The organism is Streptomyces sp. NPDC104371 (genome assembly GCF_055583785.1).
In genome coordinates this window covers 112,808-170,478 of sequence record NZ_JBVJNF010000013.1, presented here as the reverse complement: position 1 = coordinate 170,478, position 57,671 = coordinate 112,808, and the positions used below count along the sequence as shown (strand labels likewise).

The 57,671-nt window shown below is 70.5% G+C and carries 48 protein-coding genes and 1 riboswitch (2 of these 49 running past the window's edge); of the genes, 17 read left to right on the top strand and 31 right to left on the bottom strand.

The genetic code is table 11. The features are described from left to right. Positions 1–355, top strand: the 3' end of a protein-coding gene (locus ACZ60T_RS31120; RefSeq protein ID WP_469668965.1) for an APC family permease. 872 nt of this gene lie to the left of the window's left edge; only the last 355 of its 1,227 coding nucleotides appear in the window; its start codon lies beyond the left edge, outside the window; the stop codon is at positions 353–355. Between the two features lie 126 nt (positions 356–481). Here ACZ60T_RS31120 and ACZ60T_RS31115 read toward each other — a convergent pair whose 3' ends face one another. The 13 genes from ACZ60T_RS31115 to ACZ60T_RS31055 form a co-directional block, all read right to left on the bottom strand. Further along, positions 482–1,048 (bottom strand): SMI1/KNR4 family protein, encoded by a 567-nt coding sequence (locus ACZ60T_RS31115; protein WP_469668956.1) that lies wholly within the window; start codon positions 1,046–1,048, stop codon positions 482–484. 77 nt (positions 1,049–1,125) lie between these two features. Next, positions 1,126–1,518 (bottom strand): YccF domain-containing protein, encoded by a 393-nt coding sequence (locus tag ACZ60T_RS31110; RefSeq protein WP_365632392.1) that lies wholly within the window; start codon positions 1,516–1,518, stop codon positions 1,126–1,128. Continuing rightward, positions 1,515–2,378, bottom strand: a complete 864-nt coding sequence (htpX, locus tag ACZ60T_RS31105; protein ID WP_252424557.1) for a zinc metalloprotease HtpX — start codon at positions 2,376–2,378, stop codon at positions 1,515–1,517. Before htpX ends, ACZ60T_RS31110 begins: the two co-directional genes overlap by 4 nt. A 212-nt stretch (positions 2,379–2,590) precedes the next feature. Beyond that, positions 2,591–4,090: an NADH-quinone oxidoreductase subunit N gene (locus ACZ60T_RS31100; protein ID WP_469668954.1), complete on the bottom strand. Its 1,500-nt coding sequence runs from the start codon at positions 4,088–4,090 to the stop codon at positions 2,591–2,593. Further along, positions 4,087–5,661, bottom strand: coding sequence for a complex I subunit 4 family protein (locus tag ACZ60T_RS31095; RefSeq protein WP_469668953.1), 1,575 nt, complete (start codon positions 5,659–5,661; stop codon positions 4,087–4,089). The genes ACZ60T_RS31100 and ACZ60T_RS31095 overlap by 4 nt, the downstream gene beginning before the upstream one ends. Positions 5,662–5,667: 6 nt before the next feature. Then, the gene (locus tag ACZ60T_RS31090) at positions 5,668–7,659 is read right to left on the bottom strand and encodes an NADH-quinone oxidoreductase subunit 5 family protein (RefSeq protein WP_469668951.1); all 1,992 of its coding nucleotides are present in this window, start codon (positions 7,657–7,659) and stop codon (positions 5,668–5,670) included. Then, positions 7,656–8,021, bottom strand: a complete 366-nt coding sequence (gene nuoK, locus ACZ60T_RS31085) for an NADH-quinone oxidoreductase subunit NuoK (RefSeq protein WP_365632378.1) — start codon at positions 8,019–8,021, stop codon at positions 7,656–7,658. Before nuoK (ACZ60T_RS31085) ends, ACZ60T_RS31090 begins: the two co-directional genes overlap by 4 nt. Beyond that, entirely contained in the window at positions 8,021–8,659 is a 639-nt protein-coding gene (locus ACZ60T_RS31080) for an NADH-quinone oxidoreductase subunit J family protein (protein WP_252424552.1), read from the bottom strand. Before ACZ60T_RS31080 ends, nuoK (ACZ60T_RS31085) begins: the two co-directional genes overlap by 1 nt. Continuing rightward, complete coding sequence (locus ACZ60T_RS31075; RefSeq protein WP_469668949.1) at positions 8,656–9,576, bottom strand: NuoI/complex I 23 kDa subunit family protein; 921 nt, start codon at positions 9,574–9,576, stop codon at positions 8,656–8,658. The genes ACZ60T_RS31080 and ACZ60T_RS31075 overlap by 4 nt, the downstream gene beginning before the upstream one ends. Continuing rightward, the gene (locus ACZ60T_RS31070) at positions 9,576–10,544 is read right to left on the bottom strand and encodes a complex I subunit 1/NuoH family protein (RefSeq protein WP_365632375.1); all 969 of its coding nucleotides are present in this window, start codon (positions 10,542–10,544) and stop codon (positions 9,576–9,578) included. The genes ACZ60T_RS31075 and ACZ60T_RS31070 overlap by 1 nt, the downstream gene beginning before the upstream one ends. Beyond that, positions 10,541–11,713: an NADH-quinone oxidoreductase subunit C gene (locus ACZ60T_RS31065; RefSeq protein ID WP_469668947.1), complete on the bottom strand. Its 1,173-nt coding sequence runs from the start codon at positions 11,711–11,713 to the stop codon at positions 10,541–10,543. Before ACZ60T_RS31065 ends, ACZ60T_RS31070 begins: the two co-directional genes overlap by 4 nt. After that, entirely contained in the window at positions 11,710–12,414 is a 705-nt protein-coding gene (locus ACZ60T_RS31060; protein ID WP_469668946.1) for an NADH-quinone oxidoreductase subunit B, read from the bottom strand. Before ACZ60T_RS31060 ends, ACZ60T_RS31065 begins: the two co-directional genes overlap by 4 nt. Further along, positions 12,405–12,827: an NADH-quinone oxidoreductase subunit A gene (locus ACZ60T_RS31055; protein ID WP_469668964.1), complete on the bottom strand. Its 423-nt coding sequence runs from the start codon at positions 12,825–12,827 to the stop codon at positions 12,405–12,407. Before ACZ60T_RS31055 ends, ACZ60T_RS31060 begins: the two co-directional genes overlap by 10 nt. 237 nt (positions 12,828–13,064) lie before the next feature. Here ACZ60T_RS31055 and ACZ60T_RS31050 point away from each other — a divergent pair, with 237 nt between their 5' ends. From ACZ60T_RS31050 to ACZ60T_RS31000, 11 genes are all read left to right on the top strand, one after another. Continuing rightward, complete coding sequence (locus ACZ60T_RS31050; protein WP_469668945.1) at positions 13,065–14,258, top strand: sensor histidine kinase; 1,194 nt, start codon at positions 13,065–13,067, stop codon at positions 14,256–14,258. Positions 14,259–14,477: 219 nt separating this feature from the next. Further along, positions 14,478–15,821, top strand: a complete 1,344-nt coding sequence (locus ACZ60T_RS31045) for a sensor histidine kinase (protein ID WP_469668943.1) — start codon at positions 14,478–14,480, stop codon at positions 15,819–15,821. Between the two features lie 202 nt (positions 15,822–16,023). After that, the gene (locus tag ACZ60T_RS31040; protein ID WP_365632542.1) at positions 16,024–16,683 is read left to right on the top strand and encodes a response regulator transcription factor; all 660 of its coding nucleotides are present in this window, start codon (positions 16,024–16,026) and stop codon (positions 16,681–16,683) included. Between the two features lie 243 nt (positions 16,684–16,926). After that, on the top strand, positions 16,927–18,855 hold the full coding sequence (locus ACZ60T_RS31035) for a 2-oxoacid:acceptor oxidoreductase subunit alpha (RefSeq protein WP_469668942.1): 1,929 nt from the start codon (positions 16,927–16,929) through the stop codon (positions 18,853–18,855). Further along, positions 18,848–19,927: a 2-oxoacid:ferredoxin oxidoreductase subunit beta gene (locus tag ACZ60T_RS31030; RefSeq protein WP_469668941.1), complete on the top strand. Its 1,080-nt coding sequence runs from the start codon at positions 18,848–18,850 to the stop codon at positions 19,925–19,927. Before ACZ60T_RS31035 ends, ACZ60T_RS31030 begins: the two co-directional genes overlap by 8 nt. A gap of 210 nt (positions 19,928–20,137) precedes the next feature. After that, entirely contained in the window at positions 20,138–21,094 is a 957-nt protein-coding gene (gene rarD / locus ACZ60T_RS31025) for an EamA family transporter RarD (RefSeq protein WP_469668940.1), read from the top strand. A 156-nt stretch (positions 21,095–21,250) separates the two neighbouring features. Then, a complete protein-coding gene (locus tag ACZ60T_RS31020; protein WP_469668939.1) occupies positions 21,251–22,255 on the top strand; it encodes a hypothetical protein in 1,005 nt (334 codons plus the stop codon). After that, positions 22,252–25,050, top strand: a complete 2,799-nt coding sequence (locus tag ACZ60T_RS31015; protein ID WP_469668938.1) for an ATP-binding protein — start codon at positions 22,252–22,254, stop codon at positions 25,048–25,050. Before ACZ60T_RS31020 ends, ACZ60T_RS31015 begins: the two co-directional genes overlap by 4 nt. After that, complete coding sequence (locus ACZ60T_RS31010) at positions 25,047–27,374, top strand: hypothetical protein (protein ID WP_469668937.1); 2,328 nt, start codon at positions 25,047–25,049, stop codon at positions 27,372–27,374. The genes ACZ60T_RS31015 and ACZ60T_RS31010 overlap by 4 nt, the downstream gene beginning before the upstream one ends. After that, a complete protein-coding gene (locus tag ACZ60T_RS31005; RefSeq protein WP_469668936.1) occupies positions 27,371–27,652 on the top strand; it encodes a hypothetical protein in 282 nt (93 codons plus the stop codon). Before ACZ60T_RS31010 ends, ACZ60T_RS31005 begins: the two co-directional genes overlap by 4 nt. Continuing rightward, positions 27,649–28,272 carry an HD domain-containing protein gene (locus ACZ60T_RS31000; protein WP_469668934.1) on the top strand — a complete coding sequence of 208 codons (624 nt, stop codon included), beginning with the start codon at positions 27,649–27,651 and terminating at the stop codon, positions 28,270–28,272. Before ACZ60T_RS31005 ends, ACZ60T_RS31000 begins: the two co-directional genes overlap by 4 nt. A 393-nt stretch (positions 28,273–28,665) precedes the next feature. On the opposite strand, the gene ACZ60T_RS30995 is transcribed toward ACZ60T_RS31000, so the two are convergent. Further along, positions 28,666–30,186 carry a tetratricopeptide repeat protein gene (locus ACZ60T_RS30995; RefSeq protein WP_469668933.1) on the bottom strand — a complete coding sequence of 507 codons (1,521 nt, stop codon included), beginning with the start codon at positions 30,184–30,186 and terminating at the stop codon, positions 28,666–28,668. A 229-nt stretch (positions 30,187–30,415) separates the two neighbouring features. Between ACZ60T_RS30995 and ACZ60T_RS30990 the strand changes: the two genes are divergently transcribed. The 3 genes from ACZ60T_RS30990 to ACZ60T_RS30980 are packed head-to-tail and all read left to right on the top strand — an operon-like array spanning position 30,416 to position 33,269. Further along, entirely contained in the window at positions 30,416–31,549 is a 1,134-nt protein-coding gene (locus ACZ60T_RS30990; protein ID WP_469668932.1) for a hypothetical protein, read from the top strand. Further along, positions 31,546–32,799, top strand: coding sequence for an amidase (locus tag ACZ60T_RS30985; RefSeq protein WP_469668931.1), 1,254 nt, complete (start codon positions 31,546–31,548; stop codon positions 32,797–32,799). The genes ACZ60T_RS30990 and ACZ60T_RS30985 overlap by 4 nt, the downstream gene beginning before the upstream one ends. Continuing rightward, the gene (locus ACZ60T_RS30980) at positions 32,727–33,269 is read left to right on the top strand and encodes an NUDIX hydrolase (RefSeq protein WP_469668930.1); all 543 of its coding nucleotides are present in this window, start codon (positions 32,727–32,729) and stop codon (positions 33,267–33,269) included. Before ACZ60T_RS30985 ends, ACZ60T_RS30980 begins: the two co-directional genes overlap by 73 nt. 5 nt (positions 33,270–33,274) lie before the next feature. Here ACZ60T_RS30980 and ACZ60T_RS30975 read toward each other — a convergent pair whose 3' ends face one another. The 4 genes from ACZ60T_RS30975 to ACZ60T_RS30960 all read right to left on the bottom strand — a co-directional run bounded on the left by ACZ60T_RS30975 (position 33,275) and on the right by ACZ60T_RS30960 (position 37,859). Further along, positions 33,275–34,192, bottom strand: a complete 918-nt coding sequence (locus tag ACZ60T_RS30975; protein ID WP_469668962.1) for an ABC transporter permease — start codon at positions 34,190–34,192, stop codon at positions 33,275–33,277. Position 34,193: 1 nt separating this feature from the next. After that, positions 34,194–35,240, bottom strand: a complete 1,047-nt coding sequence (locus ACZ60T_RS30970) for an ABC transporter ATP-binding protein (RefSeq protein WP_469668929.1) — start codon at positions 35,238–35,240, stop codon at positions 34,194–34,196. Positions 35,241–35,289: 49 nt separating this feature from the next. Then, the gene (locus ACZ60T_RS30965; protein ID WP_469668928.1) at positions 35,290–36,528 is read right to left on the bottom strand and encodes a LolA family protein; all 1,239 of its coding nucleotides are present in this window, start codon (positions 36,526–36,528) and stop codon (positions 35,290–35,292) included. A 320-nt stretch (positions 36,529–36,848) separates the two neighbouring features. Then, the gene (locus ACZ60T_RS30960; RefSeq protein WP_365632265.1) at positions 36,849–37,859 is read right to left on the bottom strand and encodes a polyprenyl synthetase family protein; all 1,011 of its coding nucleotides are present in this window, start codon (positions 37,857–37,859) and stop codon (positions 36,849–36,851) included. Between the two features lie 656 nt (positions 37,860–38,515). Next, positions 38,516–38,682, top strand: a riboswitch (cyclic di-AMP (ydaO/yuaA leader). 4 nt (positions 38,683–38,686) lie between these two features. Here ACZ60T_RS30960 and ACZ60T_RS30955 point away from each other — a divergent pair. Continuing rightward, positions 38,687–39,184, top strand: a complete 498-nt coding sequence (locus tag ACZ60T_RS30955; RefSeq protein ID WP_365632262.1) for a transglycosylase SLT domain-containing protein — start codon at positions 38,687–38,689, stop codon at positions 39,182–39,184. 48 nt (positions 39,185–39,232) lie between these two features. Here the strand turns inward: ACZ60T_RS30955 and ACZ60T_RS30950 are convergent, their stop codons facing one another. The 3 genes from ACZ60T_RS30950 to ACZ60T_RS30940 form a co-directional block, all read right to left on the bottom strand. Continuing rightward, positions 39,233–40,045, bottom strand: coding sequence for an HAD family hydrolase (locus ACZ60T_RS30950; protein ID WP_469668927.1), 813 nt, complete (start codon positions 40,043–40,045; stop codon positions 39,233–39,235). 134 nt (positions 40,046–40,179) lie between these two features. After that, positions 40,180–41,382, bottom strand: a complete 1,203-nt coding sequence (locus tag ACZ60T_RS30945; RefSeq protein ID WP_469668926.1) for an FAD-dependent oxidoreductase — start codon at positions 41,380–41,382, stop codon at positions 40,180–40,182. 58 nt (positions 41,383–41,440) lie between these two features. Beyond that, positions 41,441–42,712: a carboxylate--amine ligase gene (locus ACZ60T_RS30940; protein WP_469668925.1), complete on the bottom strand. Its 1,272-nt coding sequence runs from the start codon at positions 42,710–42,712 to the stop codon at positions 41,441–41,443. A gap of 223 nt (positions 42,713–42,935) precedes the next feature. Here ACZ60T_RS30940 and fahA point away from each other — a divergent pair, with 223 nt between their 5' ends. Further along, positions 42,936–44,162, top strand: coding sequence for a fumarylacetoacetase (fahA, locus tag ACZ60T_RS30935; protein WP_365632250.1), 1,227 nt, complete (start codon positions 42,936–42,938; stop codon positions 44,160–44,162). Positions 44,163–44,439: 277 nt separating this feature from the next. Here fahA and recQ read toward each other — a convergent pair whose 3' ends face one another. From recQ to nuoF, 10 genes are all read right to left on the bottom strand, one after another. Next, positions 44,440–46,428 carry a DNA helicase RecQ gene (recQ, locus tag ACZ60T_RS30930; RefSeq protein WP_469668924.1) on the bottom strand — a complete coding sequence of 663 codons (1,989 nt, stop codon included), beginning with the start codon at positions 46,426–46,428 and terminating at the stop codon, positions 44,440–44,442. Positions 46,429–46,588: 160 nt separating this feature from the next. Next, entirely contained in the window at positions 46,589–48,238 is a 1,650-nt protein-coding gene (nuoN, locus tag ACZ60T_RS30925; RefSeq protein ID WP_365632244.1) for an NADH-quinone oxidoreductase subunit NuoN, read from the bottom strand. Continuing rightward, complete coding sequence (locus ACZ60T_RS30920; protein ID WP_365632241.1) at positions 48,235–49,806, bottom strand: NADH-quinone oxidoreductase subunit M; 1,572 nt, start codon at positions 49,804–49,806, stop codon at positions 48,235–48,237. The genes nuoN and ACZ60T_RS30920 overlap by 4 nt, the downstream gene beginning before the upstream one ends. A gap of 5 nt (positions 49,807–49,811) precedes the next feature. Beyond that, a complete protein-coding gene (gene nuoL, locus ACZ60T_RS30915) occupies positions 49,812–51,707 on the bottom strand; it encodes an NADH-quinone oxidoreductase subunit L (protein WP_469668923.1) in 1,896 nt (631 codons plus the stop codon). Positions 51,708–51,721: 14 nt separating this feature from the next. Next, positions 51,722–52,021: an NADH-quinone oxidoreductase subunit NuoK gene (nuoK, locus tag ACZ60T_RS30910; protein WP_252424471.1), complete on the bottom strand. Its 300-nt coding sequence runs from the start codon at positions 52,019–52,021 to the stop codon at positions 51,722–51,724. Next, positions 52,018–52,857, bottom strand: coding sequence for an NADH-quinone oxidoreductase subunit J (locus tag ACZ60T_RS30905; RefSeq protein WP_365632235.1), 840 nt, complete (start codon positions 52,855–52,857; stop codon positions 52,018–52,020). The genes nuoK (ACZ60T_RS30910) and ACZ60T_RS30905 overlap by 4 nt, the downstream gene beginning before the upstream one ends. Next, positions 52,854–53,477 carry an NADH-quinone oxidoreductase subunit NuoI gene (nuoI, locus tag ACZ60T_RS30900; RefSeq protein WP_365632533.1) on the bottom strand — a complete coding sequence of 208 codons (624 nt, stop codon included), beginning with the start codon at positions 53,475–53,477 and terminating at the stop codon, positions 52,854–52,856. The genes ACZ60T_RS30905 and nuoI overlap by 4 nt, the downstream gene beginning before the upstream one ends. Before the next feature lie 7 nt (positions 53,478–53,484). Further along, positions 53,485–54,852 (bottom strand): NADH-quinone oxidoreductase subunit NuoH, encoded by a 1,368-nt coding sequence (nuoH, locus tag ACZ60T_RS30895; protein WP_469668922.1) that lies wholly within the window; start codon positions 54,850–54,852, stop codon positions 53,485–53,487. Beyond that, entirely contained in the window at positions 54,849–57,353 is a 2,505-nt protein-coding gene (locus tag ACZ60T_RS30890; protein WP_469668921.1) for an NADH-quinone oxidoreductase subunit G, read from the bottom strand. Before ACZ60T_RS30890 ends, nuoH begins: the two co-directional genes overlap by 4 nt. Further along, positions 57,350–57,671: the final stretch of an NADH-quinone oxidoreductase subunit NuoF gene (nuoF, locus tag ACZ60T_RS30885; RefSeq protein WP_469668920.1), read on the bottom strand. The gene runs 1,058 nt beyond the window's last position; only the last 322 of its 1,380 coding nucleotides appear in the window; its start codon lies off the right edge, out of view; it ends in the stop codon at positions 57,350–57,352. The genes ACZ60T_RS30890 and nuoF overlap by 4 nt, the downstream gene beginning before the upstream one ends.

Genomic DNA, 57,671 nt, shown 5'->3' with positions numbered 1-57,671 from the left:
GGCGCGCGACCGGCATCTGCCGAGCGCCCTGGCCGCCGTGCACCCGCGCTTCCAAGTGCCGCACCGGGCCGAGATGGTGGTGGGGACCGTGGTGGCCGCGCTCGCCGCGACGGTGGACGTGCGGGGCGCGATCGGCTTCTCCTCCTTCGGGGTGCTGGCCTACTACGCGATCGCCAACGCGTCGGCCTGGACGCTGAGTCCGGCGCCGGTGTCGCGCGTCGTACCGGCTGTCGGGCTCCTCGGATGCGTCGTGCTGGCGTTCGCCTTGCCGGGGGTGTCGGTGGGCGTGGGCGCGGTGGTGCTGGGCGTGGGGGTGCTGGCTTACTGCGTACGGCGGTGGGGTGCCGCGCGGTAGCCGCCAAGGGCACGAAGACCTCTCACGAGGCTCCGGCCGTGTTGTCGTGCGGTCCGGGCCGCTCCGCCACCCGGACATGCCTCGCCGCTCTGTCCCCCCTCAGGACCGTCAGCGCGGAGGCTCCCCCTACAGCGTCGGCCCGGCAGCCGTACGTATCGGGAAGTCCTCCCACAGCGCCAACTCCGCGCCGTCGTTGTGCTCTTCGTACCAGCCCGTGCCGTCGAGCCAGGCCTGGAGCCACTGCGCGAGGCCGGGGGCGTCGAGATACCAGGCATGGCCGGCTTCGTCGGCGTTCGGGTCGTAGAGCAGGACCGTGCCGTGCGGGGTGTGGCAGTCCACGCACGCGTACATTCCGCAGCCCCAGTGGGATATCGGCAGAACGCCCTCGGGCCAGGGCCAGGTGGGATCCGTGCGGGCGCTCTCGCGGTTCGCGAAGTACTGCGGGACGGCGGCCGGTTCGCCGGCCGGTGAGCTGTCGAGCAGGGGCAACAGGCCGTACTCCGGGCCGAATCCGCCGTCCCCGGTCCGCAGATACAGCGCGGCGAGCAGTGGTGGCAGGGAGAAGCCCAGGGACTCCTCGGCGCGAGCGAGCGCGGCTTCGCTCGCGGGCTGCGGGAGCGAAGGCCAGCCCCACGGGCGGGTGGTGCGAGCCCGCTCCGCCACCCTGTCCAGCAACTGCTCGTTCTCGGTCATGAGTTCATGATGCAGGGAACCACTGACAGCCGGAGCTGCCTGTGGATAACTCTCGGCGCCTTACCGCGGACCGCTTGTCAACGTGTCGCGAACGGCCGGTCCGTGGGCACGATCTCGCGTCCCAGCGGCAGCAACGAGACCGGAATGAGCTTGAAGTTGGCGATGCCGAACGGAATACCGATCACCGTGACGCACAGCGCGATGCCCGTGACGATGTGGGCGATGGCGAGCCACCAGCCCGCCAGGACCAGCCACAGCACATTGCCTATGCAGGACGGCGCGCCCGCGTCGCGGCGCTCGACCGTCGTATAGCCGAAGGGCCACAACGCGTAGATGCCGATACGGAACGAGGCGATGCCGAAGGGTATGCCGATGATGGTGATGCAGAGCAGCACCCCCGCGAACAAGTAGCCCAGGAACAGCCAGAAGCCGCTCAGGACCAGCCATATCACGTTCAGAATCGTCTTCACCGCTGGCGACCTGCCATCTGTTCGAGTCGGGCGATACGTTCCGCCATGGGCGGGTGTGTGGAGAACATCTTGGAGAGACCCTGCCCCGGGCGGAAGGGGTTGGCAATCATCATGTGGCTCGCCGTCTCGATCCGGGGCTCGGGCGGCAGCGGGAGTTGGCTGGTTCCGATCTCCAGCTTGCGCAGGGCACTCGCGAGGGCGAGGGGATCGCCGGTCAGCCGGGCTCCGGAGGCGTCCGCCTCGTACTCCCTGGAGCGGCTGATGGCGAGCTGGATGACGGACGCGGCGAGCGGGCCCAGAAGCATGATCAGCAGCATGCCGAGGAGGCCGGGACCGTCGTCGTCGTCCGAGCGGCCGACCGGGATCAGCCAGGCGAAGTTCACCAGGAACATGATCACTGAGGCAAGTGCACCGGCGACCGACGAGATCAGGATGTCGCGGTTGTAGACATGGCTCAGCTCGTGCCCGATGACACCGCGCAACTCGCGCTCGTCGAGGATGCGGAGGATGCCGTCGGTGCAGCACACGGCCGCGTTGCGCGGGTTGCGGCCCGTCGCGAACGCGTTCGGCGCGTCCGTCGGCGAGATGTACAGGCGGGGCATGGGCTGCCGGGCCTCGGTGGAGAGCTCGCGGACCATGCGGTACAGCGCGGGTGCCTCGAACTCGCTGACCGGGCGCGCGCGCATCGCGCGGAGAGCGAGCTTGTCGCTGTTCCAGTACGCGTACGCGTTCGTGCCGATCGCGATGAGGGCCGCGACGATCAGGCCGGTACGCCCGAAGAAGCTGCCGATGACGATGATGAGCGCGGACAGTCCCCCGAGGAGTACTGCGGTCCTGAGCCCGTTGTGCCGGCGGTGCACGGTACGCCCTCCAAGTGGTGCGGCAGGGGAACCCCTTGTCTGAAGATGCTGTTGACTCCACTCCTCAGTGGACCCTCCCGTACTGGTCAACGCGAGGCGGGAAGGCCGAGTTCCCTGGTGCACGGCCCGGAGCCGGGGAGCTGTCCGGGTGACCTGGCGGTACCGCCACGCGCGCGTGCCGCGTCGTGCGGCCGCGCGCGTGAGGGCGTCCGTCAGAAGAGGCCGAGGGCCGAGAAGCGGAGGACCACCTGGGGCGCTACGGAGAGCGCGACGCCCAGGACGGCGGTCACGCCGAGGGCGGCGGTGAGGGGGGCCGGGACGTGGTGCTCTGCGGGCTCTCCTTCGGGGGCGCGGAAGAGCAGAGCTGTCCACTGGAGGTAGTAGAAGAGCGCGATCACCACGTTCACCGCCATGACCACGGCAAGCCAGCCGAGGCCCGCGTCGACGGCCGCCGAGAACACGGTGACCTTCGCGAAGAGACCGATGACACCCGGCGGGAGGCCCGCGAGGCAGAGCAGGAAGAAGGCCAGGAGCAGGGCAGCCAGAGGGCTGGACGCGTACAGGCCGCGGTAGTCGGTGATGCGGTTCCGGGCCCTCGTACGGCCCACGAGGGCGGCCACGGCGAAGGCTCCGAGGTTCACCGCCCCGTACATCAGGGCGTACGCCACGGTGGACCCGATCGCCTTGTGGGCGTCCGTGGAGTAGGCGGCCGCGGCGATCGGCACCAGCAGGTAACCGGCCTGGCCGACGGAGGACCAGGCGAGCAGGCGTACCGCGCTGTACGCGCGCGTGGCCTGCTGCCGGAGTGCGCCGACGTTGCCGACGGTCATGGTGAGGGCGGCCAGCGCGGCGAGCGCGGGGCCCCAGACGTCGGAGTACGACGGGAGGGCGACGACGGTGACGAGGATCAGGCCGGAGAAGCCGACCGCCTTGCCGACGACCGACAGGTAGGCGGCGACCGGCAGCGGCGCCCCTACGTAGGTGTCCGGCACCCAGAAGTGGAACGGCACCGCCGCCGTCTTGAAGGCGAAGCCCACGAGGGTGAGGACGACACCCGTCTGGGCAAGTGTGTGGAGCTGGCCGTCGACGTGCTGGATCCGGTCGGCGATCTGGGTGAGGTACAGGGTGCCCATGGAGGCGTACACGAAGCTGATGCCCATGAGGCTCACGGCGGTCGCCGTGACGGAGGACAGGAAGAACTTCAGGGCGGCTTCGGACGATCTCCTGTCGCCGTGCCGGATGCCGACGAGGGCGAACGCGGGCAGGGAGGCGACCTCCAGGGCGACGATGAGGGTCGCCAGGTCGCGCGAGGCGGGCAGCAGGGCGGCACCGGCCGCGCTGGAGAGCAGCAGGAACCAGAACTCCCCTGCGGGGACTTCCTTCTCGGCGTCCTTGAGGGCGGTGACCGACAGGAGGGCGGTGAGGAAGGCTCCGGCGAGGACGAGGAACTGGATGGCGAGGGTGAATCCGTCTGCCGTGTAGCTGCAGACGTGCGGGTTCCCCTTCAGGCAGAAGGTGGCGCGGTCACCGTCCAGCAGGGGCAGCAGCGTGAGCAGCGCGGCGGCGAGTCCTGTGAGGGAGATCCAGCCCAGGACTGCCTTCCGTCGCTCTTCGAGGAAGAGGTCGGCGACGAGGACGACGAGTCCGACGACCGCCGTGAGCGTGGGCGGCGCGATCGCCATCCAGTCGACGGACTGGACGAGGGAACTCATCGGATGCCTCCTGCGAGGAGCTGCTGCACGGCCGGGTCGGTCAGGCCGAGGAGGGCCTTCGGCCACAGGCCGGTGGCGACGGTGAGGACGACCAGCGGCGTCCAGGCCGCGAATTCGTAGCTGTGGACGTCGGCGAGCCGGGGGGTGTCCTGGGGGGCGGCGCCCATGCAGACGCGGCGGACCACGATGAGCAGGTAGGCGGCGGTGAGCAGGGTGCCGAAGGCGGCGATCGCCATGAAGGTGAGGAACGCCGGGCGGCTGAGCCCGGCGGCGGGCCTGAACGCGCCGAACAGCGCGAGCATCTCACCCCAGAACCCGGCGAGGCCGGGCAGGCCGAGCGAGGCGACGGCGCCGAAGGCGAGCAGGCCGCCGAGGCGGGGAGCCCTGCCGTAGAGCGCGGCGCCGGTCTTCTCGGACAGGGCGTCGAGGTCGGTCGTGCCGGTGCGGTCCTTCAGCGCGCCGACCAGGAAGAAGAGGAGGCCGGTGATGAGGCCGTGGGCGATGTTGGCGAACAGGGCGCCGTTGACGCCGGTGGGGGTCGCCGTGGCGATGCCGAGGAGGACGAAGCCCATGTGGCCGACGGAGGAGTAGGCGATCAGCCGCTTGAGGTCGCCCTTGGCGCCCTGCCGGACGAGGGCGAGGCAGGCGAGGGATCCGTAGATGATCCCGACCACGGCGAAGGCCGCGAGATACGGCGCGAAGGTGTGGAAGCCGTGCGGCGCGACCGGCAGGAGGATCCGCACGAACCCGTACGTGCCCATCTTCAGCAGGACCCCGGCCAGCAGAACCGAGCCGACGGTCGGCGCGGCGGTGTGGGCGTCGGGCAGCCAACTGTGCAGAGGCCACATCGGCGCCTTGACCGCGAGCCCGATCCCGATCGCCAAAGCGGCGATGACCTGCACGGATGCGGTGAGTGACCGGCCGTTGTCAGTGGCGAGTGCCATCATGTCGAACGTGCCCGCCTTGATCCCGATCAGGAGCAGGCCGAGCAGCATGACGACGGAGCCGAGCAGCGTGAAGAGGATGAACCTCCAGGCCGCCCGGGTCCTCCCCTCGCCGCCCCAGCGGGCGATGAGGAAGTACATCGGGATGAGGACCGTCTCGAACGCGAGGAAGAACAGCAGCAGGTCGAGGACGGCGAAGGTCGCGAGGGTGCCGGTCTCGAGAACGAGCAGCAGTGCGACGAAGGCCTTCGGGGACGGGCCCGTGGGCGGCTTGGCGTACGAGTAGAGCGCGCAGAGGAAGGTCAGCAGCGCGGTCAGGAGCAGAAGGGGGAGCGAGATGCCGTCGATGCCCAGGTGGATCCGCACGTCGAGTGCGGGGATCCATCTGATGTCGGTCGTGGCCTGCATCTTTGACGGGTGGTCATGGTCGAAGCCGAGCGCGAGGGCGATCGCCGCGATGAGGACGGCTCCGGTGACTGTCACGCCGTGGCGCAGTACGGCCTGCTCGGGCGACTTCCCCTTCAGTCCGGGCGGGGCGGGCAGGAGGGCGGCGGCCGCGCCGATGAGCGGCACGACGACGACGAATGCCAGAAGGAACTGCATCACGGACTCGCTGATATCGATCACGCCTGCTCACGCTCCCGTGGCGACGAGGAGGGCGGCCACCGCGAGGACGACGGTGCCGGCGAGCAGCGCGCTCACATAGGTCTGCACATTGCCGGTCTGGGCGCGCCGTACGGCGGCGCCGAGCAGGCGGGGTAGGGCACCGGCGGCGCGTACGTAGGTCTCGACGACCTCACGGTCCAGGAAGCGGACGAGGCGCGCGCCGGCCCGGACCGGGCGGACGAAGAGCGTGTCGTACACGGCGTCCAGGTGGAAGCCGACGGCCGCGTGGCGGTGCAGCGGGCCGAGCAGGACGCGGCCGGGGTCCGCGGGGTCGGGCGCGTTGGCCACATCGCCGTACGCGGGCGTGTGGCTCGCGATGGCCTCGGCCTCGACCAGCCCGGCGTCCGCCTCGGGGTGGGCCGCGAGCGCTCCCAGGGGGGCGCGGGCGGCGAGCGCCGTGGTGCGCTGCCAGACCCCGTACGTCACGAGCCCGCCGACCAGGGCGAGGCCCGTGCCGAGGACGGATGTGGTGAGGGTCGGGGTCAGGCGGCTTCCGTCGAACCAGTCGGGCAGGACGCGGTAGGCGAGTCCGAAGGCGAGTGAGGGGACGGCGAGCGCCCACAGCACGGCGTTCATGGCGAGGGGCTGTCTGCCGTGGTCGGGGGCCTCGGCCCCGTGGCCGCGGAAGGCGAGCAGCCACAGGCGGGTCGCGTAGGCGGCGGTGAGCAGGGCCGTGACCAGACCGACGACGAGGACGATCCAGCCCGCGGCGCCGGGAGCGCGCTCGGTGTGGCCGGTGGCGACGTGCTCGGCGGCGGCGAGAACGGATTCCTTGGAGAAGAACCCGGCGAACGGCGGGATCGCGGCGAGCGCCAGGAGCGCCACGGTCATCGTCCAGTAGGCGTCGGGGACGCGGGCGCGCAGGTCCTTCATACGGGACATGGTGGCCAGGGAGTTGGTGCCGGCGGCGTGGATGATCACGCCCGCGGCGAGGAAGAGCAGCGCCTTGAAGGCGCCGTGGGACAGGAGGTGGAAGACGGCGGCACCGCGGTCGCCGACGGCGAGGGCGCCGGTCATGTAGCCGAGCTGACTGATCGTCGAGTACGCGAGGACACGCTTGATGTCGTCCTGGGCGAGCGCCGTGAGCGCCGAACCCGCCATCGTCACGGCGGCCATGACGGCGAGGACGACCATCGCGGCCGAGGATGCCTCGAAGACCGGAAGGAGACGGGCGACGAAGTAGACACCGGCGGCGACCATCGTCGCGGCGTGGATCAGCGCGGAGACGGGGGTGGGGCCCGCCATCGCGTCGGGGAGCCAGGTGTGCAGCGGGAACTGCGCCGACTTGCCCGCCACGCCGGCCAGGAGCAGCAGGGCGATCAGGGTCGGATGGTGCAGTCCGCCGCTCGCGACGGTGCCGAGGACCGTGGTGATGCGGAAGGAACCGGCGTCGGCGGCGAGCGCGAACAGGCCGATGAGGAAGGGGACGTCGCCGAGCTTGGTGACCAGGAAGGCCTTGAGGGAGGCGGCGCGGGCCTCGGGGGTCTCCCAGTAGTGGCCGACCAGGAAGTAGGAGCAGATGCCCATGACTTCCCAGCCGACCAGCAGCACGATCAGGTCGCCCGAGTAGACGACCAGGAGCATCGCGGAGGTGAACAGGGAGACGAGAGCGGCATAGGAGGGGTAGCGCGGGTCGTCGCGCAGATAGCCCGTCGAGTAGATCTGCACACAGGAGGCGACGACGCCGACCAGGACGGCGACGAGGGCGGCGAAGCCGTCGATGTGCAGGGCGAGTTCGATCGGGACCGAGCCGGTGGGGGTCAGCTCGGTGGCCGCGTCGACGGCTTGGCCGCCGCCCTGGCGCGCCACGACCAGTACCGCCAGCACGAGCGAGGTGAGGGTCGGCAGGACGGCGAGCGGGCGGACGAAGCCGGGGGCCGTGCGGCCGAGCAGCAGGCCGGCCGCGGCGCCCAGGAACGGAAGGAGAGGAACGAGGACGGCGAGGGTGGTCGTGGTCACGCGGTGGCCTCAGCCTTCTCCGCCGCTGGGGCGTCGCTTTCGTGGCCCTCGGCGGTGTCGCGGAGCCGGTCGATGTCCGCGGTGCCGCGGTTGCGGTAGACGGCGAGGACGATCGCGAGGCCGATGCCGATCTCGGCGGCCGCGATGGCGATGGTGAACAGGGTCAGGGCCTGGCCGGAGTGCAGCGTCTCGCGGGCGGTCCTGCTCAGCCAGACGTCGAAGGCGACGAGGTTGAGGTTGACGGCGTTGAGCATCAGCTCGACCGACATCAGGACGAGGACCGCGTTGCGGCGGGCGAGGACGCCGTACAGACCCGTGCAGAAGAGCAGGGCGGAGAGCACGGCGGGATAGGCGAGGTGCATCAGCGGGCGCCTTCCTTCTCGCGTCGGCTGCCCGGGACGGTCGGGGTGCCCGCCGGGGTGGGCGTCGTGTCGGCCTTCGCCTTGCGGGAGAGGACGATCGCGCCGACCAGGGCGGTGAGGAGGAGGACGGAGAGGGCCTCGAAGGGGAGGACCCAGTACCGGAACAGGCTCGCGCCGGTGACCTTGGTGGAACCGGACGCGGGGCCGCTCAGGTCGATCCAGGTCGTGCGGAAGGCGTCGACGACCACCCAGACCAGGGCGCCCGCGGCGGCCACGGCCACGGTGAGGGCGGCCCAGCGGTTGCCGGAGTCGGCGTCCGGGGACGGGCCGATGGGGGCCTTGGTGAGCATCAGACCGAACAGGAGGAGGACGACGACGGAACCGACGTAGATGAGGACCTGCACCCAGGCGATGAACTCGGCGGTGAGCAGGAGGTACTCGACGGCCAGTCCGCCGAGGGTCGCGACGAGCCACAGGGCGGCGTGCACGAGCTGCTTGGTGGTGACGGTGACGAGCGCGGCGCCGAAGGTGGCGATGCCGACGAGGAGGAAGGCGATCTCGACGCCGGTCGGGGAGAGGAAGCCGTGGGTGCCGGCGGCAGCCGTGGCCGTGGTCAGTGCGGCGGAGGCGGGGGTCACGACTCTCCTTCCCGGGGGTCGGTGGGGTCGGTGGCGTCTGCGGGGCCGGTGGGACTGGTGTGGCCCTTGGGGCCGGTGGGCTCGTCGGGGCCAGTCGGTTCGTCGGGACCGGTGGGACCGGTGCGGCCAGCGGGATCGGTGGGACCGGTGCGGCCAGTCGGACCCGTACGGCCAGTCGGCTCGTCGGGATCGGTGGGACCGGTGGGACCGGTGGGACCGGGGCGGCCGGTGGGCTCACTGGGACCTGTGCGACCAGTCGGACCCGTGCGGCCGGTGGGCTCACTGGGACCTGTGCGGCCGGTGGGCTCAGTCGGGTCGGTCGGCTCGGTCGGGTTCGGCTGGGTTGCTGCGAGCTTCTCGGCGGTCTTGCGCGCGGCGGCGATCTCCTTGGGTTCCTCCGCGCCCGCGTCCAGGGCGGGCGGGGCAGGCACGGTCCACATCCACTCGCGGAGCTTGTCGCGCTCGTGGGTGAGGTCGCGGATGTCGGTCTCGGCGTACTCGAACTCCGGGGACCAGAACAGGGCGTCGAAGGGGCAAACCTCGATGCAGATACCGCAGTACATGCAGAGGGAGAAGTCGATGGCGAAACGGTCGAGGACGTTGCGGCTGCGCTCGCGTCCGCCGGGGGTGGCGGGCGGGACCGTCTCCTTGTGGGAGTCGATGTAGATGCACCAGTCCGGGCACTCACGGGCGCACAGCATGCAGACCGTGCAGTTCTCCTCGAACAGGCCGATGACACCGCGGCTGCGCGGCGGGAGCGCGGGCTGGGTGTCCGGGTACTGCTCGGTGACGGACTTCCTGGTCATCGTGCGGAGGGTGACCGCCAGGCCCTTGGCGAGACCGGAGCCGGGGATCGACCTACGGGGCCGCTCGGCGGGCGTCGAGGGGTGGCGCGGGTCGGGCGAGGGGCGGGACATCAGGAGATCACCACCTTGACGATGCCGGTGAGGGCGATCTGGACGAGAGCGAGGGGGACGAGGACGGTCCAGGAGAGCTTCTGGAGCTGGTCCTCGCGCAGGCGGGGGTAGGTCACGCGCAACCAGATGACGACGAAGGCGAGGAGCGCGGTCTTCACCAAGGTCCACAGCCAGCCGAGGCCGGAGGCGCCCCAGGGGCCGTGCCAGCCGCCCAGGAAGAGGACGGTGGTCAGACCGCACAGGACGATGATTCCGGCGTACTCGGCGAGGAGGAACAGGGCGAAGCGGAGGCCGGTGTACTCGGTGTAGGCGCCGAAGATGATCTCCGAGTCGGCGACGGGCATGTCGAAGGGCGGGCGCTGGAGTTCGGCCAGGCCGGCGACGAAGAAGACGAGTGCGCCGATGAGCTGCCAGGGCAGCCACCACCATGCGAAGGCGGCGGTGATGCCGGGCAGGGAGACGGTGCCGGCCGCCATCGCCACCGAGGCCGCGGCGAGCAGCATGGGGAGTTCGTAGGCGAGGAGTTGGGCGGCGGTGCGCAGGCCGCCGAGAAGGGAGAACTTGTTGGCGGAGGCCCACCCCGCCATGAGGGAACCGAGGACGCCGACGCCCATCACGGCCAGGACGAAGAAGATGCCCGCGTCGACGGCCTGCCCCACGGCGCCCTCGCCCGGACCGATCGGGATGACGAGGAGGACGAGGAGGTAGGGCAACAGGGCGACGGCGGGAGCCAGTTGGAAGATACGGCGGTCCGCGCCCGCCGGGACGACGTCCTCCTTCTGCGCGAACTTCACGCCGTCGGCGATGAGTTGGGCCCAGCCGTGGAAGCCGCCCGCGTACATCGGGCCGAGGCGGCCCTGCATATGGGCCATCACCTTGTGTTCGGTCTGGCCGACGATCAAGGGGAAGGTGAGGAAGACGACGAACACGGCGAGGAGTCGCAGGGCGACGTCGAGAGCGCCGTTCACTGCGTGCCTCCGGAGGGGTCGTCGGGGGTGGGGGGTTCGGGTTCGTCGGGGGGTGAGGGCTTCGGGGGTTGGGCACCGCCGGGGTGGGCTTCGCCGGGGCCGGCCTCGCTGTCCTCCCGCGCCTCGGTCGGCGGTTCGGTGGCGGGCTCGGGCTCGGGCTCGTCGAAGGCCGGGCGGGCGTGGTGCCAAGGGGCGTCCGCGCTGCGCGTCACGGCAGGTGGCTCGGGGGGCGCGCCCTGGGGTTCCGAGGCGGCGGCGCGTTGCGAGGCGGAGCCTTCGGAGGCGCTGCGTGCACGCCGGGGGCCCGCGGGACCGGTCCCCGGCCCCGTACCGCCTGCCGCGCCACGCTGCGACGCCGAGCCTTCCGACGCGCTGCGCGCACGACGCGGACCCGCCGAAGCCGCGGGACCCGACGGACCCGCCCCAGGAACCTCCGCACCACGCTGCGACGCCGAACCCTCCGACGCGCTCCGCGCGCGACGCGGCGGTGTCGGTGTCTCGGGGGTGGCGGCCGGGGGCTGGCTTGCCGAGCCCTCGGTGGCCGTGCGGGTGCGGCGTACCGGGCGGTCGCCTGCCGGGCGGCGGGCCGGTGCCGGGGGGAGCTGGCCCTTCAGCGGGCCCCACTCGTTCGGGTCGGGGACGCCCGGGGGCAGCATCTGGCGGCGCTTGGGGCCGCCGTGCTCGGACTCGCCCGGTTCCTTGGCGCCGGGCCAGGCCTTGGCGACCCGGGCGGCCAGGACGAAGTCCTTGCGCAGGGGGTGTCCCTCGAAGCCCTCGGGCAGGAGGAGGTGGTCCAGCGCCGGGTGACCCTCGAAGGTCACGCCGAACATTTCGTGGGTCTCGCGCTCGTGCCAGGCCGCGCCCGCGTAGACGCCCACGGCGGAGTCCAGCACGGGTGCCTCGTGCGGGACGGTCGTACGGACGAGCAGGCGGCGTACCGGGGACAGGGCCGCGACATGGGCCGCGACGCGCAGGCCCGTGCCCGGTTCGTCGACGGCGCTCAGCCAGTCGAAGTAGGTGCAGCCCAGTTCGTCGCGCGCCACGCACAGCGCCGCGGTCCAGTCCGTCGGCGGTACGTCGACCGTCAGGACGTCGTACGACTCCTCGGCCGTGGCCTGCGGACCGAAGAGGTCCTCGGCGGACGCGGGCAGCCAGCCGACCCCGGTCATCGCCCCTCCCCCGCGTCCGAACCCGCCGTCCCCGAACCCGTCGAACCCGTCGTCCCCGTTCCAGGGCCCGTCGACGGCGGCCGGACCAGGCCGCTCTGCAACGCGGCGGCCGACGGCCGTGCCGTCCCGTACCGCTGCGCCAGCGACTCGCGCGCGATCTTCTCCTGGAGCTTGAGGATGCCCTGGAGCAGCGCCTCGGGGCGCGGCGGGCAGCCGGGGACGTACACATCCACCGGGATGATCTGGTCGACGCCCTTCGTGACGGAGTACGAGTCCCAGTACGGGCCGCCGCAGTTCGAGCAGGCGCCGAAGGAGATCACGTACTTCGGCTCGGGCATCTGCTCGTACAGACGCTTGACGGCCGGGGCCATCTTGTCGGTGACCGTGCCGGAGACGACCATCAGGTCGGCCTGGCGCGGGCCGGGCGCGAACGGGATCACTCCGAGGCGGATGAAGTCGTGGCGGGCCATCGACGCGGCGATGAACTCGATCGCGCAGCAGGCGAGGCCGAAGTTGAAGACCCACAGCGAGTAGCGGCGGCCCCAGTTCAGGACCACCTTCATCGGCTCGGGGGCGAGGCGTGCGAGCGTGCCGAGCCGCTTCGGTTCCGGGACGGACACCGGCTCACCGGAAGCCGAAGCGGAGGCTGAAGCGGAGGCCGAAGCGGAAGCCGTGGCAGGGGTCGAGGGGTTCACGTCCATGACAGAACGCCCTTCTTGTACGCGTACAGCAGTCCCACGGCCAGGAAGCCGAGGAAGACGAACATCTCCACGAGCGTGGTCGCGCCGTACCGGGGATCGGCGAAGACCGTCGCCCACGGGAAGAGGAAGATCGAGTCGACCGCGAAGATCACGTACAGATACGCGTAGACGTAGTAGCGGACCTGGGTGTGCGCCCAGCCCTCGCCGACGGGGTCCACCCCGCACTCGTACGTCAGAAGCTTCTCGGGAGTGGGCACGACAGGGCGCAGCAGGCGGCCCGCGCCGAACGCGACGGCGATGAAGAGCACGCCGGCGACGGCGAGCAGCCCGACGACGGAGTAGGAGTGGAAGTAGCCCGCCGCGACGACGGTTCCGGCGTTCCCGGCGGTCCTCACGCTCCCGGTCTCCGCCATGACAGCGACGGCGGTCGGATCCGGCACGTCAGCTCCTCGCTCCCTGACCTCGTGACCCTGGTGAACGTCGTGCTCGACGTTCAGTACGCACGGGAGTCTAGGCCCTGCTAAAGAGAGGGTAAGCAGACTGCTGCACGAGGTGGGGTTTCCCCCAGTGAACCCCGGCGGTCCGCCTCATGGCACGGGGACGCGGCGTTACGGCAGGCTTGCGGGCATGAGCGAACGAGGCAGGCGGATATGACCGCGCGCGAGACGAACCCCGGTGCCACGGACGGCGAGCGTCCGCCTCCTGTGCGTCCTGCCCTGGACGCGTCCACCTGGCGCGAGATCGCGCATCTCCTGATGAACCTGCTGACGTCGCTGGTCGGGTTCATCTACGTGGTGACGGTGCTGGCGCTCGGCGTGGGGCTGACGGTGACCGTGATCGGCTTCCCGGCGCTGGCGCTGGGGCTGCTGGGCGCGCGGCAACTGGGCAAGCTGGAGCGGGCGCGGGCCAGGGCGCGGCTCGGGGTGCGGATACAGGAGCCGAGCCCGCTGCCGCTGCGCAAGGGCGGCGGGATGTTCCAGCGGCTGTGGATGGCGCTGAAGGACCCGGTGGCCTGGCGGACCTGTCTGTACGCCTTCATCCGGCTGCCCTGGGGGATCCTGACCTTCACGGTGACGCTGGTGTCGCTGTTCGTCCTGTGGCCCCTCCTGCCGTACCTCGCCCGCGGGCTGACGAACGTGGACCGGGCCATGGTGCGGGGGCTGCTGTCCCCCTCCGACGAACTGGAGCGGCGCATCCGGGAGCTGGAGCAGGGCCGCGGAGTGGTCGTGGACACGGCGGCGGCCGATCTGCGGCGCATCGAGCGCGATCTGCACGACGGCGCGCAGGCCCGCCTGGTGAACCTGGCCATGGGGCTCGGGCTGGCCAAGGAGAAGCTGCTGGAGGACCCCGACACGGCGGCGGCCATGGTCGACGAGGCGCACGGCGAGGTGAAGCTGGCGCTCCAGGAGCTGCGGGACCTGGCACGGGGGATCCACCCCGCGGTGCTCACCGACCGCGGCCTGGACGCCGCGCTGTCGTCGGTCGCCTCGCGGTGCACCGTGCCGGTGCGGGTGAGCGTGGATCTGCCCGCGCGCCCTGCCGAGGCGATCGAGGGCATCTCCTACTTCACGGTCTCCGAACTGCTGCAGAACATCAGCAAGCACAGCGGGGCCGCGTCCGCGTCCGTCGACGTGTGGCGCAGCGGGGAGCGGCTGCTCATCGAGGTACGGGACGACGGCCGGGGCGGCGCCCGGCTCGACGGCGGTACCGGGATGGCGGGACTCGCGGAGCGGCTGGGCGCGGTCGACGGTCTGTTCGTCATCGACTCGCCGACCGGTGGCCCGACGACCGTCACGGCGGAACTGCCCTGGCGCGACCGGGAGAGCGAGCCGCAGCGGAAGTAGGCGGAAGTGCGCAGTGAGCAGCGGTCGTACACGGAAGTGTGCGACCGCTGTGACGTATGCGGGGCCGGACGCCTGGGGGCGGGGGTGGGGAAAACCCCCGGTCCAAGACGCCGACCGGCTCCATGGTCGGGCAGGCGCGCGGGCAGCAGAGTAGGGGTCACGGTCAGCCGTACGGGCGGACCGGGTCGGGCTGGGCAACGAGGAGAACGGACGACACCGATGGCCACGCACTACGGGTACGGAGAGTGGGGCGGCTCTGGATCCCAGGGCGCCGGGGAACGGCCGCACCGGCTTCCGGCCGCGCTGCGGGCGCCGTTCGAGGGGCGCACCTGGGGCGAGTTCTGCTATGTGCTGCTGGGCCTGCCGATCGGGATCGCGATGTTCGTCTGCAGCGTCACCCTGGTCTCCCTGGGGGCCGGCCTGCTGGTGACGTTCCTGGGGATCCCCGTCCTCGCGGGGGCCCTCGCGGCCTGCCGCGGCTTCGGGGCGCTGGAGCGGGCCAGGGCGCGCGGGCTGCTGGGGCTCGACGTGGCCGCCCCGGAGCCCCTGGTGGTCAAGGGTGACGGGCCGATGGCGTGGATCGGGGCGATGCTCAAGAGCGGCACGTCCTGGCGTCAACTGCTGTACACGCTGGTGCAGTTCCCTTGGGCGGTGTTCTCGTTCGTCGTCGGGGTGGTCTTCTGGACGACCGGGTTGGCGCTGCTGAGCTATCCGCTGTGGTTCTGGGTCTTCCCGACGTTCACCGGTCAGGGCGGCCTCCAGCTCTACGGCGACGACATGCACCAGGTCTATCTCGACAACCCGTTCGAGATCTCGATGACCGCCCTGGTGGGGCTGCTGATCACGCTGGCCACGCCGTGGATCGTCCGGGGGCTGACGTCGGTGGACCGGCTGATGGTGTACGGGCTGCTCGGGCCGTCGCGGCTGGCGACGCGAGTGGTGGAGCTGGAGTCGGACCGCGGGGTCGTCGTGGACACCGCGGCAGCCGATCTGCGGCGCATCGAGCGCGATCTGCACGACGGCGCGCAGGCCCGCCTGGTGAACCTGGCCATGGATCTGGGGCTGGCGAAGGAGAAGCTCACCGAGGATCCGCAGGCGGCGGCGCGGATGGTGGACGAGGCGCACGGCGAGGTGAAGACCGCGCTCCAGGAACTGCGGGACCTGGCACGGGGGATCCACCCCGCGGTGCTCACCGACCGCGGCCTGGACGCCGCGCTGTCGTCGGTCGCCTCGCGGTGCACCGTGCCGGTGCGGGTGGAGGTCGACCTTCCGGCGCGGCCGGTGCCGGCCATCGAGGGAATCGCGTACTTCACGGTCTCGGAGCTGCTGCAGAACGTCAGCAAGCACGCGCGGGCCTCGCGGGCGACGGTGGACGTCTGGCGGGTGGAGAACCGGCTGCTGCTCCAGGTCACGGACAACGGGATCGGCGGCGCCGACGCCGCCCACGGCTCGGGCCTCGCGGGGCTGGCGGCGCGCCTCGACTCCGTGGACGGGATCCTGGTCGTGGACTCACCGCCCGGGGGACCCACCCGGATCACCGCGGAGCTGCCCTGGCGGACCTGACACCCCCGCTCCCCCACGGCCCTCGCGCGGTCGGTCCCCGCACCGACCGCGCGAGGGCCACGCCCGTTTCCGGAGGCGGTGCGCGTACCGGCGGGAATGCTGGGATGCTGTGGGGGCTGCCGTACGGACGGCAATCGACTCCGGTCCGCTCCGGTGCGGGCAGGGAACAGGCTGTGGGGGGCCGAAGATCGTGGAGGACAGGGTGCGGGTGGTCATCGCCGAGGACTCAGTGCTGCTCAGGGAGGGGCTGACCCGGCTGCTGACCGACCGCGGGCATGACGTGGTCGCCGGGGTCGGGGACGGGGACGCGCTGATCAAGGCCATCACCGACCTGGCGGCCGGCGGCGAGCTGCCGGACGTCGTCGTCGCCGACGTACGGATGCCCCCTACCCACACGGATGAGGGCGTCCGGGCCGCGGTGACGCTGCGCGCGACGTATCCCGATCTGGGCGTGCTGGTGTTGTCGCAGTACGTCGAGGAGCGGTACGCGACCGAGCTGCTGGCCGGTTCCACTCGCGGCGTCGGCTATCTGCTCAAGGACCGGGTCGCCGAGGTGCGCGAGTTCGTGGACGCCGTGGTGCGGGTGGCCCGGGGCGGCACCGCGCTGGACCCGGAGGTGGTGGCGCAACTGCTCGGCCGCAGCCGCAAGCAGGACGTCCTGGCCGCGCTCACCCCGCGCGAGCGGGAGGTCCTGGGCCTCATGGCCGAGGGGCGGACGAACTCCGCGATCGCCCGGCAGCTCGTGGTGAGCGACGGAGCCGTGGAGAAGCACGTCAGCAACATCTTCCTGAAGCTCGGACTGTCCCCGAGTGACGGGGATCACCGGCGTGTTCTGGCCGTGCTCACCTACCTGAACTCCTGATCGTCCGACACTGACGCATACGTCTGAAGTACCAGAACTAAAGGATGAGCAGGGGCCGTCTTCACCCAGCAGCGCCCAAGGGCCGTGCAGACCGTGACGAACCGGGGCGTAGGACCGTCGTGCGATGGGTTCCATCGTGCGAACGGCCCAAGGAAGGCGACCCTCACCGACGTAGGGTTGATCCTGGGAAGGCCGGCGGGACGGCTGCTCCCAGAACAGCAGCCTCGAGGGAGGTCCAGTTCAGTGACCAGCCAGGTCAGCAGTCCAGCGGAGCAGGCCGATGGTGCCGTCGTTACGGAACAGCGCAAACCGGCGGGAACGAAGGACGTACAGCGCCTGAACCGGGTGATCATCCGGTTCGCGGGGGACTCGGGCGACGGTATGCAGCTCACGGGTGACCGTTTCACCTCGGAGACCGCGTCCTTCGGCAACGACCTGTCCACCCTGCCGAACTTCCCCGCGGAGATCCGTGCCCCCGCAGGCACGCTCCCGGGTGTCTCCTCGTTCCAGTTGCACTTCGCCGACCACGACATCCTCACTCCGGGGGACGCGCCGAACGTCCTGGTGGCGATGAACCCGGCCGCCCTGAAGGCGAACCTGGGCGATGTACCGCGGGGCGCGGAGATCATCGTGAACACGGACGAGTTCACGAAGCGGGCGATGCAGAAGGTCGGCTATGCCGCGAGCCCCCTGGAGGACGGTTCGCTGGACGGCTACAACGTCCACCCCGTGCCGCTGACGACCCTCACGGTCGAGGCGCTCAAGGAGTTCGGCCTCAGCCGCAAGGAGGCCGAGCGCAGCAAGAACATGTTCGCGCTGGGCCTGCTGTCGTGGATGTACCACCGGCCCACGGAAGGCACCGAGGCGTTCCTGAAGTCGAAGTTCGCGAGGAAGCCGGAGATCGCGGAGGCCAACATCGCCGCGTACCGGGCGGGCTGGAACTTCGGCGAGACGACGGAGGACTTCGCGGTCTCCTACGAGGTCGCCCCGGCCACGAAGGCGTTCCCGGTGGGGACGTACCGCAACATCTCCGGGAACCTGGCGCTGGCCTACGGTCTGATCGCCGCCTCGCGTCAGGCGGATCTGCCGCTGTTCCTGGGCTCGTATCCGATCACCCCGGCCTCGGACATCCTGCACGAGCTGTCCAAGCACAAGAACTTCGGCGTACGGACGTTCCAGGCGGAGGACGAGATCGCCGGGATCGGCGCCGCCCTGGGCGCGGCCTTCGGCGGCTCGCTCGCGGTGACCACGACCTCCGGTCCCGGAGTGGCGCTCAAGAGCGAGACGATCGGGCTTGCGGTGTCCATGGAACTGCCGCTGATCGTGGTCGACATCCAGCGCGGCGGCCCGTCCACCGGCCTGCCGACCAAGACGGAGCAGGCGGATCTGCTCCAGGCGATGTACGGCCGCAATGGCGAGGCCCCGGTCCCGGTGGTCGCCCCGCGCACCCCGGCGGACTGCTTCGAGGCGGCCATGGAGGCGGCGCGGATCGCGCTCACCTACCGCACCCCCGTCTTCCTCCTGTCCGACGGCTATCTCGCCAACGGCTCCGAGCCCTGGCGCATCCCCGACCTGGAGGAACTCCCGGACCTGCGGGTGCGGTTCGCGCAGGGCCCCAACCACACCCTGGACGACGGCACCGAGGTGTTCTGGCCGTTCAAGCGCGACCCGGAGACCCTGGCCCGCCCGTGGGCGATCCCGGGCACGCCGGGTCTGGAGCACCGCATCGGCGGCATCGAGAAGCAGGACGGCACGGGCAACATCTCGTACGACCCGGCCAACCACGACTTCATGGTCCGTACCCGCCAGGCCAAGATCGACGGCATCGACGTACCCGACATCGAGGTCGACGACCCGGACGGCGCCCGGACGCTCGTCCTCGGCTGGGGCTCGACGTACGGGCCGATCACCGCGGCGGTACGGCGGCTGCGCACGGACGGCGAGTCCATCGCGCAGGCCCACCTGCGGCATCTGAACCCCTTCCCCGCCAACCTGGGAACGGTGCTGCGGCGTTACGACAAGGTCGTGGTCCCGGAGATGAACCTCGGCCAGCTCACCACCCTCGTCCGGGCCGAGTACCTGGTCGACGCGCGCCCCTACACCCAGGTCAACGGCATGCCCTTCAAGGCCGAACAACTCGCCACGGCGCTCAAGGAGGCCATCGATGGCTGAGACGTCCACGGACGGCAGGAGCACGACCGAGGCGCTCGCCCTCGTCCCCAAGGCCACGGCCAAGCAGTCCATGAAGGACTTCAAGTCCGACCAGGAAGTGCGCTGGTGCCCCGGCTGCGGGGACTACGCGATCCTCGCCGCCGTCCAGGGCTTCATGCCGGAGCTGGGCCTGGCCAGGGAGAACATCGTCTTCGTCTCGGGCATCGGCTGCTCCTCCCGCTTCCCGTACTACCTGAACACGTACGGCATGCACTCCATCCACGGCCGGGCGCCCGCGATCGCGACGGGGCTCGCCTCCTCGCGCCGTGACCTGTCCGTGTGGGTGGTCACCGGTGACGGCGACGCGCTGTCCATCGGCGGCAACCACCTCATCCACGCCCTGCGCCGCAACGTCAACCTCAAGATCCTGCTGTTCAACAACCGGATCTACGGTCTGACCAAGGGCCAGTACTCGCCCACCTCCGAGGTCGGCAAGATCACCAAGTCGACACCGATGGGCTCGCTGGACGCCCCCTTCAACCCGGTGTCGCTGGCGCTCGGCGCGGAGGCGTCCTTCGTCGCCCGCACCGTGGACTCCGACCGCAAGCACCTGACCGAGGTACTGCGCCAGGCCGCCGCGCATCCGGGCACCGCCCTGATCGAGATCTACCAGAACTGCAACATCTTCAACGACGGTGCCTTCGACGTCCTCAAGGACCGCGAGCGCGCCGAGGAGGCCGTGATCCGGCTGGAGCACGGGCAGCCGATCCGCTTCGGCGCCGACAACGCGCGCGGCGTCGTACGGAACGCACGGACCGGGGACCTCGAGGTCGTCACGGTCACCCCGGACAACGAGGCGGACATCCTCGTCCACGACGCCCATGCCGCCTCCCCGACCACCGCGTTCGCGCTGTCCCGGCTCGCCGACCCGGACACCCTCCAGGGCACCCCGATCGGCGTCTTCCGCTCCGTGGAACGCCCCGTCTACGACAGCCAGATGACCGAGCAGCTCGACGCCGCCACCGAACGGCAGGGCAAGGGCGACCTCGCCGCGCTGCTGGCCGGGGGCGACACCTGGACCGTCGTCGGCTGACCGGCTCGACCGCCGTTCACGAGGCCCGGACGCGGTGCGCGTCCGGGCCTCACCACGTCCCGTGCCCGCACACCGGACGTCACGTCCGTATCGGCCTCATCCCACCGATGTCATGACCGTATGACGATACGGGCATGACTTCCGAGGGCGCGCGGGTTTACCTTCTTGAAGGCTGCACGGGAGCAGCCATGTGCATGAGAAGGAGGACCCGTGGCCGAGAAGCCGAAGGGTGAGGGGCGGACAGGTCTGCTGAACGGCTTCGCGGCGTACGGAATGTGGGGGCTCGTCCCCCTCTTCTGGCCTCTGCTGAAGCCCGCCGGGGCGATGGAGATCCTCGCCCACCGCATGGTCTGGTCCCTGCTCCTGGTCGCCGTCGCCCTGCTGGTGATGCGGCGCTGGGCCTGGGCGGGCGAGCTGCTGCGGCAGCCGCGCAAGCTGGCGTTGGTCACGGTCGCCGCGGCCGTCATCACCGTGAACTGGGGCATCTACATCTGGGCCGTGAACTCCGGCCATGTGGTGGAGGCCTCGCTCGGCTACTTCATCAATCCGCTCGTGACCATCGCGATGGGCGTCCTGCTCCTCAAGGAACGGCTGCGGCCCCTCCAGTGGGTGGCGGTCGGGGTCGGCTTCGCCGCGGTGATCGTCCTGACCATCGGCTACGGCCGCCCGCCGTGGGTCTCGCTCTGTCTCGCCTTCTCCTTCGCCACGTACGGCCTGGTGAAGAAGAAGGTCAGCCTGGGCGGCATCGAGTCACTGGCCGCGGAGACCGCCGTGCAGTTCCTGCCCGCGCTGGCGTATCTGCTGTGGCTGTCGAAGCACGGCGGGTCGACGTTCACCACCGAGGGCGCGGGACACGCGGCGCTGCTCGCGGCGACCGGCGTGGTCACCGCCCTCCCGCTCGTCTGCTTCGGCGCGGCGGCGATCCGGGTGCCGCTGTCCACGCTCGGCCTGCTCCAGTACCTCGCGCCGGTCTTCCAGTTCCTGCTGGGCATCCTCTACTTCCACGAGGCCATGCCAGCCGAGCGCTGGGCAGGCTTCGCCCTGGTCTGGCTCGCACTGATCCTCCTGACCGGCGACGCGTGGCGCTCGGTACGGAGGCCACGGACCCGGATCAGCGTGCCGGGGGCTTCCCGGGTGGAGGCGGCTCGGGTGGACGCGGACGTGTAGCGGCGCCCCGCCCCCTTTCGTTCCCCGCCGCATCAGCCAAGGCTGCCGTCGAGACTGCGCCATCGATGTCCGGGAGGCCGACGGTCCGGCCACCCGGTGCACTAAGGTGATCAACTGCCTTGAGAGCAAGGGGTCATCGAGAGCATCGGGGGAACGATGAACGCTGTACCCACAGGAGGTCCCGGCGCCGACTGGGCGGCCTCCGGCGCTGTGGGCCCGAACGCGTCGTACCGCAACCAGACGCTGCAGTACCGCGATGTCGAACTGAACTTCGATGAATCGGTCGACTTCCAGACCCTCAAGCGACTCTGGCTGATCGCCACGATGGCATCGTTGATGGTGTTCTTCCTGTTCGGTGTACTGCCCGCGCTCTCCTCGGCCAGCCTCGACCCCCTGAACACCGGCCTGACCATCTCGTTCATCGTCTTCTGGCTCGCCCTCCTGCTGACGCGGCTCAACGAACCGATCTCGGAGTGGAAGACGCTTCTGGAGGACAAGGCCGCGGCCTCCTCCTCCGCGTACGCGGCGATCTACGGTTCCCTGGCCCGCCGCCGCATACCGGTCACCGCCGTACCCACCCGGGTTCGCAGTGACATCGTCCCTGAAGTCGTACACAACCGGCTCGTCATCACGAGCGGCCGGTACGTGGCGTACGTGACCGTCTTCGCCTACGGCACCAGCCTGTACCTCGGCTGGACGATGTGGCGCAGCCGTCCGGGCGCCGTCGTCATCGGGCACTTCCTCAAGGACATCATCGGCTCGCTGGTGAACCGCACGGGCAGCCTCAACCAGATGCTGCGCACCGACCGGCCGCGCGCCATGCGGGAGGCCGTGCACTCGGCGGCGCGAGAGGGCGTGGAGATCGCGATCCAGGGCATCGAGGTCCCCCTGGCCTCGACGTTCGGCCAGGAACCTCCGATCCGGACGACCACGCCCGCCCCCGCACCACCCGCCCCGTCGACTCCGCCCAACCCGTCGGCCCCGCCCAGCCCCGGCTACGCTCCGCCGGGGCCGATGCCGGGCGGACCCGTGGGCCCCGCTCCTGCCACCGGCCCGATGAACGACGTCAACACCCTCGGCCTCAGCGGTCGCCCGGGTCCGCCCGGACCGCCCGCACCTCCGCAGCTGGGGCCCCACGCTCCTGGTTGGAACGGTAGTTGAGCGGACACGGGGCCTCGGGCGCCGGTGTGCTGACCGTCTCCGACGGCGTGACCGTATGGGCCTGGACGGCCGTACGGATCGATGCGGCCGCCGACCTCACCGAGACCAAGGAGTACGCGGACCTGGCGGAGACGGAGCGCCGGGTCAAGGCGGTCGCGGCCGAGACGGCGTGGCTGAGCGGACAGTGGGACGCGGCGCACGGCGAACGGCTCGAACTGCGGTATCTCACCGACCCGTCCGAGCACCGGATCTCCTGCGCCCTGCTCGGCCGCGTCCAGGCGCCCACGCGGGCCGGGGCGGAGGCCGCCGCGCTGGCCCTGCGGGCCCGGCTCGCCGCGCTGCCGCGCCATGTGATCGCGAGCCCGGTCGAGGACCCGGCCGAAGTCGCGCGGCTGCTCACGCCGTTCACGCCCGAGGCGGTCGCCGGTGTGGCCGAGATCCGCAAGCGGTACCGCACGGGTGTGCCCAACCGCCCGGACGCGGGGGTGCGGTACTACCTCTCGCCGCAGCCGTTCACCGCTTCCGCCCCGGCATGGGATGCGCTGTGGAGGGCGCTGGCGGAGCACCCGTACCCGGTGATGCTGACCATGGGCCTGGAGCCGTACGTCATCCCGGACGACCTGGGACCACTGCTGCACCGGATCGCCACCCAGTACGGACGGCTCGGTACCCAGGGGCAGTTGCCGGACGGCCTGTGGTCACCGGGTGCTCAACTCGCCCCCGACGCCTTCGCCGTGGACGCCTCCCGGGTCTACGCGGACGCCGCACGGCGCTACACCGACCGTGCCTTCCGCATCCGGATCGCCCTTGCCTCGCCCGCCCGACTGCCCGAGTCCCTGGCCGAGTTGGTCGGCGCGACGATCTCGCCGCAGGAGCAGGCGCGCGAACAAGGCGTACTCACCGAGACGTTCACCGGTCCCGCGCACTGCGTGATCTGGCCCGCGTCGGGTGAACTGCCCGCCGCCTGGCATGGGTTGACCACGCTCGAACAGACCCGCTGGGGCGGCGACCACGGCTGGCGGCTGCCCGAGACCCTCGCCCCACCGCTGCGTCTGCTGGCGGATCTGGTCGACGCCCGTGAGGCGGGCGCCGCCTTCCGGCTGCCGCTGGCCGTGAGCGGTCACATGGCCGGGTTTCCGGTACGGCGTCCGGGACTTGCCGGGGAGACCGCGTACCGCGCGGAAGGGGCGTCGATCACTCTGGGGCGCCAGCTCGTCAACGACTCCCCCGCCGGGCCGCTCGGTATCGGCCTGGGCGACCTGACGCGCCACGCGCTGTTCGTGGGAACGACCGGCTCGGGCAAGACGAACACGACGCTGGCGTTCTGCGAGCAACTCTGGCGCGACCACCATGTGCCCTTCCTGGTCCTCGAACCGGTCAACTCCGAGCTGGACGACTACCGTTGGCTCGCCACCCGGCCCGGTTTCGAGGAGCTCCTCGTCCTCACCGTGGGCGATGAGACGACAGCTCCCCTGCGGCTGAATCCCTTCGAGGTGCCGACCGGGGTGCGGATCAGCACGCACATGGCCGGTCTTATGGCCTGCTTCGACGCGGCGTTCGGCCTGTGGGACCCCTTGCCGAGCATCTACAACCGGGCCCTGCGGGCCACGTACACGCGCAGGGGCATCGTGCCGACGGACATCGCGAGCGCGGCGCACGAGTGGCCCACCCTGCGGGACTTCACCGCCGAGATGCGCAAGCAGTGCGAGGCGCTCGACTACTCCGGCGAGGTGCGGGACAACATCATCGCCGCGTCCGTGCTGCGCGCCGAGGCGCTGGCGGAGGGCCCCTGCGGCAGCACGCTGGACGTGGCCCGGTCGTATCCCGTGGCCGAGTTGCTGAGTCGCCCTGTGGTGATGGAGCTCGCGGCGGTGGGCGACAACGAGAAGGAACAGTCGCTGGTCACCGCGCTGATCCTGCAGTCGATGACCGAGCACTACAAGGCGAACCGCTCGGGCGGCTCCCTCGCCCACATCACCGTGATCGAGGAGGCGCACCGCCTGCTCGGCCGGCCCACCGGGCGGTCCGGCGACGCCAAGGAAGGCAACGCCCAGGCACGCGCGGCCCAGGCCTTCGCCAACACCCTTGCGGAGAACCGCAAGTACGGCGAGGGCATCGTGATCGTCGAGCAGGTGCCGGGCAAGCTGGTGGAGGACGCGTACAAGAACACCAACCTGAAGGTGATGCACCGGCTGCCGGCCGCGGAGGACCGCGAACTGATCGGCGGCACCATGCGCTTCTCCCCCGACCAGGAGCGGTACGCGGCCACCCTGGAGCCCTTCCAGGCGTTCGCCCACCACGACCGCCTGGACCGCCCGGCCCTGATCGCGGTACCGGACGTACGGGCCGCGGCGGCCCGCGAGGCAGGGGTGCCCCGGGCTCCCCTGGCGACCTCACCTCAACTCGCCGCCCGCTTCCGCGATTTCGCCGCCTCGAAACGCCCGGTGACGGAAGCGCTGGCCCCGTTCCCGGAGTGCGAGGGCTGCAGCCACCGCTGCGCGTTCCGGTCCCGAGCGGGGGCGGCGGTCTGGCCGGAGGACGGCAAGGGACTGCGAGAACGGGTGAAGACCTACCCGAAGGCCAAGCCGGAGCAGGCGGTTTGGTGGCAGTCCACGGCGGACTGGGTCGCCGACCTCGCGGACAGAGCCCCGCTCCCGGACGGGGAAGCACCCGCCGCCCTCTCCGACTACCGGGCTTGCGTCTTCGTCCACGTCACGCGCTCAGCTTGGCAACGCAAGACGCTGCCGTGGGTGCGTCTCTACCGTACTCACCTATCCCCTGGAGGCAGGTCGTGAGCGACCGCCCTGTCGAGCAGCCACCACAACCGGAGACACCGGTTGCGGTGGAGCCGGCCGAGGCCCCGGACCCCGAGGGAACAGGCGGTGCGCAAGACAACGTCAGCGCCGCCCCGGAGACCGACAGCACCGCGGAGACCGGAACCGCACCGGAACCCCTCGACGCCCCGGACCCCCTGGACGCACCAAAACCACCCGCCGCCGACGCTCCGGAGACACCGCCCTCCGCAGAGACGCCGGACACGATGGAGGCGCCGGAACCCACCGAGGCAGCGGAGCCCCTCGACGCACCAGAACCAACGGCCGCCGACGCTCTGGAGACACCGCCCTCCGCAGAGATACCGGACACCTTGGAAGCGCCGGAACCCACCGAGGCAGCGGAGCCCCTCGACGCACCAGAACCAACGGCCACCGCCGAATCGGCCGTCGACTCCGCGGACACCCCGAACACCATCGACACGCCGGAACCCACCGAGGCAGCGGAGCCCCTCGACATACCAGAACCACCCACCGCCGACACTCCGGAAACACCGCCCCGCGCAGAGACACCGGACACTACGGAGGCACCGGAACCCACCGAGGCACCAGAACCCCTCGACACACCAGATCCACCGGCCACTGCCGACTCGGCAGACACCCCGAACACCATCGACGCGCCGGAACCCGGTGAAGCAGCGGACCTCGCTGAGGCGCCCGCACCCGCTGAATCGCCGGAGCAACCTGTCCTTGGCGAGACCACCGTGGGGGACGACGCGCACGCCCTTGAGGCTCCTGAATCTATCGCGGCACCCGAGGCTCTCAGGGCGCCCGAATCGGCCCTCGCCGACCATGACGAGCCGAGTGCGCCAGGTGTCTCGGAGGGGTCGTCCCCGGCGGACGACATGGCTGATCCGGCCCCACCGGAGACCACGGACGCGGGCGCCCAACCTCCGGTCGAGATCGGCAGCACCCGGGAGACACCACAGCCTTCGGATGCCTGGGAGGCATCTGATCCTTCAGAACCAGCCGAGCCACTTGAGCCAGGCTCACCGGAGGCTGTCGCATCTTCCGAAGTGTCAGAGGAGTTACCACAGGCCCAATCGATCCCGTTGGACGAATCGCCTGAACCGTCCCAGCCGTTCGAGGCGAATGACACCTCGGCTGCATCGGAGTTCGCCGAGGCGAGCGCCGCCGAAGACCTGGAAGGCGGCTTCTTCGTTGGATCCGAGCGGTCCCGCGAGTCGGTCGGGTCCGATGAGCCCATAGATGCGGACGAGGCACCGGACCCCGGCGAAGCAGAGAATACAAACGAGACCGACGCGCCGTCGGAGGAGGACGGTGAAAGTGGCGAGGCCGGTGATCCGGAGTCGGGGGATCAGTCGGAGAACCCGCTGGCCGACGTGGCGGAGGCTTTTGGCGAGCGGCATCCCGAGGTGGCTTCGGTGATCACGAAGCTCGCTGCGGACGATGCGAACAGGCTGAACGTGATCGAGAACCTGAAGGCCCCTGAGCGCGGGGGCAAACGAACCCTGGAGATCATTCAGGAGCTCGCTGAGGGAGAGACCCTGGAGGGACGCTCCTTGGAGGAGTACAGGTCCGACAACCCCGGGCGCGGCCCCCTGTTCGAGCCCGTGGAGCGTGAGGTCAACTACGAACCCGACGGCACGTCCCGCAAGAACGCGTACGTCGAGCAGTCCAAGGCGGACGACCCGGTGCGAGCCCTCGGAGCCTCCATCGAGGACAGCGACCACGACGCCCTGAACGACTACGGCATGAGGCTCCAGAACGAGGTGGAGCCGGCCGTCTACGAAGATGTGACGAGTCTTCTCGAGGAGGCTGGCGGCGCCGGCGACGCCAAATTGAGTATTCGCACGAAAGCCGCAGACGGCCTGGTCGACAAAGTGAATCGGATGACAGAGGGCAGAGAGGGTCGAAAAGCCCGCCCGGATTACGAGATCGGTGACGTCATCGATGCCGTGGGCGCAAGAATTACCGTCAATGATACCGCCCGGCTCGAAACCGTCCTCAAAAATGCCAAGGAGCACTTCGGTACAGGCGAGGGCGGTCGTCTACTGGAGGTCGAGAACATGTACGCCGAGCCAAAGAGCGGAAATCCGAGCTACCGCGTCATTCCCATGGTCGTAGCCATCGAGGTCGACGGAAAGCCGTACACGTACGAACTCCAGCTCACGACAGAGCGGGCTTCCGTGGCCGCCGATCTTGAGCACAACACCGTATACAAGGCGCATATCGCAACGACCTCAAAGGAACGCGATGTGATGCGTAAGATGCAGGCAGAAGCGGCGGCGTTGGATCAGGAAGAGACTCGCAGGAGGTACCCGTGACAGATGAGACAGGACCGAAGTACGTCATGATCTCTACGTTCCGTAGAAGGACTGTGGATGGATTCATGCTCGCGGCGTTCGTCATCGACGAGAGGGAATGCGAATCTCCTGCGGAAATGAAGTCGATCAGGAACGAAGCCCTCACCGAGATCCAGCGTCGACGCATTGTCGGAGAGTTCGAGACCCGCAGGGCGAAGGCCGACGAGCCGCCGTCGACCCTGCCTCGATGGGCGGAATACAAGAAGCAGTTGGAAGCTGCGGATCAGGAGTCGTCTTGACCCATCGAGTGTTCGGCGCGTGGCACGACTGGGACACCGCCCGCCGACAGTTGGCGGTGCTCGCTCCGGAGGTTTCGGCCCAGCGCCTCGGGGAAGCCGTCGCGTTCGCCGAAGAAGCTCATGGGGATCAGAAGAGGCCCGCCGGTGAACCGTACGTGGAGCACCTCCTGGAGGTGGTGGAGATCCTCGTCTCCGGTGCCGGTGTCCACGACGAGGACCTGCTGGTCGCGGCCATCCTCCACGATGTCGTGGAGGACACCGACCGCACGGTCGGGGAAGTCGGTGAGCGATTCGGCCCCCAGGTCGAGGAGTGGGTGAGCTGGGTGACGAAGCCACACCCCAAGGCCCACGAGGATCCTGCCGAAGTGCGTAACCGCTACCTTCTGAGCCTGCGCTCCGCCCCGCCGGAGGTCCTGTTGCTCAAGCTGGCCGACCGGTTCAGCAACGTGCAGCGACTCGACACACACCCGCGGCCCGAGAAGCGACGTTCCTACTACCGCGAGACGTGCCGCCACCTGGTACCCCTCGCCGCAGGGGTCCCGTGGTTCGAAGCGGCCTTCGCGGAGTGGCGCGAGTCCTACCGCCACCTGGAGGATGGGACGCCCGCAGCGACGGACTGACGCCCGGTTGCGCTTGAGCCGGGTGAACCGCACTCGACCGCAGGTCACCCGGAGAGCGCTGGCCACCCGCACCGGTCTGTCAGCGGGCCACTTCTCACGGCTGATGTCAGGCAAACGCTTCCCTGCCTGAATGTACGTTGCCGCATCGGCCCGCGCCTGCGATACCGACCCGGAAGTCCTGCGCCGCGTCTGCCGGAGTCGATCAGTCGTGGAGTGAGGCGCGCTCCAATCCAACCTCGGGACACACAAGGATGGACCGAGGCAGCAATCCCGACACACGGGCGGAATTACTCACCCGACTCACTGGCGAGCCTGCATACACCGAAGACTTCCCCACCCAGCCTCGAAGGAAGATGATGCCCCGCTCCCCAGGGGAGTCATTGTGGCGCGTGATTACCGTCCGTACGGTTTCTCGCCCGCAGCGGCCGCACGAGCGCGGGCGGCAAGGCGGTCCATGCGGGTGCGGGCCTTTTCGAGTTGCTCGATGTCGTCGGCCGCCGGGCCATCGCCTGCGGCGAGTTCGCTCCACAGGCCGATGAGGTCGCGGCCCAGGTGCAGGCCCTGGAGCGGATCGCGGATGGCACGCCAGGCGGCAGCCGCGCTCTGCACGTTGCCGTACGCGCCGCGCGCGTCGCGCAGGCGGTGACGTCGCTGGGCCAGGTCCAGGGAGAGGTGGAAGGAGCGCAGCGCGTCACCGGCCAGATAGGCGATGTACGCGGTGAGTTCGTGCAGGCGCAGGACGTCGGAATGGTCCGGGCCGAGGGTCGCGGAGGTCTCGGCGACGGCCTGCTCGGCCATGACCGCGGCTTCGTTGATCAGGCCCTGCTTCACGGCCTCGTTGATCCGGGCCAGGGACTCGGCGGCCATCCTGCCCATGCCGTCCGGGGGCAGCGATCCCGAGTCGGTCGCGAGCACCGCCTCGGCCACGGCGTCGAACCCTCGCAGCGGCGGCTCCTTCACCGCCTCCTCCACGGCCTCGACGACCGGTACGGGACGCGGAACCCGGGCGGGCTGCCGGTGCGCGGGGGTGGCGTGTGCGTCGAGGGCGGCCTCGGAGGCGGGCCTGAGTGTTCTCGGCTCGTCCGGTCCGGCTTCCGGGGCCTTCCAGGCGGGCTCGGTGGTCACCGGGGGCGGGCCGAAGGCACCGGTCGGCGGCGTGACCGTCCCCGGGGCCAAGGGGGCGGCTTCCGACCGCTCCCGCGCCGGTCCGGACTCGGCGGTGGCCAACGGCTGTTCGGACACGGCCCGCAGGGCGAAGGTGGCGGCGGGAGGGGATGCGGGCAGCGGCTGCTGTGCCGACTCAGAGGGGTGCGGCAGCGCATACGGATTGATCACCCCGAGATCTCCGAGCGGGATGGGCCGCATCGGCGCCGGAGGCAGCGGCGTCAAGGGCTGACGCGCCTTCGGGGGCGTACTCGCCAAAGGCGCCGCCTGCTCCGGAACCGCGCGCAGAGGCACCGTCCGGCCCGGAATGCCGCCCGGAGGCTTCTGCTCCTCCGGCGCGCGCAGGACGTGCGTCGGCTTGTCGCGGCGGGGCTGCTCCGGCTCGGCCGACCGCGGCCCGGGGTCCGTTGCCGGTACGGCATGTGGGGGCGCCTCGGCCGCAGGCAGCGGTGTCGGCTGCCCCACGAACTCGCTCGCGCCGTCCGCCGAGACCCGGATCGGCACCGCGAGCCCGATCCGCTCGTCATGGATGGTGGCCAGGACGGGGTGACCGCCGACGAGGGCGATGCGATGGAGGTGTCCCAGCACGGTCTGCTGGATCTCCTCACCCTCGACCGCGGCGACCGGTACGCCACCGATCGACGCGTCGCCGGCCATGAGCACCCGAACGTCGATCGGTGCCGCCACCGGGACGGCCGAGGACGCCGAGCGCATCTGTTCCCGCTTCTTGTCGCGGCTGGGTCGAGGCATCTGTTCCCTCACTCTGCTGTGCCGGGGGAACCGGTCACACGCTTACCCGTCGAGTCTCTCCGCTCACGCGCGGTTTGACATCACCGTGGTGTCACAGACTCGTTCCAGACGCCTTGCCGGACGCCTGCCCATGGATCCCTCCCGGTCAGGATGGCCCGCAGGTCCCCTCGCGGAGTTCCGAAGGACCGGATCACCTGAGTCATGCCCATTCCACAATCGGGGAGCAGATGTGACCACGCGTCAGCAACACGCCGCCGCCTACGAGCAGTTGTACTCGGCGGCGGCCCGCATGTTGTGGTCGCAGGAGAACCCTGACTGGCGGCCGGAGTACGCGGACGAGCGGTTCGGGTGGCCGCCCGAGCGGTGCGCCGCCTGGCAGGCCCTGGAGAACTGCCTGCCGGCAGCCGACGGCGGACAGCCGAAGACCGGGGAACCCTCCGATCCGGCCCGGCACCTGATCACCCGCCGCGCACCGGGTGCCCAGGACCGGCCGCTCGGCTTCCAGGAAGCCCTCGATGAGTGGATCACTCGGCTGGACGCCGACCCGGGGTACCTGGTGGACGAGCGACTCCAGCCCGGAGCCTGTGTCATGACCACCGGGGCACGGCACTTGCAGACCGTCTTCGCGCTGCGGGAGCTGGCCTTCCGTATGGCTCCCGGTCGCCCCGCGGTGACCATCGGCCCTGGCGCCGCGCGGCTGAGCGCGATGGCCCACGAGGCAGCCAACGCACTCCGTGCTCCCCTGGGTGTCACCGCGCCGACCCCCTACACACCGGGAACCGAGCCGTGGATCGCTCCCACCTCACGTCCCGTCAGTGACCTTCCTGATCTGCCGACCCGGTTGGAGGAACTCCGGGCAGCAGCATGGCGGGCGGCCGAAGCCGTCCCGACGCCGGAGGAGTCGAAGGCGAACGTGAAGGACTTCTCCGTGATGATGGACGCGTCCGTCGCCGCCTCCGACGTTCTCGCCCTCCTCCAGGGACGTCCGGCTCCCGCCTGGCGCGAGCACGTCGCTGAGATCGATCTGGCGCATCACCTGACATGGGGCATATACACGGACAAAAACCAGTGTCGACCGGAGAGCTTCGACGACGAGGCCGACAAATGGGCCGAAGCCTTCGCCCGCGGGCCGATGCCCTGGATACCCGCCAAGTACCAGGACCCGCCCAGGCGCCACTTGGGCACGCAAGAGGTGGTCCTGTCGGCGACCCGGGCAGTTGTTTTCGCCGAAATGCTGGACGAGTTGGCTGCCCGCATCCGCCCCGGAATGCACACAGGACGTATCCACTACAGCGCCTACGGCCTGTGCCACTTCATCGACCAGCGATTCGGGCGCGAGCTCGGCGAGCACATCGGCCTGTGAGGAAACACCGCTCTGAAGGGAGCACCGGCATCGACACCGCCGAAGAGATCGCAACTGCCGTCCACGCCCGCGAGCGGACAGCCGTCGGCGTGGTCACCGCCGCGTTGGAGCGGATCGCACGGGTCGATCCGACCCTGTGTGCCTTCGTCGAGGTCTGGGACGAGGACGCGGTGCGGCAGGCGCGGGTGGTGGATGCTCGGGTCGCGGCGGGTGAGCGGCTTCCGCTGGCCGGGGTGCCGATCGGGGTCAAAGGGCGGTACGGGCTTCGGGCGGCGGGTGCGTTGGTCGACGCCGGGTGTGTGGTCGTGGGGGCCACCGCCGTTCCCGGGCCGGGAACCGCCTGGCAGACCTGGGGAGTTGGGCGGTACGGCCGTACCGTCAACCCCTGGCGGGCCGACCGTACCCCGGGCGGCTCCTCCGCCGGGTCGGCCGCAGCCGTCGCCGCCGGGCTCGTTCCGCTGGCGACCGGGAGCGACGGGGCGGGCTCGGTGCGGATCCCGGCGGCGTGGTGCGGGGTGGTCGGGCTGAAGTCCACGAACGGGCGGCTCCCCTCCGGCGACCGTACGGGCCTCGCGGCGCCCGGCGTCCTCGCCCGGTGCGCCTCGGATGTCGCGATGTACTGGCGGGTGATGGCGGGCGAAGCACGCGCGGGGAGCACTGCCGTGCCCACCGCCGTCTGGTCTCCCGATCTCGGCTTCGCCGCGCCCGACCCGGAGCCCGTCGCCCTCGCCCGTGCCGCCGCCCACCGGCTCGCGGACGCCGGGGCCCTACGGCTCGTACGCCCCGACCCGCCCCTCCGCCTCGACGACCCCGCCCCCGCCTGGCTCGCCCTGCGCTCCTCCCCCGGCACCGACCCCCGCGTCGCACAGCGCATCCGGGCCGTCAACGACCAGCGCCTGGCCGACCTCTTCCACGGCGCCGACCTGCTGCTGACCCCCACGACCCCCAACCCCCCGCACGGCCACGACGGCCCAGGCGAGCGCTACTCCACCGCCCTGACCTGGGCGTTCAACCTGAGCGGGCACCCGGCGATCAGCGTCCCGGCGGGGATCGGTGCCGACGGCTGCCCCCTGGGCCTACAGATCGTCGCGGCGCACGGCAGGGAGGATCTGCTGATCACCCTCGCCCAGGCCGCCGCCATGACGAACTCCCGCACCCCCGAAAGGAACGAGCCCCCATGCGCTGGACCATCCACGGAGAGCGCCCCCTCTACGACACCCCCTGGGTACGCCTGCGCTCCCTGGACGTAGAGCAACCCGACGGAACCCGCTGCGACTACCACGTGGTCCGGCTGCGGGACCTCGCCGTCGTCACGGCCGTCGATGACAACGACCGCGTCCTGATGATGTGGCGCCACCGCTTCGTCACCGACACCTGGGCCTGGGAGTTGCCCATGGGTCTGGTCGAGGACGGCGAGACGCCCTCCGCGGCGGCGGCGCGCGAACTCGAGGAGGAGACCGGCTGGCGCCCCGGCTCGCTGCGCCCGCTCGTCCACGCCCAGCCCGCCGCGGGCATCACCGACTCCCGGCACTACGTCTTCCGTACGGACGACGCCATCCGCGTCGGCGAACCGACCGAACGCAACGAGTCGGACCGCCTGGAGTGGATCCCGCTGTCCGGGCTGCGCGCGTTGATCACGGACGGGCAGATCGTCAGCGGCGCCACGCTGGTGGGGGTGATGGCCCTGCTGCTCGGCTTCGAGCAGCAGGGCCATCCCTGAGCCCTCTACGCCGTGATGTCCTTCGTCGTGAAGCGCGCCCAGGCCGCCGAGCCGAACGCCGCCGCGTACAGGGCCTGGAGGCCGAGGTTGCGAAGCAGGTCGTGCCAGTAGACCGGCTCGCGCATGAGGTCCGCGAAGGACAGCCAGTAGTGCGAGAAGAGATACGGCTGGAGCGCGTGCAACTGGGGGATCTGGTCGAGGATCTGGACCGTGATCACCAGGCCGACCGTCGTCGCCATCGCCGCGATGCCGCTGTTGGTGAGGGTGGAGACGAACAGCCCGAGCGCCGCCACACCGACCAGGGACGCGGCGACGACCAGGGCGATCAGCAGGGCCCGTACGAGCCCGTCGGCGAAGCTGATACGCGTACCTGAGATCGTCGTCAGATCGCCGAGCGGGAAGAGCAGGGCACCCGCCGCCAGTGCCGAGAGGGCGACGACGAGGGTGGCGACCAGGCAGAACACCATCGTGGTCGTGTACTTGGCGAACAGCAGGCGGGTACGCCCGGCGGGGGCGACCAGCAGATAGCGCAGCGTCCCGGAGTTGCCCTCGCCCGCGATCGCGTCGCCCGCGATGACGCCGATCGCCATCGGCAGGAAGAACGGCAGGGTCGCGGCCAGCGCCGTGAACACCAGGAACAGCCCGTTGTTGGTGACCTGCGCGATGAACGCCGGTCCGGCGTCGCCGCCGTGTCCGCCGCCACCGGCCCCACCGCCGGTCTCGCTCTTGACCGCGATCCCGATCAGGATCGGTACGGCGGCCAGCACGGCCAGCAGCGCGCGCGTACGCCAGCGCCGGAAGGTGGTCCCCAACTCGCTGCGCACCAGCCCGAAGGTCCACAGCGGGTTCGGCTTACGGAGCGGCGGCATCGGTACGTGCGCGGCCCCCGCCGTGTCCGCCCCTGCCGTCTCCGCCCCCGACATCTCAACCTGCGACATCGAAGCCCTCTCCCGTCAGTGCCACGAACGCGTCCTCCAGCGAGGCGCGTTCGACGCCGAAGCCGCGTACGCGCACCCGGGCGACGACCAACGCCGCGTTCAGATCGGCCAGTTCACCCTCCGGCGGCTCACCGGTCACCCGCTCCTCCTCCACCACCACGTCGGCCACGCCCTGTTCCTTCAGCACGCGGGCCGCGTCGGCCGTGTCCGGGGTCCGTACGACGAGACGGCCGCGCGCCCCGGCCGCGAGGTCCGCCACCGCGCCCTGGGTGATCAGACGGCCCTGGGCCATCACCGCGGCATGCGTGCAGACCTGCTCGATCTCGTCCAGCAGATGCGAGGAGAGGAAGACGGTCGTACCGTCCGACGCCAACTCCCGTACCAGGGTGCGGATCTCGCGCATGCCCTGGGGGTCGAGACCGTTGGTCGGCTCGTCCAGGACGAGGAGCTTACGGGGCTGGAGGAGGGCAGCCGCGAGCCCCAGACGCTGCTTCATGCCCAGGGAGTACGCCCGCGCCTTCTTCCCCGCGGCAGCCGAGAGGCCGACCCGGTCGAGGGCGGTCTCGACGCGCGTGCGCCGGGTGCGCGGGTCGGCGGTGGGGTCGGCGGCGTCGTACCGCAGGAGGTTGTCCCGGCCGGAGAGGAAGCCGTAGAGCGCCGGTCCCTCGATCAGGGCACCGACGTGCGGGAGCACGGCGCGCGAGGAGCGGGGCATGGGCTGCCCCAGGACGCGCGCCGTGCCGGAGGTGGGCTCGATCAGGCCCATCAGCATGCGGATGGTGGTGGTCTTGCCGGAGCCGTTCGGCCCGAGGAAGCCGAAGACGCTGCCCGCCGGGACGGTCAGATCGAGCCCGTCCACGGCGAGCTGTCCGCCGCGGTAGCGCTTGGTGAGAGAGCGGGTGGCGATGACCGGGGCGCTCGGGTCACCCAGGTCGCCCCGGTCACCCGGGCCCCCTTGATCACCCGCCACCACGTCCGGCCCTGCTCCCGCTCCCGTCTCCGCTTCCGCTTCCGCGACGGACCGCTCCTCCATCAGCTCTCCTGCTCGTACGTCGGCCGCTCGCCACCGCCGAACGCGGGCCCTACTTCTCCGCGTTCGCCGCCTTCACCAGCGCGTCCTTGGTCACCGCGCCCGCGTACACCGTGCCGTTGTCCGTGACCAGGGCGTTGACCAGACGCGTCGAGAAGACCGTGCCCTTGCCGAACGTACCGGTGACCCGGTCGCCCAGCGAGTTCAGGAAGCCGGATGCCGCACCGTTGTCGGACGACCGGCCCGAGGGCATCGTGCCCTTGCTGCCGCCGTCGAGGACCACGATCGAGTTCCAGCCCTCCCCGAGGGTCTTCGTCTTCGCCCCCGCGAGCTTCCCTTCGAGCGCCTTCTTCTCGTCGCCCTTGGGCTGCGCCTTCCGCTGCTCCTTCGCCATGCCGTCGCCCTGCGTGACCTTCGTCCCCTTGGGCGGCGTGAAGCGGAACGTCGACGCCGCAGGCTTGGCGAAGGAGACCTCCGTGAAGCCCGCGTCCACGACGGCCGCGCCGCCCGACGCCGGGGTCAGCGTGAACTTCAGCGGCGTCCCGGTCTTCGCGTCCACCGCGATGCTGATCGCGCCGACCGTGGTGCCCGCCTGCTTCGGCCTGATGAGCAGCTTGTACGCGTCCCGGCCCGCGACCTGGGCCGTGCCGTCCACCGTGACCGAGGTCGTCTTGTCGGAGGCCTTCAGGGCCTCCTCGGCGAAGTCCTTGGGCGTGGCGGGCACGTCCTTCGGCGTGGCCTTACGGCTTCCGTGGTCGCCCGCGCCGGTCGCGTGGTAGGCCTCGTTCGACGCGCTGTCGTACGCCCATACGTCGTCGCCGTTGCGGACGACGCTGTACTCGGCGGCCTTCTCGATGATCGAGATCTTCTGCTTGTCCTGGCCGTCGGCCGCGATCCGCACGGTGTGACTACCGGAAGCCAGTTCGAGCGCCTTGGACTTCGGGTCGGCGGTCGAGCCGCCCTTGCCCCCCGCCCCCTGGGCGAGCGCGCCCGAGGCGAGGCTGTTCTGCAGCCCGCCGAGGTTGGGCAGGCCCAGGTCCGTGCTGATCTTCACCGTGCCGGACATCTGCTGGGTGTCCGACTTGGCGATCTTCTCGATGAGCTGCTGCGCGCTGATCTTCGGCAGGTCGGGGTCGCCGGATCCCGCGAACGCCGGGGCGAGCCCGATGGTCGCCGCGGCCACTCCCACCACCGCGACCGGAACGACGTACCGCGCGGCCTTGCGACGCACGCCGTGTGCGTTCCCGGCTTCCCCGGCGGGTGTGCTCTCGTCGGATTCGTACGGTGCCATGTCTGCCTTACCTCCGTCGTCGGCGGCGGCCTGTCTCCTGTGCACTCGTCCACCCCTGCGCCGCCATTGTCACCCGAACTCCTGTGAGGTGGTGTCTCTCATCTGACCAAATCCGCCGCGGGGAAGCGTCAGACCGCGGGCCCAACTCCGCCTAATCCTGGGGTATGACACGGCAGTACGGCTTCTCTTCCGACCCGTAGGGGACGTGGGGGACTCCCGCTCGACGGGGACGACAAACGCGTGACCCGCCGCGCGCTTCCCTGGAAGGCGTGACGGGTCGGTGACGGAGGTGCCGGGCGTGGGCTCGGCCCGGAGGCTGGTCAGCCCGCCCGGTGCACCACCGCGTCGCACAGGTGCGTCAGGGCGGCCTTCGCGCCGCACTCGGGCAGCGGGCTCAGGGCCGCCCGCGCCTCCTTCGCGTAGCGGAGCGTGTCGCGGCGGGCCTGCTCCAGCGCCGGGTGGACGCGGAGGCGGGCGAGGGCTTCGGCGTGGCGGGCGTCGTCGGTCAGGTCCGACTCCAGCAGCTCGCGCAGCGCGATGTCCTCGGGCAGCCCCAGGCGCTCCGCGCGCTCGCGCAGATGCAGGACGGGCAGGGTGGGGACGCCCTCCCGCAGATCCGTCCCGGGCGTCTTGCCGGACTCGTGCGAGTCCGAGGCGATGTCCAGGACGTCGTCGGCCAACTGGAACGCCACGCCGAGCCGCTCGCCGTACTGCGTCAGCACGTCCACGACGGTCTCGTCGGCGCCCGACATCATGGCGCCGAACCGGCAGGCCACGGCCACCAGCGAACCGGTCTTGCCACTGAGGACGTCGAGGTAGTGCTCCACCGGGTCGCGGCCGTCCCGGGGGCCCGCGGTCTCCAGGATCTGGCCCGTGACCAGCCGCTCGAAGGCCTCGGCCTGGATACGGACCGCCTCCGGGCCGAGGTCGGCCAGGGTGTGCGACGCCCTGGCGAAGAGGAAGTCACCGGTGAGGACCGCGAGCGCGTTGCCCCAGCGGGTGTTGGCGCTGTCGACCCCGCGCCGCACCTCGGCCTCGTCCATCACGTCGTCGTGGTAGAGCGTGGCCAGGTGGGTCAGCTCCACGACCACGGCGGAGGGCACGATCCCGGGCGCGTACGGGTCACCGAACTGCGCCGCGAGCATCACGAGCAGCGGCCGGAACCGCTTCCCGCCCGCGCGCACCAGATGCTGCGCGGCCTCCGTGATGAACGGGACCTCGCTCTTGGTGGCGTCGAGCAGCCCTTCCTCGACAGCGGTCAGCCCGGCCTGGACATCGGCTTCCAGAGCCTGGTCCCGCATGCTCAGCCCGAACGGCCCGACGACGGTCACGTGGGGTCTCCTGTCTGCTGCCGGTCACACGGTGGGTCTCAAGAATGGTCACGTGGTCGATGACGCTGCCGGTCGACCGGCTCATGGAGCCTGTCGATCTGTCGCCGCCACACTCAAGTCAGCGTATCCGGTCACGTTTCGATCACCGCGAGCGCCCGCTCTTCCAGGCCGGGCGGTATCGGATCACGAACGGTGCGTCCATGATCAGGTTACCCAAACAGGTACATATCGGCACAAATGATGAGCGCCTCGCGAAGTCGGTGACGCCTTCGCGTGCCGTCTCCGCGTGTCCGGATTTCGTAGGTCACCTCTTGAGGACAAACAGGGCAAATCACCCTCTATCACCTCCCCCTGGACGCACAGAACGCTCCAATTTCGCCCGAATTAGCCCTATATATCCCTTAGTTACCGATGTGAGATCAAGATGCTGTAAGTGAAATAGGTCACGCGTCCGCCGGGTCAGGTGGTTCGAGCCAGTCGCCAAACTCCCGTTCGCGAACGGCAAGTTGATTCACGCTCAGCAAATTGGATCATTACCACCATTCCCCCATGTCAAGGTCATTTAGACCTGATCATGACGTTCGGCCTTGTTTCGGACATGCGCTTCCGCATACGTTCCCCTCACTCGAGCGGACGCCGAATCCTGCCACCGCCCGAGATCCCATCGACCCCATGCAGGCAGGAGCGGGGGACCCAGGTAAGTCGCCGGACCGGACATCGCGCCGGACCGGCTCGGGGTGAAGCCGTGCCTCGTACGAGGACACGGCCGGGCACCTCCCCGCCCGAACCCGACAGCTCACCTCGTAGGCGTAGGAGAGGAATACGACATGCCCGCTTTCGCCCTGCCCGCACGCCGTCGGGACCGTGGCTCCAAGGCCTCCCGTCTCACCCGCACTCTCGGTCTCGTGGGAGCCGGCGCCGCCGCTCTCGCCCTCCCCGTCGTGGGCGCCACCAGCGCCTTCGCCGCTCCCGAGCCCACCCAGACCGTGACCCTGAAGACCCAGGGCACGACCCTCGACAGCTGGATACGCCAGTCGCTGTCGATCATGTCCCAGCACAACATCCCGGGTTCGTACGACGGCATCTACCGCAACGTGATGCGTGAGTCCTCGGGCAACCCGAAGGCCATCAACCTCTGGGACTCCAACGCCCGCGCGGGCATCCCGTCCAAGGGCCTCCTCCAGGTCATCGACCCGACCTTCCGCACGTACCACGTGGCGGGCACGGCGTTCGACCCGTACGACCCGGTCGCGAACATCACCGCCGCGTGCAACTACGCCGCCGCGCGGTACGGCTCGATCGACAACGTCAACAGCGCGTACTGAGCCCCGCCGGGCCGACAAGGGCCCACCGGCCCCACCGGCCCCCTGGTCCTACCGGGCCGCGAAGAGTCTTTCGAGGACGACGGCGATGCCGTCGTCCTCGTTCGACGTGGTGATCTCGTCCGCGACCGCCTTGAGTTCCGGATGGGCGTTGGCCATGGCGACGCCGTGCGCCGCCCAGCGGAACATGGGGATGTCATTGGGCATGTCGCCGAAGGCGATGGTCGACGCCCGCGCGAGGCCGAGATACTCGGCCGCCAGCGCGAGCCCCGTCGCCTTGGTGACACCGCACGGCTGGAGTTCGACCGTGCCGGGCCCCGACATGGTGACCGTCGCGAGCGAGCCGACCGCCTCACGGGCCACCGCCGCCAACTCGTCGTCCGACAGGGCGTGATGGCGCAGCAGCACCTTGCTGATCGGCTCGCACCACAGATCGTCGCGCCGTTGGACCCGTACCGCGGGCAGCGTGGGGTGCGGCATCAGATAGCCGGGCTCGATGAGCGTGAGCCCGTCCACCCCGTCCTGGTCGACGGCCGCGCACACCTGCCCGACCTCGGCCTCGATCTTGCCGAGCGCGGTCTCGGCCAACTCCCGGTCCAGCGTGACGGAGAACAGCAGCCGGTCCGCGCCCGCGTCGTACACCTGCGCGCCCTGTCCGCACACCGCGAGCCCCCTGCTGCCGAGATCGTCCAGCAGGGGCCGGGTCCTCGGCGCCGGGCGCCCCGTCACCACGAGATGCTGCGCGCCGGCCGCCGTGGCCCGCTCCAGCACGGCCTTCGACCGGTCGGAGAGCGTGTCGTCACCCCGCAGCAGCGTGCCGTCCAGGTCTGTGGCGATAAGGGCGTATGCGAGGGGTGCGGCCATGATCAGAGAATACGGACGGAACCGCCGGGCGACTCGGCGCGAACCGGACGAGGTCCCGTTCTCCCGTACACACCGTGATCGACACGCTACGATGGTGGGTTCGGCAAGTCCCTCTCCGCAGCGGGGCGTTGACCTCAGCCGTGTGCTGCCGCCAGATGCCTGGCCAGCCGCGGCGAGGCGAACTCCGTACCGCAGACGAAGCGCATCACCGGGCCGTACGAGGCCGCCGCCGGAAGGCCCGTGAAATAGAGGCCGGGGACGGACGACACATAGCCCGCGCCGAGCTTCGGCGCGCCCCGGCTCACCGCCAGTTCCGTACGCAGTTCATGGCCGAGGAAGTCCATCGCGGCGATGTCCACGCGGTAGCCGGTCGCCGCGATCACATGGTCCGCGGTCAGCTCCTCCGTACGGCCCGCGTGCGTCCGCACCGTCAGCGCCGGTCCGCTGTCCGTCGCGGACGCGCTGACGATACGGGCGACCTCGCGCACCCGCACCGCGCCCTCGAAGCGGTCGCGCAGCCACCACGCGCCGAGCGGGCCGAGGACGCGGCGGACCAGGTAGTGGCGCGCCTGGGCGGGCAGATAGCGGTAGGGATGCGGGTAGTAGCTGAGGGCCCACAGCGACCAGGCGCGGCCGAACGGCGACTCGGGCCGCAGCTTGGGCTGGCGCCAGGGCGGGGCGCCGAAGGAGACCTGGCCCCGGCCGCGCGCGACCACGCGGACCCGCGCGCCCGCCTCGGCCGCCAGCGCCGCCGTCTCCAGAGCGGACTGGCCCGCGCCGACGACCAGCAGGTCCTTGCCGCGGAACCGGGTCAGCTCGTGGTGCTGGGAGCTGTGGGAGAGCGGGGCCGTCGGGGCGGGGCCGTCCGCCGCCGCCCCCGCCAGCTCGCGCGGGACGTGGGCGAGACCGGACAGTCCGGTCGCCACCACCACCGCCCGCGCGGTGAACAACTCCCCCGAGTCCAGCTTCAGTTCGAAGTCACCGCCCGTGCGCCGGTCCACGGAGACGACGCGGGTCCGCTCCAGTTCCGGCACCTGCTTGTGCTGGAACCACTCGCCGTAGGCCTGGAACATCTCGACCGGGATGATGTCCTCGTCGGTCACCAGCCGGCGGATGCCCGCCGCGTCGCAGTAGTCGACCAGGGTGTGGCCCCGCCGGGGGGCGTCGATGTTCGAGGCGGCCGGGGTCGACTTGAGGAGCATGCCCTCGGGCATATGGTCGCGCCAGCTCACCATGGGCTCGCCGAAGACGCGCACCGGGATGCCGCGCGCCCGCAGATGGGCGGCGGTGGACAGGCCGAACGGCCCGGCGCCGATGACTGCTACCGGTTGGATCACGAAGTCCCTCCCCAGGACGCACACATGCCTACTTCGTGGTGGAGACCGGGCCGGGTGGTCAGCCCGAACCCGCGGCGCGGCCACGGCGGTCGGTCCGCCAGAGCCGGTACAGATGCTTGGCGCCCGGCCGGACGAGCCGGGCGAGCATCGTGAAGAACGGCCGCAGGTCGTCACCCGCGAACCAGGCCAGTTCCGTCCCGCTCGCGCGGGCCGGGGCGTGCGGCGTCGTATAGCCGCTGCGACGGTAGGCGATCAGCGCGGGCAGGTCGATGTTCTCCACGACGTACCGGTGGCCGGCCCGCTGTTCGCCGTCCGGGACCGGGCGGCCGGTCAGGTCGAGGTGGAGGGCGCGGACGACGTCCACCCCCGCCTCGTTCTCGAAGAGACGGAACTGGGCGCCCATGCGCGGGTTGAAGTCGAGCAGCTTGTACTGACCGTCGCGCCGGTCGAAGCGCAGGTCGAGGTCGATGATGCCGGTGAAGCCGATCTGTTTGATGAAACGGGCGGCGAGGTCCGCGAGTTCCGGGTTGTCGACGACGTACGCGTGCGCCGTCATGCCCGCGTGCGGCGGCCAGGAGCGGACCTTGACGCCGGTGAACAGGGCGAGCGGGGTCGAGTCCTGGTCGAAGTACGCGTGCACGATCCAGTCCTCGGCCTCCTCCCGCGGCAGATACTCCTGGAGGATCACGCCCGGCCGCTCGCCCCAGTGCCGGGCGAGCGCGAGGAGCCCCTCGGGGGTGGTGATCCTCGTGGTGCCGTTCACGGCGGGCCGCTCGCGGCGCACGAAGGCCTCGCGGTTCTTCGCCACCACCGGGAAGCGGGCCGTCTCGGCGAACCGCACGATGTCGTCGTACGACTGCGGGAAGGCCGCCGCCGGGCTCGGGATGCCGTGTTCCCCGCACAGGTCGTGCAGGCCCTGCTTGCTGGCCAGGCGGCGCGGCAGCCCGGCGTCCACCTTCGGGAACAGGAAGGGCCCGGTCAACGCGTCCTGATGCTCGGCGATCAGGACCGCCGCCTCCTCGTCGGTGGGGATCAGGACGGTTGGACGGCCTATACGGCGCCCGATGCGCAACAGGCCCTCCACGAGCCGCTCCGGACCCTCCGTCCCGGTGGTCGGCCAGACGAAGGCGCGCCGCAGATAGCGGGAGAGGGCGGCCGGGGTGTAACGGTCCTCCGTGATCGCGTACATCGGTATGCCGAGCCTGCCCAGGCTGCGGATGGCGCCCACCCCGCCGTGGTGCAGCGGGTAGTCGCCGAACTTCACGATGAGCCCCGGCACTTCGCGGTCCACGCCGGGCGGCGCACCGCCGGTACCGGTACTCCTGGCCACGGGTCCCCCCACGTGTCCCCCCTAAGGACCGGCCTCATCCCGTCCATGTCCCCCAAGGGACGCTAAGCCGGAATTGAACGCTCCGACAAGGCCTATCCGGACATTGCGAACCCTTTAGACACTGCCCAAGACAAGCAACTCACCCGTAACGTGTGGGGCGACCACATGGCACGCAGCCCATGCACGGCACACCTGGCGTTGCACGAAAGCGAGGCAGGACCCCATGCCCCCCTTCGATGTCCCCGAGGGTGACCCCTTCGGCCCGCACAACCTCCCCTACGGCGTGTTCTCACCGGCCGGCTCCGACGAGCGGACCGTGGGCGTCCGGCTGGGCGATCACGTACTCGACGCGGGCGCCGCGGCGAAGGCGCTCGGTTCTCCCTATGTCTCCCTGCTGGCCCAGCCGTCGCTCGGCCCGCTGCTGGCCGCGGGGCGCACCGCCTGGTCGGATGTGCGCCGTGCGCTGACGGCCTGGGTGACGGTGCCCGCGCACCGCGAGACCGTCGAGCCGCTGCTGCGCCCGCTCTCCGAGGTGACCCTGCATCTGCCCTTCGAGGTCGCGGACTACGTCGACTTCTATGCCTCCGAGAACCACGCCCGCAATGTCGGGCAGATCTTCCGTCCCGACGCCGCGGACTCCCTGACGCCCAACTGGAAGCATCTGCCGATCGGTTACCACGGCCGGGCGGGGACGGTCGTGGTCTCCGGCACGGACGTCGTACGTCCGCAGGGGCAGCGCAAGGCGCCCACGGACCCGGCGCCGGTCTTCGGGCCGTCCGTCCGCCTGGACATCGAGGCGGAGGTCGGGTTCGTGGTGGGGGTCCCCTCGCAACTGGGCCGCCCGGTGGGGCTGTCCGCGTTCCGGGACCATGTGTTCGGGCTGTGCCTGCTCAACGATTGGTCGGCGCGGGACGTCCAGGCCTGGGAGTACGTGCCGCTCGGGCCGTTCCTCGGCAAGTCCTTCGCCACCTCGGTCTCGGCGTGGATCACCCCGCTGGACGCGCTGGAGGAAGCGCGGGTGGCACCGCCGGAGCGCACGCACCCCCTGCTGCCGTACCTGGACGACGCGCAGGAGGAACCGTCGGGCTACGACCTGCGTATCTCCGTCGCGATCAATGGCCATGTGGTCTCCGAACCTCCCTTCTCGACGATGTACTGGACGGCCGCGCAGCAGTTGGCGCACATGACGGTGAACGGTGCGTCGCTGCGGACCGGCGATCTGTACGGCTCGGGCACCGTGAGCGGCTCGGCGGAGAACGAGCGCGGCTCGCTCCTCGAACTGACGTGGAACGGCCGGGAACCACTCGAACTCCCCGACGGCAAGCGCGCGTTCCTCGAGGACGGCGACGTGGTCACCCTGACCGCCTGGGCCCCGGGCCCGGCCGGAACCCGAGTGGGCCTCGGCGAAGTGACGGGCCGAGTGACTCCGGCGACGGCCACGTCCGCGTGAGCCACCGGGCGGGCGGACCGGCCATCTGACGACGTGGCGGCGGGGCCGACCCGAGCCTGACGACGAGCGGGACGGCCACGCGCCCGCCGCACGCGGTGGCAGCACTGCCACCGCGTGGCCACCCGGCGAAGGCCCCGGCGCCTCGTCACTCAGGTGTGGGGCACACCACCTGCCGACCGTCGACAGGACAGCCGGGCGGGCCGGGTGTCATGGTCCACGCCTCACATGCCCGGCGGATCCGGCACCCCCGGTGGACCCTCCGTGCGCCCCCGGTCGGCTATATCCCCGCCGCCCAGTCCTCCGGCCCCTCGTGGTCTTCCGGCTCCGGCTCCTCCTGTGGCCAGTCGTCGGGGGCCGGGGTGGCCGTGTCGGGGGTGCCGCTCAGTGACTTCAGTACCCCGAGCACGCCCTCCCCGTACGTCGCCAGCTTCTTCTCGCCCACGCCGCCGACTCCGCCCAGCTCCGCCACCGTCGACGGCCACACCGTGACGATCTCCCGGAGCGTGGCGTCGTGGAAGATGACGTAGGCGGGCACGCCCTGCTCACGGGCCTGTTCGGCGCGCCAGGCACGCAGGGCCTCGAAGGCGGGGGCCAGCTCCGGGGGCAGCTCGGCGGCGGCCGTCCTCGGCTTGCGGTCCGACCGCGCGGTCCCCGACGACCGGGACGCGGCCGGCTTCTTCGGCTCCTTGCGCAACGGCACCTCGCGCTTGCGCCCCAGCACCTCCCCGCTCGCCTCGGTCAGCACCAGCGTCCCGTACTCGCCCTCGACGGCGAGCAGCCCCTGAGCGAGCAACTGCCGCACGACGCCCCGCCATTCGCCCTCGGTCAGCTCCTCGCCGATACCGAACACGGAGAGCTGGTCGTGGTCGAACTGGATGACCTTGGCCGTGCGCCGACCCAGCAGGATGTCGACGATCTGCACGGCACCGAACTTCTGCCGCCGCTCCCGGTCGAGCCGCCACACCGTGGACAGCACCTTCTGCGCCGCGATCGTGCCGTCCCAGGTGTCGGGCGGGACCAGGCAGGTGTCGCAGTTGCCGCAGGCGCCCGCCTCGGCGTCCTGGCCGAAGTAGGCGAGCAACTGGCCGCGGCGGCAGTGGACCGTCTCGCACAGCGCCAGCATCGCGTCCAGATGCCCCTGGGACCTGCGGCGGAACGCCTCGTCGCCCTCCCCGGACTGGATCAGCTTGCGCTGCTGTATGACGTCGTTGAGCCCGTACGCCATCCAGGCCGTGGACGGCTGTCCGTCGCGGCCCGCGCGGCCCGTCTCCTGGTAGTAGCCCTCGACGGACTTCGGCAGGTCGAGGTGGGCGACGAACCGTACGTCCGGCTTGTCGATACCCATGCCGAACGCGATGGTCGCGACCACGACCAGGCCGTCCTCGCGGAGGAAGCGGGACTGGTGCGCCGCGCGCGTGCCCGCGTCCAGGCCCGCGTGGTACGGCACGGCCTCGACGCCGTTGCGGGTGAGGAACTCCGCGGTCTTCTCCACCGAGTTCCGCGAGAGGCAGTACACGATGCCCGCGTCGCCCGCGTGCTCCTCGCGCAGGAACGACAGGAGCTGCTTCTTGGGGTCGGCCTTCGACACGATCCGGTACTGGATGTTGGGCCGGTCGAAGCTCGCGACGAAGTGGCGGGCCGACGGGATGTTCAGCCGCTGGGTGATCTCCTGATGCGTCGCGTGCGTCGCGGTGGCCGTGAGCGCGATCCGGGGGACGTCCGGCCAGCGCTCGCCCAGCAGGGACAGGGCCAGGTAGTCGGGGCGGAAGTCGTGGCCCCACTGCGAGACGCAGTGCGCCTCGTCGATCGCGAAGAGGGAGATCTTGCCGCGCGAGAGCAGGTCGAGGGTGGACTCCAGGCGCAGCCGCTCGGGGGCCAGATAGAGCAGGTCCAGCTCGCCCGCCAGGAACTCGGCCTCGACCACGCGCCGCTCGTCGAAGTCCTGCGTGGAGTTCACGAACCCGGCGCGCACACCGAGCGCCCGCAGCGCGTCCACCTGGTCCTGCATCAGGGCGATCAGCGGCGAGACCACCACGCCCGTACCGGGCCTGACCAGGGCCGGGATCTGGTAGCAGAGGGACTTGCCGCCACCGGTCGGCATGAGGACGACGGCGTCACCACCGGCCACCACATGCTCGATGATCGCTTCCTGCTCACCGCGGAAGGCCTCGTACCCGAAGACCCGGTGCAGCGTGGCCAGCGCCTCGCTCCCGCCGTACGCCTCCGGCGCCACACCCACCTCGGTCATCACACTCGTCCCGTCCATCGCACGTCCCCCGCATGTCGTCCCTCGACCACTGCGTCCACGATAGGCGCCCGCGCCGACAGCCCCGAAGTTATCCACAGCCCGCTCGCCCCTGCGTGGTCAAGCACGGTGGCCCGGCACCCCCCGAGCGGGTGCCGGGCCACCGTGGGTGGGGCCGGGGTCAGCGGACGAAGACGCTTGCCTGGTTCGCCAGGTTCAGGAAGTACTGCGGGGCCACGCCCAGGACCAGCGTGACCGCCACGCCCGCGCCGATCGCCGTCAGGGTCAGCGGGGACGGGACCGCCACCGTCGGGCCCTCGGGGTTCGGTTCGCTGAAGAACATCAGGACGATCACGCGGATGTAGAAGAACGCGGCGACCGCCGACGAGATCACACCGATCACGACCAGCGGGATCGCCCCGCCCTCGGCCGCCGCCTTGAACACCGCGAACTTCCCGGCGAAGCCGGACGTCAGCGGGATGCCCGCGAAGGCCAGCAGGAACACCGCGAACACGGCCGCCACCAGCGGGGACCTGCGTCCGAGCCCGGCCCACTTGGACAGATGGGTCGCCTCGCCGCCCGCGTCACGGACCAGGGTCACGACGGCGAAGGCGCCGATCGTCACGAACGAGTACGCGGCCAGATAGAACAGCACCGAGGACACACCGCTGCGGGTGGTCGCGATGACACCCGCGAGGATGAATCCGGCGTGCGCGATCGACGAGTACGCCAGCAGTCGCTTGATGTCGGTCTGCGTGATCGCGACGATCGCGCCGCCCAGCATCGTGACGATCGCGACGGCCCACATCACCGGCCGCCAGTCCCAGCGCAGGCCCGGCAGGACCACGTACAGCAGCCGCAGCAGCGCGCCGAACGCCGCCACCTTGGTCGCCGCCGCCATGAAGCCGGTCACCGGGGTCGGCGCGCCCTGGTACACGTCCGGCGTCCACATGTGGAACGGCACCGCGCCCACCTTGAACAGCAGCCCCATCACGATCATCGCGGCGCCGATGAGCAGCAGCACGTCGTTGCCCATGGTGTTGGCGAGGGCCGGGTCGACGTTCGTCACCGTGCCGTCGACGACCTGGGCGATGGTCGCGTACGACACCGAGCCCGCGTACCCGTACAGCAGCGCGATGCCGAACAGCGTGAACGCGGAGGCGAACGCGCCGAGCAGGAAGTACTTGACCGCGGCCTCCTGCGACATGAGCCGCTTGCGTCGGGCCAGGGCGCACAGCAGGTACAGCGGCAGCGAGAAGACCTCCAGGGCCACGAAGAGGGTCAGCAGGTCGTTGGCCGAGGGGAAGACGAGCATGCCGCCGACCGCGAACAGCAGCAGCGGGAACGCCTCCGTCGTCGTGAACCCGGCCTTCACGGCGGCCTTCTCGCTGTCGCTGCCGGGCACGGACGCGGCCTGCGCGGCGAAGGAGTCGACCCGGTTGCCGTGCGCCGCAGGGTCGAGGCGCCGCTCGGCGAAGGTGAACACGCCGAACAGTCCGGCCAGCAGGATCGTCCCCTGGAGGAACAGAGCCGGTCCGTCGACCGCGAGGGCGCCCATCGCGGCGATATGCGCCTTCGTGGTGCCGTACCCGCCCGACGCGAGCGCCACCACCGCGGCGAACGCGGCGGCGAGCGCGACGACGGAGATGAACACCTGGGCGTAGTAACGGGACTTGCGGGGCACGAACGCCTCGATCAGCACCCCGACGAGCGCGGCACCGATGACGATCAGCGTCGGCGACAATTGGGCGTATTCGATCTTCGGAGCCTGGAACTTCGTGATCGGGTCGGCCGCGGTTGTCCACAGGCTGTGGACGACTACTGTGCTCACTTGGCCGCCTCCACCTCGGGCTGAGGATCGGTCTGGTGTACGTCGGACATGGTCTGTCGCACCGCCGGGTTGACGATGTCGGTGAGCGGCTTCGGATAGACGCCGAGGAAGATCAGCAACGCGATCAGCGGGGCGACCACCGCGAGTTCACGCACGCGCAGGTCCGGCATCCGGGCGACCTCCGCCTTCACCGGGCCCGTCATCGTCCGCTGGTAGAGGACGAGAACGTAGAGCGCGGCCAGCACGATGCCGAAGGTGGCGATGATGCCGATCGCCGGATGCCGCGTGAACGTGCCGACCAGGACGAGGAACTCACTGACGAACGGCGCGAGGCCGGGCAGCGACAGCGTGGCCAGGCCGCCGATCAGGAACGTCCCGGCCAGGACCGGCGCGACCTTCTGCACGCCGCCGTAGTCCGCGATCAGTCGCGAACCGCGGCGCGAGATCAGGAAGCCCGCCACCAGCATCAGGGCGGCGGTCGAGATCCCGTGGTTGACCATGTAGAGCGTCGCGCCGGACTGGCCCTGGCTGGTCATCGCGAAGATGCCCAGGATGATGAAGCCGAAGTGCGAGATCGACGCGTACGCCACCAGCCGCTTGATGTCCCGCTGGCCGACCGCGAGCAGCGCCCCGTAGAGGATGCTGATGAGCGCCAGGACGAGGATGGCGGGCGTCGCCCACTTGCTCGCCTCCGGGAAGAGCTGGAGGCAGAAGCGGAGCATCGCGAACGTGCCCACCTTGTCGACGACCGCCGTGATCAGCACGGCGACCGGGGCGGTGGCCTCACCCATGGCGTTGGGCAGCCAGGTGTGCAGCGGCCACAGGGGGGCCTTCACCGCGAAGGCGAAGAAGAAGCCGAGGAACAGCCAGCGTTCGGTGCTGGTCGCCAGGTGCAGCGAGCCGTTCGCCCGCGCCTGCGCGATCTCCGGCAGCGAGAAGTTCCCCGCCTGTGTGTACAGGCCGATCACCGCGGCCAGCATGATCAGACCGCCGGCCAGGTTGTAGAGGAGGAACTTCACGGCCGCGTACGACCGTTGCGTGGCCGCGGCCTGCTCGCCGTGCTCGTGGGCGCGGTCCCCGAAGCCTCCGATGAGGAAGTACATCGGGATGAGCATGGCCTCGAAGAAGATGTAGAAGAGGAAGACGTCGGTGGCCTCGAAGGAGAGGATCACCATCGCCTCGACGGCCAGGATCAGGGCGAAGAAGCCCTGGGTCGGCCGCCAGCGCCGACTCCCGGTCTCCAGTGGGTCGGCGTCGTGCCAGCCCGCCAGGATCACGAACGGGATGAGCAGCGCGGTCAGGGCGACGAGCGCCACCCCGATGCCGTCCACCCCCAGCTCGTACCGCACCCCGAAGTCCTTGATCCAGGCATGGGACTCGGTGAGCTGGTAGCGGGCGCCGCCCGGCTCGAAGCGGACCGCGATCACCGCCGCGAGGACGAAGGTGGCGAGCGAGACGAGCAGCGCCAGCCACTTGGCGGTGGTGCGCCGCGCGGCCGGTACGGCGGCCGTGGCGACCGCCCCCACCGCCGGGAGCACCGCCGTCGCTGTCAGCAGAGGAAAGGACATCGCTATCAGACCGCCCTCATCAGCAGGGTCAGGGCGACGAGCACCGCCGCGCCGCCGAACATCGAGACCGCGTACGACCGCGCGAAGCCGTTCTGGAGTCGGCGGAGCCGTCCGGACAGGCCGCCGACCGAGGCCGCCGTGCCGTTGACGACACCGTCGACCAGCGTGTGGTCGACATACACCAGGGAGCGCGTGAGGTGCTCTCCACCGCGGACGAGGACGACGTGGTTGAAGTCGTCCTGGAGAAGGTCACGGCGGGCGGCCCGGGTGAGCAGCGAGCCCCGCGGGGCCACGGCCGGGACGGGACGGCGGCCGTACTGGGCGTAGGCGATACCGGCACCCACGACGAGCAGCACCAGCGTGGCGACCGTGACCGTCATGGCGCTGACCGGGGAGTTGCCCTCCGCATGGCCGGTGACCGGCTCCAGCCAGTGCAGGAAGCGGTCGCCGAGCGAGAAGAACCCGCCCGCGAACACCGACCCGACGGCGAGCACGATCATCGGGATCGTCATGACCCCGGGCGACTCGTGCGGGTGGGGCTCGTTGCCCTGCTCGTCCGGCTGCCAGCGCTTCTCACCGAAGAACGTCATGATCATCACGCGCGTCATGTAGTACGCCGTGATGGCCGCGCCCAGCAGGGCTGCGCCGCCGAGGATCCAGCCCTCGGCGCCGCCCTTGGCGAACGCCGCCTCGATGATCTTGTCCTTGGAGAAGAAGCCGGACAGGCCAGGGAAGCCGACGATGGCGAGATAGCCGAGGCCGAAGGTCACGAAGGTGACCGGCATGTACGCCCGCAGGCCGCCGTACCGTCGCATGTCGACCTCGTCGTTCATGCCGTGCATGACGGAACCGGCGCCGAGGAACAGCCCGGCCTTGAAGAAGCCGTGCGTCACCAGGTGCATGATCGCGAAGACGTAGCCGATGGGGCCGAGGCCCGCGGCGAGCACCATGTAGCCGATCTGCGACATGGTCGAGCCGGCCAGCGCCTTCTTGATGTCGTCCTTCGCACAACCGACGATCGCACCGAACAGGAGCGTGACCGCGCCGACCACCGTGACGACCAACTGCGCGTCGGGCGCCGCGTTGAAGATGGCGCCGGAGCGCACGATCAGATAGACGCCCGCGGTCACCATGGTCGCGGCGTGGATGAGGGCCGAGACCGGGGTCGGGCCCTCCATGGCGTCCCCGAGCCAGGACTGCAACGGCACCTGGGCGGACTTGCCGCACGCGGCGAGCAGCAGCATCAGGCCGATGGCGGTGAGCCTGCCCTCGCCCACCTTGTCCGCGCTGTCGAGGACCGGCCCGAAGGCGAAGGTCCCGAACGTCGTGAACATCAGCATGATCGCGATGGACAGGCCCATGTCGCCGACGCGGTTGACGAGGAACGCCTTCTTCGCGGCGGTGGCCGCGCTGGGCTTGTGCTGCCAGAAGCCGATCAGCAGATACGAGGCGAGCCCGACGCCTTCCCAACCGACGTACAGCAGGAGGTAGTTGTCGGCGAGGACGAGCAGCAGCATCGCCGCGAGGAACAGGTTCAGATAGCCGAAGAAGCGGCGGCGGCGCTCGTCGTGCTCCATGTACCCGACCGAGTACAGGTGGATGAGCGAGCCGACGCCGGTGATCAGCAGGACGAACGTCATCGACAACTGGTCGAGCCGGAAGGTGACATCGGCCTGGAAGCCGGCCACCGGGATCCAGCTGAACAGATGCTGGGTCACCGTGCGGGCGTCGGTGGCCTTGCCGAGCATGTCGGTGAAGAGGACGACGCCGAGGACGAAGGAGGCACCGGCCAGGACCGTACCGAGCCAGTGGCCGATCGCGTCCAGCCGTCGGCCGCCGCACAGCAGGACGGCCGCTCCGAGCAGGGGCGCCGCGATGAGCAGCGCAATCAGGTTCTCCACGATTCAGCGACCCCTCACAGCTTCATCAGGCTGGCGTCGTCGACCGAGGCCGAGTGGCGGGTACGGAACAGCGACACGATGATCGCGAGCCCGACCACGACCTCCGCGGCGGCGACGACCATCGTGAAGAAGGCGATGATCTGGCCGTCGAGACTGCCGTGCATCCGGGAGAAGGTGACGAACGCGAGATTGCAGGCGTTGAGCATCAGCTCGATGCACATGAACAGCACGATCGCGTTCCGCCGGATCAGCACGCCGGTCGCGCCGATCGTGAACAACAGGGCGGAGAGATAGAGGTAGTTGACCGGGTTCACTTCGACGCCTCCTCGGTCCGCTTGCGCGTCGGCTCGGGCTTCGCCCGCTCCAGGCGCTCGGTGGCGCGCTGTTCCAGGGCCTTGAGATCGCTCAGGGCCTGGTCGGAGACGTCACGGATCTGACCGCGGTCCCGCAGCGTCCTGTTGACGGTCAGCTCGGACGGCGTGCCGTCGGGGAGGAGGCCCGCGATGTCCACCGCGTTGTGCCGGGCGTAGACACCGGGCGCGGGCAGCGGCGGCACCTGCGCGCCTTCCCGTACGCGCTGTTCGGCCAGCTCGCGCTGGGTCCGGGCGCGCTCGGTGCGCTCGCGGTGGGTGAGCACCATGGCGCCGACTGCGGCCGTGATGAGCAGCGCGCCGGTGAGTTCGAAGGCGAACACGTACTTGGTGAAGATGAGGGCGGCCAGGCCCTGCACATTGCCGTGGGCGTTCGCCGTGCCGAGACCGGCGAAGTCCTTCAGGGACGCGTTGGCGATCCCCGCGAACAGCAGGACGGTGAAGCCGACTCCGCACAGCAGGGCCAGCCAGCGCTGGCCCTTGATGGTCTCGCGCAGGGAGTCGGCCGCGGTGACGCCGACCAGCATCACCACGAACAGGAACAGCATCATGATCGCGCCGGTGTAGACGACGATCTGCACGATGCCGAGGAAGTAGGCGCCGTTGGCGAGGTAGAACACCGCCAGGACGATCATGGTCCCGGCCAGGCAGAGCGCGCTGTGCACGGCCTTCTTCATGAAGACGGTGCACAGGGCGCCGATCACCGCCACCGTGGCGAGGACCCAGAACTGGAAGGCCTCACCGGTGGAGGTGGTGTAGGCGGCGAGCTGTGTGGTCACGCGTCGGCCCCCTGTCCTTCGGCCGCGCCCGAAGCGCCCGCCGGCTGCTCCCCCTTGGAGACGGCGACCTGACGCTCCGTACCGGGCGCGGCCTCGGTCACCAGGCCCCGGTAGTAGTCCTGTTCGTCCGTCCCGGGGTAGAGGGCGTGGGGGGTGTCGACCATGCCCTCCTCGAGCCCGGCGAGCAACTGCTCCTTGGTGTAGATGAGGTTGGCGCGGCTGGAGTCCGCCAGCTCGAACTCGTTCGTCATCGTCAGCGCGCGGGTGGGGCACGCCTCGATGCACAGGCCGCACAGGATGCAGCGCGCGTAGTTGATCTGGTACACGCGGCCGTACCGCTCGCCCGGGGAGTAGCGCTCCTCGTCCGTGTTGTCCGCGCCCTCCACGTAGATCGCGTCGGCGGGGCAGGCCCAGGCGCACAGCTCGCAGCCGACGCACTTCTCCAGGCCGTCCGGATGACGGTTGAGCTGGTGCCGGCCGTGGAACCGCGGCGCCGTGGTCTTCTTCTGTTCGGGGTACTGCTCGGTGAGCCGCTTCTTGAACATGGCCCTGAAGGTCACGCCGAAGCCGGCCACGGGGTTCTGGAAACCGGGCTTGGTCTCCTTGGGCTCCTCGGCCATCGGACTCTCAGCCATCGGACGCCTCCTTTCCCTCCGACGTTCCGTCACTGACAGTGTCCGACCCACCACTGACAATCAGCTCCCGCTCCCGTCGCGAGCGGCGCCGCGGGACCGGCGGAAGCGCCTGTCCGGGCAGTGGGGGTACGGGGAAGCCGCCCGCCATCGGGTCGAAGGCGGCGGGCTCCTCGGTGGACCGCTCGGCCTCCTTGGCCTTCGCGCCGCGGAACATGTCGATGACCAACGACAGCAGCAGCACCGCGAGGACGCCGCCGCCGACGTACAGGAGCACGTCGGTGAAGCCGTAGTTCTCGTTGCGCAGCGCCCGCACGGACGCGACGAGCATCAGCCAGACCACGGAGACCGGGATGAGGACCTTCCAGCCGAGCTTCATCAACTGGTCGTAGCGGACGCGCGGAAGCGTGCCGCGCAGCCAGATGAAGAAGAACAGCAGCAACTGGACCTTGATGACGAACCAGAGCAGCGGCCACCAGCCGTGGTTCGCGCCCTCCCAGAAGGTGCTGATCGGCCACGGGGCCCGCCAGCCGCCCAGGAAGAGCGTGGTCGACACGGCCGAGACCGTCACCATGTTCACGTACTCGGCGAGCATGAACAGCGCGAACTTGATCGAGGAGTACTCGGTGTTGAAGCCGCCGACCAGGTCGCCCTCGGACTCCGGCATGTCGAAGGGGGCGCGGTTGGTCTCGCCGACCATCGTCACGATGTAGATCAGGAAGGAGACCGGCAGCAGCACGATGTACCAGCGGTCGCTCTGCTGCTCGACGATCGTCGACGTCGACATGGACCCCGAGTAGAGGAACACGGAGGCGAAGGCGGCGCCCATGGCGATCTCGTACGAGATCATCTGCGCGCAGGAGCGCAGACCGCCGAGGAGCGGATAGGTGGATCCGGAGCTCCAGCCCGCGAGGACGATCCCGTAGATGCCGACCGAGGCGACCGCGAGGATGTAGAGCAGCGCGATCGGCAGGTCGGTGAGCTGCATCGTCGTACGGTGGCCGAAGATCGAGATCTCGTTGCCCGCGGGCCCGAAGGGGATCACCGCGATCGCCATGAAGGCCGGGATGGCCGCGACGATCGGCGCGAGGACGTAGACGGCCTTGTCGGCGCGCTTGACGATGATGTCTTCCTTGAGCATCAGCTTCACGCCGTCGGCGAGCGACTGGAGCATGCCCCAGGGGCCGTGCCGGTTGGGGCCGACGCGCAACTGCATCCAGGCGACCACCTTGCGTTCCCAGACGATGGAGAACAGCACGGTCACCATCAGGAAGGCGAAGCAGAAGACCGCCTTGAGCAGGATCAGCCACCACGGATCGTGGCCGAACATGGAGAGGTCTTCAGCGGCGAGGTACGGGCTCATGCCTTCGCCTCCTCGGTGGCTTCGGCGGCGGACGCGGACGGACCGATACGGACGAGGCCCCCGGGCAGCGCACCCGTGTCGGAGGTGACGCCGCCACCGGTGGAGTTCATCGGGAGCCAGACCACGCGGTCGGGCATCTCCGTGATCCGCAGCGGGAGTTCGACGGTTCCGCGCGGGCCGGTCACGGTCAGCGGGTCGCCGTCCTTGACACCTGCCTCGGCGGCGGTGGCGGCCGACACGCGCGCGTGCGCGGCGTGCCGGGTACCGGCGAGCGCGTCGTCGCCCTCCTGGAGACGGCCCCGGTCGAGCAGCAGCCGGTGCCCGGCGAGCACGGCCTCCCCGGCGAGCGGGCGCGGCAGCGGACCGGAGGTCCCGCGCGGGTCGTCGGCCCGCGGTCCGTCCCAGGCGCCGAGCCGGTCCAGCTCCGTACGCGCGGTGTGCAGATCGGGCAGCCCCAGATGGCAGTCCATCGCGTCGGCGAGCATGTGCAGCACGCGCGTGTCGGTGGGGGCCAGGGGGCGGGTCATCTGGTCGGGCTTGAGCGCGGCCTCGAAGGGGCGGGCCCTGCCCTCCCAGTCGAGGAAGGTGCCGGCCTTCTCGGCGACCGCCGCGACCGGCAGCACCACGTCCGCGTGCGCGGTGACCTCGCCGGGGCGCAGTTCGAGCGAGACCAGGAAGTCCACCGCACCGAGCGCGGCACGCGCGCGTGCCGGGTCGGGCAGGTCGGCGACGTCCACCCCGGCGACCACCAGGGCCCGCAGCTCGCCACCGGCCGCGGCCTCGACGATCCCGGCCGTGTCACGGCCGTAGGGCTGCGGGAGCGCGGCGAGGCCCCAGGCGGCGGCGACCTCGTCCCGCGCGCGCGGGTGCGTGGCCGGACGCCCGCCCGGCAGCAGCGCGGGCAGCGCGCCCGCCTCCAGGGCACCGCGCTCCCCCGCCCGGCGCGGGATCCACACCAGCTCGGCGCCGGTCGCCGTCGCGGCCCGTACGGCGGCGGTGAGCGCGCCCGCCACACCGGCGAGGCGTTCCCCGACGACGATGACCGCGCCCTCGGCGCGCAGCGCCTCGGCGGCCCGCGCGCCGTCCTCGCCGAGGCCCGTGCCGCCCGCCAGCGCGTCCAGCCACTCGGTCTCGGTGCCGGGCGCGGCGGGCAGCAGCGTGCCGCCCGTCTTCGTCAGGCCCCGGGTGGCGTACGGGGCGAGCGAGAACACCCGCTGGCCGTGTCGGCGCGAGGCCTTGCGCAGCCGGAGGAAGACTCCGGGCGCCTCCTCCTCGGCCTCGATGCCGACGAGCAGGACGGCGGGGGCCTTCTCCAAGGAGGTGTACGTGGCACCCGATCCGTCGAGGTCACGGCCGCGCCCGGCGACCCGGGCGGCCAGGAAGTGGGCCTCCTCGCCGCTGTGCACACGCGCGCGGAAGTCGATGTCGTTGGTGTCGAGCGCCACGCGCGCGAACTTGCTGTACGCGTAGGCGTCCTCGACGGTGAGCCGTCCGCCGGTCAGCACCCCGGCCCGGCCGCGCGCGGCCAGCAGGCCGTCGGCCGCGATCCGCAGCGCCTCCGGCCAGGACGCGGGCTCCAGCTCGCCGGACTCGCGGCGCACCAGCGGCCGGTCGAGCCGGTCCCTGAGCTGCGCGTAGCGGAAGGCGAACCGCCCCTTGTCGCAGATCCACTCCTCGTTGACCTCGGGGTCGTCGGCGGCCAGGCGCCGCATGACCTTGCCGCGGCGGTGGTCGGTGCGGGTGGCACAGCCGCCGGAGCAGTGCTCGCACACGGACGGCGACGAGACGAGGTCGAAGGGGCGGGAGCGGAAGCGGTAGGCCGCCGAGGTGAGCGCGCCGACCGGGCAGATCTGGATGGTGTTCCCGGAGAAGTACGACTCGAAGGGGTCGCCCTCGCCGGTGCCGACCTGCTGGAGCGCGCCCCGTTCGAGCAGTTCGATCATCGGGTCGCCCGCGATCTGGTTGGAGAACCGGGTGCAGCGCGCGCACAGCACGCACCGTTCGCGGTCGAGCAGGACCTGCGTGGAGATCGCGACGGGCTTCTCGTAGGTGCGCTTCCTGCCCTCGAAGCGGGACTCGGCGTGGCCGTGCGACATGGCCTGGTTCTGCAGCGGGCACTCGCCGCCCTTGTCGCAGACCGGGCAGTCCAGCGGGTGGTTGATGAGCAGCAGCTCCATCACACCCTTCTGGGCCTTCTCGGCGACGGGCGAGGTGAGCTGGGTGCGCACCACCATGCCGTCCGTGCACGTGATCGTGCAGGACGCCATGGGCTTGCGCTGTCCCTCGACCTCGACGATGCACTGTCGGCAGGCGCCGACCGGGTCGAGCAGGGGGTGGTCGCAGAAGCGGGGGACCTCGATGCCGAGCTGTTCGGCGGCGCGGATGACCAGGGTGCCCTTGGGCACGCTGATCTCGATGCCGTCGATCGTCAGGGTGATGAGGTCCTCCGGCGGGAGGGCCGCCTGACCGCCCCCGGCGGGAGCGTTGGTCGCCATGGTCATGCGTTCACCTCCGCGGGCTTGTCCGCCCAGGCCGTGGATGTGGCCGGGTCGAAGGGGCAGCCCCGGCCCGTGATGTGCTCCTCGTACTCCGCGCGGAAGTACTTGAGGGAGGAGAAGATCGGTGAGGCGGCGCCGTCGCCGAGGGCGCAGAAGGACTTGCCGTTGATGTTGTCGGCGATGTCGGCGAGCTTGTCGAGGTCGGCCATCGCGCCCTTGCCCGCCTCGATGTCCCGCAGCAACTGCACGAGCCAGTACGTCCCTTCGCGGCAGGGTGTGCACTTGCCGCAGGACTCATGGGCGTAGAACTCGGTCCAGCGG

Coding starts and splice junctions, on each gene's coding strand:
- ACZ60T_RS31055 (WP_469668964.1), bottom strand. CDS start 12,827: ATGGCGGAGACCGGGAGCGTGAGGACCGCCGGGAACGCCGGAACCGTC.
- ACZ60T_RS30950 (WP_469668927.1), bottom strand. CDS start 40,045: ATGGCCGCACCCCTCGCATACGCCCTTATCGCCACAGACCTGGACGGC.
- ACZ60T_RS30975 (WP_469668962.1), bottom strand. CDS start 34,192: ATGTCGGGGGCGGAGACGGCAGGGGCGGACACGGCGGGGGCCGCGCAC.
- ACZ60T_RS30920 (WP_365632241.1), bottom strand. CDS start 49,806: ATGTCCTTTCCTCTGCTGACAGCGACGGCGGTGCTCCCGGCGGTGGGG.
- nuoH (WP_469668922.1), bottom strand. CDS start 54,852: ATGAGCCCGTACCTCGCCGCTGAAGACCTCTCCATGTTCGGCCACGAT.
- ACZ60T_RS31050 (WP_469668945.1), top strand. CDS start 13,065: ATGACCGCGCGCGAGACGAACCCCGGTGCCACGGACGGCGAGCGTCCG.
- ACZ60T_RS31030 (WP_469668941.1), top strand. CDS start 18,848: ATGGCTGAGACGTCCACGGACGGCAGGAGCACGACCGAGGCGCTCGCC.
- ACZ60T_RS30995 (WP_469668933.1), bottom strand. CDS start 30,186: ATGCCTCGACCCAGCCGCGACAAGAAGCGGGAACAGATGCGCTCGGCG.
- ACZ60T_RS30980 (WP_469668930.1), top strand. CDS start 32,727: ATGCGCTGGACCATCCACGGAGAGCGCCCCCTCTACGACACCCCCTGG.
- ACZ60T_RS30965 (WP_469668928.1), bottom strand. CDS start 36,528: ATGGCACCGTACGAATCCGACGAGAGCACACCCGCCGGGGAAGCCGGG.
- ACZ60T_RS31075 (WP_469668949.1), bottom strand. CDS start 9,576: ATGTCCCGCCCCTCGCCCGACCCGCGCCACCCCTCGACGCCCGCCGAG.
- ACZ60T_RS31045 (WP_469668943.1), top strand. CDS start 14,478: ATGGCCACGCACTACGGGTACGGAGAGTGGGGCGGCTCTGGATCCCAG.
- nuoK (WP_365632378.1), bottom strand. CDS start 8,021: ATGCACCTCGCCTATCCCGCCGTGCTCTCCGCCCTGCTCTTCTGCACG.
- ACZ60T_RS31115 (WP_469668956.1), bottom strand. CDS start 1,048: ATGACCGAGAACGAGCAGTTGCTGGACAGGGTGGCGGAGCGGGCTCGC.
- ACZ60T_RS30955 (WP_365632262.1), top strand. CDS start 38,687: ATGCCCGCTTTCGCCCTGCCCGCACGCCGTCGGGACCGTGGCTCCAAG.
- recQ (WP_469668924.1), bottom strand. CDS start 46,428: ATGGACGGGACGAGTGTGATGACCGAGGTGGGTGTGGCGCCGGAGGCG.
- nuoI (WP_365632533.1), bottom strand. CDS start 53,477: ATGGCCGAGGAGCCCAAGGAGACCAAGCCCGGTTTCCAGAACCCCGTG.
- ACZ60T_RS30970 (WP_469668929.1), bottom strand. CDS start 35,240: ATGGAGGAGCGGTCCGTCGCGGAAGCGGAAGCGGAGACGGGAGCGGGA.
- ACZ60T_RS31065 (WP_469668947.1), bottom strand. CDS start 11,713: ATGACCGGGGTCGGCTGGCTGCCCGCGTCCGCCGAGGACCTCTTCGGT.
- ACZ60T_RS31100 (WP_469668954.1), bottom strand. CDS start 4,090: ATGAGTTCCCTCGTCCAGTCCGTCGACTGGATGGCGATCGCGCCGCCC.
- ACZ60T_RS31020 (WP_469668939.1), top strand. CDS start 21,251: ATGAACGCTGTACCCACAGGAGGTCCCGGCGCCGACTGGGCGGCCTCC.
- ACZ60T_RS30890 (WP_469668921.1), bottom strand. CDS start 57,353: ATGACCATGGCGACCAACGCTCCCGCCGGGGGCGGTCAGGCGGCCCTC.
- ACZ60T_RS31060 (WP_469668946.1), bottom strand. CDS start 12,414: ATGGACGTGAACCCCTCGACCCCTGCCACGGCTTCCGCTTCGGCCTCC.
- fahA (WP_365632250.1), top strand. CDS start 42,936: ATGCCCCCCTTCGATGTCCCCGAGGGTGACCCCTTCGGCCCGCACAAC.